This is a genomic window from Streptomyces sp. NRRL F-4489 (assembly GCF_001509485.1).
Taxonomy (GTDB): Bacteria; Actinomycetota; Actinomycetes; order Streptomycetales; family Streptomycetaceae; genus Streptomyces.
The window spans coordinates 1-44,442 of sequence record NZ_LLZI01000246.1 but is presented as its reverse complement, the minus strand read 5'-3'; the positions used below and the strand labels follow the sequence as shown (position 1 = coordinate 44,442).

Below are 44,442 nucleotides of genomic sequence, written 5' to 3'. Positions count from 1 at the left end.
GTGCCCTCCCAACAGCTTCACAGTCCGCAACAGCCTGACAACTCACTGTGGCCTCACACAACCCCGGCCCAAACCTTCACGCGGCGCGATAGCCCCAGGTCCCCCAGGCCCCGCTGCCCTCCCCCCCCATCCCGCTCCCCTGCCCCCTCCCCCGCCCCACCCCCGCCTCCAGCACGTTACGTAGTCATCCGCGCGCAGTCGCCACGACCAATTCCAGGAGGGCCGTCGCGGCACGCTCCGGCACGGGAAGGCGCCCCAGCACCGCGCGGCCCCTGACAGGGCTCGTGGTCCGGCCCGGCGCCGGTCCGGCTCGCCCGTCGATGCAGAGAGGCCGGTCCCGGCGGTACGGCGATGCTGCGGTTCCTCTGGCGCGGCGGCTATGTCCGCAGTACCTAGTAGCGGTAGCGCGCTGCGAGGATGACGATCTCCCTGTCCGTCACCAGGTAGACGAGACGGTGCTCGTCGTCGATCCTCCTCGACCACGCCCCGGGCAAGTGGTACTTGAGCGGCTCGGGCTTGCCGATCCCCGTGAAGGGGTCGCGCTTGACGTCCTCGATGAGCTTGTTGATCCGAGTGAGCACCTTGCGGTCGTTCTTGAGCCAGGACGTGTAGTCCTCCCAGCCCTGATCCTCGAAGACAAGCCTCACGCAGCACCCTCAGCTGGATCCGCCGCATCGGGATCGATCAGCTCGCGCTCCGAGACGTTGATGTTGCCCAGCGCGTTCTCGTACGCCTTGAGCAGGCGGCGTGCGTTCGCAGGCGAGCGCAGCAGGTAGGAACCCTCGCGCAGCGCCGCGTAGTCCTCTGCCGAGACGAGTACGGCGTTGCCGTGCTTGGACACGATCTCGATGGCCTCGTGATCGTCGTTGACTTTCTTGATCAACGGAAAGAGAGCCTTGCGGGCCTCGCTCGCGGTTATCGACATGGCGTGACTCCCTCTACCAAGTGGTACCGGATAACGTACGACCGGGAGTCCGCCCGAAGCGATGCCGGACGAGTGGCAACCGCCAGGAACCCAGCGCTCTCCGGCACGGCAAAAAGCCAGGGGCCCGACTCCGATGAGTCGGACCCCTCTGACCTGCGCGCGCAGCCAGGCCACGCAGTGGATCTGCGCCTACACGTTGAACCGGAACTCCACGAAGACGCCTTGACCTGCAGATACGCGCCGCAATCCAGCACCTATCCAGCACGGGAGCAACAGCAGGGCACGGAGCCCTCGTACGACTGTCCTGGGCGCCGCGTTCGAGCCACCAACGCCACCGACAGCCACGCGAACACCTCCCGAGCAACAGTGGATTTCGGGCCACGCAGTTCATTGACATGTATCGCTGGGCACTCTCGCGCCCTCAAGCTCAAAGCCGCACCGGCGGACAGCCTCACCGCTGTACAGATACTGGCATAAGCCAGCGCAATAACCACGGTCACGAGTACGCCGTCACCGGACTCGGCAAGGCGGGGGAAAGCGATCTCATTCACCGGGACGGGAGCAGCGGTGAAAGGAAGCGGCTCGGCTCGCCGTGCCATGTGATGGTGAGCGCGTCGCGGGCACGGGTCGCCGCGACGAAGAGCAGTGACCGTGCGCGGCGCAGTTCTCGCCGGTGGCGACTCGGATCCGTGTGTTCCCAGTCGTCCACGGAGGCCCGCGGAACAAGCCCCTCAGCCGCTCCGGCGATGATCAGGCAGCGGTATTCCAGCCCTTTGAAGCGGTACATGGTGCCGATGTGGACGCCCTGGTCCCCGCGTGGTCCGTCCGGGGTGATTTCCGCCGGGGTGATGCCACTTCGCGCGAGACGCTCGGCGAGTTGGGTGACCATGTCGTTGGTCGGGACGCAGATCGCTGTGGCCTCCCGTGGCACGTCGTGCCAGGCGCGCAACTGCTCGACGACGAGGTTCATCTCCTCGTCCCAGCTCCGTGCGCCGCGGAAGGACGGTTCGGTTCCGTGGAGGACCGAGCGGTAGCCGGCGAGCGTGTCGGTGTCGCCGTCGAGGTCGTCGTAGTCGGCGTCGCCCAGGACCCGGATGGCGTCGCGCAGGATCTCCCGGGTCGTGCGGTAGCTGAGGGTCAGGCGGGAGGACCTGCCGCGGATGTGGACGCCGAGGCTGCCGAGAGTGACCTGGTTGTCGTAGATGCGCTGGTGGGTGTCGCCGACGAGGAAGATGTCGTCGGGCCCGGACGGGACCATGGCGCGCAGCATCTTCCAGTGGGCGGCGCTGAGGTCCTGCGCCTCGTCAACCACAATGTGCCGGTACCGGTAGCGCAGCCAGGCGCCGGAGCCGGCCTCGACGTGGAGGTTGTGCAGGCCGCCGCGCTCCTCGCGTTCCTCCGCGCGCCGGTCGATGCGGCCCTTGCGGGCCATCTCCAGCCGCGCGGCTCGCTCCGCGACCTGGCGGTGGGTCTCCAGGCCCTTGGTCTCCAGCCGCTGGGTGAAGCGCTCGGCCAGCTGCCAGATGCCGGCGCGCTCGGCGCGGGTGACGCTGCGGCCCCGTCCCGCCCGGCGGGTGGTGAAGTAGTCACTGCGGGAGGACACGGCCTGACCGAGGATGACCTGGTTCCATTCGTCGCTGAGGAACTCGGCGCTCCAGCGGGTCTCGCCGGTCTCCACCAGCAGTTCCCGCCACTCGCGGAGGGCCGCCGTGTCGTCGATCCGCCGCTTGGTGTTGCCCGGGTCGGCCTCGCTGACGATGCGGGTGGCGAGCTGGTCGACATGGGCGATGTCGACGCGGGCCAGGACGTCGGGGCCTGCGAGGGAGAGCAGCCGGGCCCGCAGATCCGCGGCGAGGTTCCGGTTGAAGGTGGTGAGCAGCACGGGCTTGGTGTGGCCTGGGGGGAGTTGGCTCACCAGATGTCGGACGCGATGGAGGGCGACGATCGTCTTGCCCGTTCCCGGCCCGCCGCCGACCCGCGCGGGGCCGGAGTACCGCCGGCGAACCAGCTTCTCCTGGGTGGGGTGGAGGAAGATCTTCCAGCGTCCGAAGTCGCCCTCCTCCAGGATGCTCTGCAGGGACTCGTCATCGGTGATCACCACGGTCTGGGAGCGGTCGACGGCCGCCTGCCAGTCGTCGGAGTCGAGGTTCCGCTCCGGCTCGGCCACCGCGACCGGCGCGGTCACCTGTTCCATGACCTCTTCGTACGGGACCCCATCGCGGAGCCTGAGCAGGACCTCCCCGGTGTGGCGGGGCGCGTACTCGGCGAGGCCGAGCAGTTCGTCGTCCGTGGTGAGTTTCCGGACGATCGGGATCAGGGGCTCCGTGACACCGAGGTCCGCGAGCTGCCGGTCGGTGTACGCGCCGAAGAGCGGCGCCTCCGACGGTTCCGGGCCGACATGTTCCGGGGCGATCTGTTCCGGGACGACCGGCTCCGGGGCGGGAATCGGGGGCGGCGCCGAAGCGGGGGAGGTGCGCGGGGTGAGGCCCCGGCGCAGCACGCTCTCCTCGACCACCTGGAGGTCGACGTACTCGATGGCGCCGGTGATGTGGTTGATGCCGTAGTTGAACCGGTCCAGGTTCTTGTGGACATGGCTGCGGTGTTTGACCGATACGAGCAGCCAGTCGTCACCGCCGAGGCGGATCATCAGCGCCCGCCACTCCCGGTTGACGCGCGCCGACCAGAGGCGGTCGTGCCCCTCCAGCGGTTTGAGGTCGAAGCCGCCGGCGTCGGGATTGCGGCGGAAGTCGTGCTGGAACTTGTAGAACGCCCCGAGGACCGCACGGTCCAGTTTGACGATCTCCTTGTCCGCCTTGTCGAGCAGGCGCAGGGTCACGCCCGTCCGCGGCGTGCTGGTGATCGTCATCGCTCGTTCTCTCCCTGGTCGTTCGTGGTTCCGGCCGCGTCGCCCCGTACCAACGTGGCGAGTTCGTCGGCGTTCCATTCCGTCGCGGTGCGGACCTGCCAGCCCGCGTCGCGGTAAGCCGCGTCCCGTTGTTCGGCGTCGATGTCCCGGTCGCTCCCGGGGTCCGGGCGGTGGGCGAGGACGACGCCCACTCGCCGGTCGGGCCAGGCGAGTTCGGCGGGCCAGGCGGCCGACCCCAGCTCGAACCCGGCCGCGGGGGCGGGAACGCCCCGGTCGGCGAGCGCGCAGGCGAGCGCGTCGAGGCCCGGCTCGTCGACAAGGTACTCGATGACCTCGTCCCAGGCGGGGTCACGGACGGGCGCGGAGGGAGCAGCGGACTCACCGGCTCCGGCAGCGCCACCGACCCCGGCGTCCAGAGCGGACGCCGCGTCCCGCCGGTCCGCCGGCGCCCCGGGTTCGTCCGCCGTGGGCGCGTGCGCGCGCCGTTGGGAGGTGAGCCATCCGGCTCCGCCGGTAACCGCCAGTTCGGCCGGGTCGAACCCGGGCAGCATGCCGGTGGTGAGCTGGACCCCGTCGCCCTCCCCCGCGGCGAGGAACTGGAGTAGGTTGCTCCAGTACAGCCATGCCTGCCAGCGCCTGCGGTGGGCGGTCTCGTCGGCCGTGACCGCTTCGGGGCTGTCGTCGAGGACGGTCAGAGCCGTCCACGCCGCCGCGCTCTGCCCCCCGCGCAGGTCGAGCGCGATGGTGAGCGGGCATCCCGAGGCGTCCCGGGTGGCCATGACCTGGACGGGTCCCTGTCCCCCCGCCAGCCGTCGGCCCTGCAGCGCCTCGCGGATTCTGCGTCCGGTCTCCGCACCGTCGGCCAGGGCCCTGCTGGTCGCCGAGACCGCGGCGAAGCCCGCGAGTGCGCTCTGGGCGCGGCGGCGCCAGGCGTCCGGGCCGGGGTCGGTGAGGTATCCGATCAGCGTCTCGACCGGGTTGGCCCACACCAGGCGCGTCAGGTCGCGGGTGTCGCCCGCGTGCATGCGCCGGTGGACGTCCATGGCGGTCTTCTGCGCGGTGTTCGGGTACGGCTTCCACACCGGGTCGGCCGGTGGCGCGGAGCGTCCCGTCCAGGCCTGCACGTCGTCCCAGGTGAGCTGGAAGACCTGCCAGCCCTCGGTGCGCAGCCGGGTGCGTTTCGCCGCGTCGGCCTCGGCGGTGAGGTGGCCGGGGCTCGCGTGGTAGCGGTAGCCGTCGAGGTAGACGGCCACCCTGCGGTCGTCGTCGGTGCTGCGGAAGACCACGTCCGGCCGGGTGAAGCCGAGCGGGGTCTGCGTCTCCATCTGCCAGCCGCGGACGGTTCCGTCGGGTGCGGTGAAGCGCAGGGTGGTGTCCCGGGTGCCGTCGGCGGTGAGCGCGGTGCGGACGCTGACGTCGTCGACGCGTTCGGCCCATTCCAGCAGCCCGCGCCGGAAGAGGGCCTCCAGTTCGCTCTCCACCTGGTGCACGAGGGTGATGTCCCGGGTGGTGGCCACCGGTTCGACGCTCCAGCGGTCGGCTGTGCGGCCGAACAGCTCGCCCAGCATGTCGAGTGCGTGCTCGCGGCTCACCAGCTCGTACTCGCCGTCGGTGACGTGGCGCAGCAGGCAGCGGTGGCAGGCCGGCCGGCCCTGGCCCACGCACACGCAGGTCTCGATCACCTGCCGCGCGTCCTCCAAGACACCCCGCAGTCCTTCGCGACCCGCGAGGCGGTGCAGGTATCCGGTGCCGCCGGGCAGCGTGTCGTAGAGGACAAGGAAGTGGCGGCGGAGCGGGCTCTCCCCGCCTTCCTCGGGCATGGAGTCGGTGACGACCGCGAGGTGGTCGGGGTCTCCGCCGTAGCTGCGGGCGATACCGGTCAGGAGCAGCGCCTTGAAGGAGGCGAGCCTTTCCCGGGTGTACGCGGTGACGGCGGGGATGAGGACGCGCAGGGCGTCGGTGCGCAGCTCGTGGGCCAGCAGCACCCGCTCGCCGCGCCGTGCAACGTCGGCTCCGGCTCGCCGCCGGGGGCACCAGGGCCGGTGGTACCGGGCGTGGGCCGTCGTGTCGCCGGCGTCGTGGGTGGAGGGGCCGCCGTCCGGGTCGGCGAAGCCGCACGCGTCACAGACCCAGAACGGGTTGAGGCGGACCTCCTGCCCGGCGAACGCGGACTCGGTGCCGCCGTCCACCCGGGTGGCTCCGACGTTGATGTGCCGGATACGGGCCTGTCGGGTGAACTCCCAGCCGAAGGTGGCGTGTTCGTGCTTCCACGCCTGCTCGATGTCGTGCGCGTCGATGTCCACGGCCGGGACGACGGTGTAGTGCCGTCTCTCCCGCTCGTCGGTGTCGTCCCGTACCCGGACGTCGTCGCGTTCGTCGCGGGAGGTGACGCGGCGCGGTACGAGAACCTTGTGCAGGCAGCCGATGTCGCCGATGGCCGCGGACCGGCAGCGGGGGCAGGGGGAGGCGTCCTGCTCGGCGCGGTGGGTGCGGACGTGGCCGCAGTCGGGGCAGACGCGCCACCAGAGCCAGGCCGGGCGTTCGGGGCTGCCGATGTCCAGTCCGGTGACGCGGTGCTTGTATCCCTGGACGTAGTAGTGGTTGCCGGGGGCGAACTCGGAGAGGGCGAGGCGGGCGGGACGGGTGTGGCGCAGGGTCTTGCTGTGGTTGGTGCGGGCGTCGCCGTCGGCGGCCTTCTCCGTCCAGGTGAGTGTGGCCTCCAGCTCGGTGGTCGAGTCGATCAGGCTGTAGTTCGGCAGCAGGCCGAGGTCGACGAGGGCTCCGTGGGCGGTGGTGCGGGTGATCTCGCGGGAGACGCGTGCCACGTCCCGGCGTTCGGCGCGCAGTTCGCGTCCCTGCCGTTCGTGGTCGGGGTCGCCGGCGACGAGCAGCCCGTGGGCCCGGTCGATGGCCTCGGTCCGGCGCTGGAGTTCGGCGCGGCGGTCCTCCCAGCGCCGGCGGGCGGTGTCGAGGGCGGCGCCGAGTCCGTCCTCGCCGGGGTCGGTCGCGTAGGTGACGAGGACGGCGCGGGCCTGGGGGCTGACGCCGGTGCCGCGGCTCTCGTCGTAAGGGGGGAAGAGGTCCAGGAAGCCCTGTACGAGGCGGGGGCCGGCGGCGAGCGCGGCCTCGGTGAACTCGGCCTGCCAGGCCGAGGTGCCGAACAGGTCGGTGGCGCGTCCCGGAAGCGGCCGCAGGGGCGTGCCGTCGGGGGCGGCGAGCCGTCCGGCGCCCGCGAGGTCGAGGAGGTGGGCGAGGTACTGGCGGCGCAGGATCTCGGCGGCGGAGAGGTAGCAGCCGGGCGGCAGGACCTCTCCGGCGATCATGAGCCGGGGGTCTTCGAGGTAGTAGCGGTCGCGCGGGCCGCGGTCGACCATGGTGAGCAGGTAGGCGTTGCCGGTGGTGCGGCCCGCGCGGCCGACGCGCTGGATGTAGTTGGCCGGTCCCTTCGGCAGGGAGGCGAGGACGACGGCCGACAGGTCGCCGATGTCGATGCCGAGTTCGAGGGTGGGGGTGCAGGACAGCACCTGCGGGTTGGCGTAGTGGACGCGGGTACCCTCGCGGAACGCCTTCTCGACCGCCTCCCGCTTGGCGCGGCTGAGGGTTCCGGTGTGTTCGGCGGTGTTGACGGTGAAGACGCCGGCCTCGCGGTACATGCGGCGGTAGAAGTCGTCGGTGAAGTCGCGCTGCCGCAGTCCGCTGTCCAGGTCGCGGCCGGTGCCGAGGGTGCCGCCGCACCGGTAGCGGGGGCAGGGCTGCCCGTGCCAGAGGTCGGCGAGGTCGGGGTGGATGGTCTGTTCCCAGAAGCACCGGGGGCAGTGCGCGGTGGCGTCGGGGAGGGTGTCGTCGGCGAGGGCGCGGACCTGGATGTGGCCGGGCTGGAGTCCGTAGACGCGGGTGGTGCCGTCAAGGGCGGTGCGCGCGGAGACGACGCCGGTGTCGGCGAGCGCGGGCAGCAGCCGGGTCAGGAAGACACCGGCCGCCTCGGGGCGCAGTCCGAGGGCGCGTACGGCCCAGTCCTGGTACCAGCCGAGCCGGCCGGTGAGGACGTCGAAGTCCTCACTGCCCTGTTTGGGGGTGCCGAGCAGGAAGGCGGGTGCGGAGACGCCGCGGGGGAAGGCCGGCATGCCGGTCTCGCGTCCGCCCCAGATCGCCCACCGGCGCACCCCGGCCTGGTCCAGCCAGGGGTCCAGCCAGGCGTGGCGGACGGCGCCCCGGATGCGCATGCGTTCCAGCAGCCCGCGGACGAAGCCAGTGTACCGGTCGGGTCCGGGCAGCGAGCCGTCGGGCAGCGCGATCTCGCCGGGGGTGGTGAGGAGGATCTCCCCTACGAGGTCCGCCACGGCGTCGGGGTCCTTCAGGGGCACATCGGCGGCGACGGTGCGGGTGAGTTCCAGGGTGCGGCCCTGGCGGGAGCGCAGGCCGAACTCCATGACGGTGGCGAACGCCAGGCGCTGCGCGATGAGTTCCCAGGTGGGCCGGGAGCCGCGGCTGCGCCCGGACAGCAGGGTGTCCACGCCGCGGACGAGGTGGAGGTCCGGCGGGATGACGGCGGCCTGTACGGCCTTGCTGTCGACGACGTCCTCGATGAGGTCGGCGGCGAGGTCGTTCAGGGCGACGGGTTCGTCCTCGCCGATGCGGCTGGCGAGCAGGGCACGCAGGGAGAAGGTGTACGAGCGGCTGGCGACGTACCCGGCGCGGTGGGCGGCGTCCTGCACGGAGTCGTTGAAGAGGAGGGTCTTGTCCTCTCCCAGGTTCTTGTCCAATTCGCCGCCGGTGAAGAGCTGGGTGACGGCGGCGGCGGCGAGCGCGGCGAGGCCGGTGCCGAGGTAGCGGATGGAGTTGAAGGTGCGGCAGGCCGGGCACTGGTCGCGTTCGGCCGCCCGGTCGCCGTCGAGGTCGGCGTGGACGAAGGCGGCGTTGTGCAGGGGCCTGGGCCGGCTCGGTCCCTCGCCGCCCTCCGGGGTGGTGAAGTCGGTTTCGGGTGCCAGGGGCCGGAGCCGTCCGCTCATGCCTTCCAGGACCATGACGGTCGGTCCGCCGCGCCGGCGGTCCGGGCCGGCGGCGAAGGCGGCCTCGTGGACTTCCCTGGGGGCCGCGGCGATCATGTTGCGCACCCGGCGCTTGTCGCGGCCGACGGAGGCCCGGCGGATCTTCGTGGCGTTCAGGTCGAGGTGGGCGGGGTCGACCTCCGGGGAGTACGCGGCCCAGCCGGAGCGCCCGCACTCGCGGCAGAACACGGCGGGCAGGAACACCTGGGCGGGCGGTGGCGCGCTGTCGTCGGCCGGGACGGCGGCACCCTCGCCGGCGTCGAGCGGTACGGCGGGCCCTTCCCCGTCGTACGGGGAGGGCCGGGGCGCGGTGGTCCGGCCGGCGCGGGCCAGCGCGCCGCCGGAGGTGACGCGTTCGTCGTCCCAGCGGAACTCGGCGCGGGCGGCGCTGATGCCGCGCAGCACGCGGGAGACCGAGCGGACCCAGTGGTGGATCTCGATGGACAGCAGGGGCCGTCCGGGGTGGTCCGGGTCGCGGGCGTACGACAGGAGGGCAACGTAGCGGGCGAGGGCGCGGGCGGCGAGGCCCGGCCGCTGCTGTACGGCCATGCCCCAGTGGTAGGCGTAGCGGGGCAGCACCTCGGTGATCTCGGCGAGGGTCTTGGGGGTGCCGTCGAGGATCTCCAGGACGGCGGCGGTGAGCCGGTGCCGGCGCAGGACGGACCCGAGTTCCTCGGGGGTGGGCCCGCTCAGGCCGGTGAACGCGGCGACGAGGTCGTCGATGGCGCCCGGGTCGCGGGTGGGGTCGCCGAGGGTGTCGACCTCCTGGGGCGAGGGGAACGGCAGGGAGAAGTCGCTCTCGCCGGTGAAGTCCCTGGCGGACCGCCGGTCCTCGCCGATGATCGCGTCGGGCGGGAAGGGCACGCCGAAGACCTGCTCGGCGACCTCCAGCATCCCGGGCCGGCCGGCCTCGCCGCGCCGGCTTCTTCCCAAGCCGTCGTCGGGCCCGTTCTCCCCGAGGGTGGCCGAGGTGGCGACGGGGCAGACCGGCCCGAGCGGCCGGCCGGGTTCGGCGAGGCCGGTGATCGAGCCGAGGCGGCGCAGCAGCATGGCGACGTCGGTGCCCTGCGCCCCGTCGTAGGTGTGGAACTCGTCGAGCACGACGTACGCGAGCGGGGAGTCCTGCCAAAGCCGCTGGTCCTCGGGCCGCTGGAGGAGCAGGTCGAGCATCTTGTAGTTGGTGATCAGGATGTCGGGCCGGGTACGGCGGATCTCGTCGCGGTCGACGGTGATGGCGGGGTTGGCCTGCTTGAAGTCCTGCGACGGCCGGTCGCCGATGTAGAGCGCGGCCCGTACGCCCGCGTCGCGCAGCCGGGTGTCCTTCTGGTCGTCGAGCCGCTTGCCGATCCGGTGGGCCTGGTCGGTGGCGAGGGCGTTCATGGGGTAGAGCAGGATCGCCTTGACGCCGTCCCGGCCGGCCTCGCGCTCCCGGAGGCAGTGGTCGAGGATCGGCACCAGGAACGACTCGGTCTTGCCCGATCCGGTTCCGGTGGTGACGAGGGTGGGCCGCGCCGGGCCGTGCAGGGTGGACAGCCGCTCCCAGGCGCGCTCCTGGTGCCGGTACGGGGTCAGGTCGGGGTGCCAGGTCAGGTGCCGTTTCCAGTCCTCCCCGTCGGCGGTCCTGAACGGTGTGCGGACGCGGAGGTAGGGGCCGCGGAAGATGCCGTCCTCGGTGTCGCCGAGGAAGCCTTCCAGGGCGCGGCGGGTGGACTCGTCGGCCAGCGCGTACGTCGTCGCGAGGTACTGGCTCAGGCTGGCCCGTACCTGGTCGGCGGCGAGGGTGGGACGCACGCGCGCTCCTCCTTGGTGCGGCTGGTACCGGTGGGGCCAGGGATGAGCGGGAGGTCCGCTCACCGCCCTACGGTAATGGAACGGTGCAGGCCGGGCAGGGGCGCGGCTCGGTCAGCCGAGCTTGTGCCCAATGTGCGCGATGTGGGCCAGTCCCGTCGCCGCCACGAAGCGGAAGTGCAGCCTGCCCGCGCCCGGGGTGAAGCGCAGGTGGGTGTCGAAGTACTGCGGCTGCCCGTCCAGGTCGACGAACACGCAGAACTCCTGCTTGCGCCCCTCGTGTTCCGGTGTCACGTGCGACCCCCACTGCGGCCCGTCAGGCCGGGTCCCCGCGTCCCAGACGACGATGGCCCGCTCCATCTCGGCGAGCCGCTTGCACACCGGCTGGACCCAGATCTGCTTCAGGCCGCGCACCTGCGCCTCCACGGCGGGCAGGAACCGCAGGTGCGGGAAGAGGCCCTCTCGCCGCTCCCACAGCTCGGCCCCGGTCCGTACGGCGCTCAGATCGCCGCGCCGGGCGGCTTCGGCGCACTCGCGGATCCACGGGCGGTGCGCCTCCGCATGCTTCCGGGACGCCATGTGCCGGAGCTCGACCTCGGTGATCTCGGTACCGGTGTCCGCGTCGTCCACGAGTTGTTCCTGGACCAAGGTGAGCCGGTCGGCGTCCCAACGGTCCTCCAGGAGCAGGGAGATGCCGACACCGCCCATCAGATGGGCGTAGCCCAGCTCGGGCGCGGGCTCCCCCTGGTGACTGTGAGCGACGTCGGAGAACGTCTCACCGTCGGGAAACACCTTCTGGTGGGGCCACTTCGTCTGCATCCTGAGCAGGAACGCCCACAGGCCGTTCTTGGCGCTGGGCGTCCGGGACCATCTGCTCACGTGGTGCCCCTGGGCCAGGTGCAGCGCCGTCAAGGGCTCCCGCATGACGAGTTCCGTGCCCTGCCGGTCCTCCTTGGCGACGGCGATGACGGCCTGCGCCAGCTCGGTCATGGCGTGGTTGACCCGTTCTGGGTCAGCCGTCGTCTCGCAGGACCTCTGGTTCAGGAATAGCTGCGGCACGTCTCCCCCTCCGCGACGAACTGTGTGTCTACCCCGCCTCCCCAGACGGGTTTTTAGCCGATGAGCTGTTCGAGCGTGTTCTCCAGCTCGTCGAAGAAGCCCGAGGGCCACTGGTCGAGCATGCCGTCCGCGTCGATCTGGGGACTGACGAAGTCCACGCCGGCGCCGTCGCCGCGGAAGTAGTGGAACACCGCCTGCCCGGGAGCGAGCCGCTGCTGCTTGACGGCGAGCCGCACCCCGTTGATCACGTGGTCGCTGTGCGTCTCCATGACCACTTGGGCGCCCTGCGCCGCAGCCGAGGCGGCGAGCATGGCCATCTGGGTCTGCCCCTGCGGGTGCAGGTGTGCCTCCGGGTTCTCCAGCAGGATCAGGGCTCCGGGGCGGGCGCTCAGGCAGGCCACGACGACGGGCAGGACGTAGGTGAGGCCGAAGCCGACGTTGCTGGGGCGACGGCGCCTGGTGGCACCCAGGGTGCCCTGGAAGCCGTACGAAAGACTGACGGCGTCGGTGCCCTTGATGGCCTCGGCCCGGATGTCTACCCCGGGGCAGAGGTCGCCCATCCAGGCGGCGGTCTGATCGATCAGGAGGTCGGAGACAGCCTTCGGGTGGCGCAGCGGGCCCGCGGGGACGGTGCTGTCCCGGTGGTGGCGGAGGAAGTTGACGGTGTGTTCGCCACGCACGCCGAGGAAGCCCCGGCCGACGGCCACCTGGTGGTCGCGCGGGTAGAACTCGGCGGGCGAAATGCGGTCGGCGTGCAGGTACTGGAACGGCGCGGTGAAGAACGCCGGGGTCACGGCCTCGGGCCCGGCCGGCCGTTCCCGGCCGCCCTCGGAGGTGTCGGGCAGGTCGGCGTCGAGCAGCGGCAGGAGGTTCTGCTCGGGCTCGTACTCGGCGGTCCACCCGTAGTGGTACGGGCCTTCATCGACAGCGAGGCCGATCGGGGGCTTCTCGTCGTCCTCCGTGAAGTCCTCGTGGAGGACATCCTCTCCGGTGCCGAGGCCAACGAGTTCGCCGTTGAGCAGGAAGCCCTGGTTGGCGACGCTCGTACGGAGTCCGGCCCGGCGCGCTTCGGGCAGCAGTGCGGAGACCGCCAGGTCACCGGACTCGTGGGACTGGCGGAGCAGGGCGAGGGACTGCAGGACGCTGCTCTTGCCGGACGAGTTGAGCCCGGTGAGGAGGGTCAGCGGGCCGAGGGGGATCTCCGCGTGCTGGAACGCCTTGAAGTTGTGCAGCGTCAGTCGGTCGATCACTGTTCGGCCACTCCTCGGAACAGTCGTGCCACTTCCTGGAATCGGGTGCGGATCCTCGCCGGGTCCCCGGTACTCACGGAGATGGCCCGGTCGAAGTCCCAGTCGTCCATGAGCTCGAAGAACCTGGCGTGCACCTTCGCCCGCGACGCTACCAGCCGGTCCCGCTCGTGATCGTCGAGTGTCGCGAGATGGACGGAGATCGTCTCGAAGAGCGCCTTGTTGATGACGGAGGAACTGCGCTTCCCGCCACGCCACTTGCGGAAGGCGTGCTCGCCGAACAGGTCCCGCGCACACCTCATGGCCACCCGGAACTCCCGTGCGTACTGCTCCCGCTTCTCCTCTGTGAGGGCGTTGATCCGGTACATCGCGCTGATGAGGAAGTTGCCGAAGTCCTTCTCGCTGTGCGCGGCCGGATTGGTCATACGGAAGGCGAGGAACCGCAGCACCATCTCCCGGTCGTCCATCCGTTCGTCGGACACGCTCCACCGGGTGGCCTCACCGAACGCCGGGTCCTCGGCCAGGTCGGCGAGGAAGGTCCGCACGACCCCGCTCACCAGCGCGTGCCGCAACTCCTGCGGCTTCAACGGCATACCGCCGGTGTTGATCCGGGAGAAGACGTTGTACTTGACCTCCTCCGGGGTGCCCTGCTGCATGATGTGGACGGTCAGTTGCGTCTCGCGCAGCCGGATCTTCAGTCGGCCGCTGAGGTCCTGGTACGTGCTTCCGTCGAGTTGCCAGAGGTAGTCCATGCCGCGGAGGGACAGCGGCCCCAGGCCGCTGAGCTTCGGCTCCATGAACCGGGCGATGGCGGTGAGCCGCTGGACCCCGTCCACGACGGCCCACCTGTCCTCGTCGCCCTGCGCCATATGGAAGTTGGAAATCGGGATGCGCAGCAGCAGCGACTCGATCAGTCGGCTCTGCGCGCGGTCGCTCCAGATGCCGGAGCGGCGCTGGAAGTCCGGCGCGAGGTCGAGCATGCCCTCCCGCAGCCGGGACAGCAGCAGGTCCACGGTGGTGGTCTCGGTGCGAATGCTGATGCTCTCGGGACGGAACGGGGCGGAGATGCCGTCGGCGTCCCGGTACTCGCCGGGTTCCTCAGCCTCCTCGTCATCCCCGGGAAGTTCCAGCTCGACACCGGTCGGACGGCCGTCGGACCCGATGTCGAGCGGCGGCCCCAGCGACAGGAAGAGCGAGTCCGGCTGGTCGACGTCCTCCGCCACGGCGTAGCCCCGGCGGCGCACCGCCGGCTGGCTCCCTCCGACGCCCCGGCCGCCCTCGTCGTCCTCGGCCTCCGTCATGCCGCCTGTCACCCTCCGTCGCCCTGCCACCGCGCGCTGCCGTGCCCGGCTCAGCCTATAGAGGGCGCCGGGGGCTGTCAGCGCGACGGCCCGATGGCTGGCCGGGGGGTGTGCGGGGGCGCGGGGGCCGGGGGTGTCCGGCCGTCCGGCCGTCGGGGTGGGCAGCGTGCGCGGTCAGCGTGTCAGGTCCAGCTCGGCGACGACCGTCTTGCCGACGGGGACGCGGTCGAGCACGTCCCACCGGTCGGCGAGCGCCTCCACCAGGAGCAGGCCCCGGCCGTTCTCGGCGAGCGGCCGTGGTACCGGGCGGGACGTTCCGGGAGCGGGGGGTCGCAGCTCTCCCCGGGTGTCGGAGACCTCGATGCGCAAGGTCCGGCCGAGGAGTCTGACGGCCAGCTCGAAGTCCCGGCCGGGCACCCGGCCGTGTGTGACGGCGTTGGCGGCGAGTTCAGCGACGAGCAGCGCGGCGGTGTCGGACGCCGGACTGCCGTGCGGCACGCCCCACGCGTCGAGATGGTGCAGCGCGAGCCGACGGGCGAGCCGGGCGCCGCGCGGGGTGGAGCTAAAGCGCTGGGTGAACACACGTACGGTGACGGGTGCCGTGGGGGGCATGGAGAGAGGTGGTGCTGTCATATGCCCAAGGTGCCGCCGGATGAAGGGGGTTCACCAGGGCCGCCGCGCGTACGCTACGCCACCGTACGCGCACGTTCGGTGGACAGTACGCGTCACCATCCGTGACCATGGAGGGGAGTCGGAAGCGTACGGCGCGGGTGGCACGGGAGGTGTCCGGCGGTGGCCTACGAGAGCACGGACGGCGGTACGGGGGCGGCGGGCTGCGCCGAACCGGGGACGTCGGACAGTCTGCGCACCTTCGGCGCGGTCGTCCAGGCCTTACGCGAACACGCGGGCCTCAGCCGTGAGGAGTTCGGCGGCCTTATCGGCTTCTCGAAGCACACGGTCGCCTCCGTCGAACAGGGCCGTCGGATGCCGGACCCCGACTTCGTGGAGGGTGCGGAGGCGGCACTCGGCAACACGGGGGCGTTGCGGAGGGCCGCGCCGCATCTGGCACGGCAGGCGGGGCTGGCGAGTTGGTTCCGGCAGTGGGCTCGGCTGGAGGCGACCGCGATCAGCCTGTACACGTACGAATGCCGGTTGGTACCGGGCCTGTTGCAGACGGAGGCGTACGCGCGGGCGGTCTCGCTGGACGTACCGCCCCTGCCTGACCCGGAGGAGCTGGAACAACGGATCGCTGCGCGGCTGGCACGGCAGGAGCTGCTGTCGGTCAACCGCAAGCCGCCGACGGCGTTCAGCTTCATCGTGGAGCAGGCGGTGCTTGAGCGGTGGACGGGCGGGGAGACGGTGACGCGTGAACTCCTCGACCGCCTGGAGGAGTTGATCGAGCGGAACTGGAACGTGGAGTTCCAGGTGATGCCGACACGGAGGCCGACGCATGCGGGGTTGGATGGGCCGATCATGTTGGCCGAGACTCCCGAGAACCGTTGGTTCGCATACTCGGAGGGCCAACAGAACGGGCGACTGATCGCCCGCACGAAAGAGATCAGCTTGCTCCAGCAGCGGTATGCAAAACTGCGCTCCCAGGCCCTGACCCCAGAGGACACCTTGGGCCTACTGAAGCGATTGCGAGGAGCGCTATGACCACGTCCGAACTGGCCTGGTTCAAGAGCAGCTACAGCGGCTCGCAGGGTGACGCCTGCGTCGAGGTGGCCAGGGGCACGCAGGCGATCCACGTCCGGGACTCCAAGGACCAGCGCAGCCCCGAACTCGCCCTCACCCCAGCCGCGTGGAGCGACTTCATCAAGTACGCCGCACAGGGCTGACCTTCACGCAGTGCCCCGCGCCGGTCGGATCCCGCGCGGGGCGCCGTCGTTCACGCGCTGGGAGGTGCCCACTTCCCCTTGTCAATGGCCTCCTGGAGCCGCGCGGAGAAGTACGCGTGCGCCGCGCGCATCTCCTCCTCACGTTTGGCCTTGTAGAAGGGGGCGGTGTAACCCTCGGGGGGCTCGGGCCGCTCCTTCTTCAAGTAGGCGAGGAAGTGCTCGTAGTGCTCCTTGGTCTGGCCGTGCCCGTGGGCGTACGGGTCCTGCGCCAACTGCCGCCCCTTGGCGTCGAACCACATGTTCGACTCACGGTCCGCCAGGATCGCGTACCGCGCCTTGTGGATGGCGATGAGCTCGTCGGCACTCATTCCGAGCCACACCGCCACGAGGGCATCGATCTCCACGAGGGCGGCGCGGCGCTCGTACTCGGTCCGAAGCGGGGTGCCGTACTCCCAGGACTTCTGGATTCCGCCGGCGAGGGGCGCCAGGTCAGGCCATTGCACCGCCCAGCCCTCATAGCCCGACCACGTCTCGTCGAACAGCTCGGCCCAGAGCGGCGCGTAGGCCTCGGTGAGGCAGTTGAGCCGGAGGGTGCGGAGGAGGAGAGGGCTGGAGAGGGGGTGGGCGGGGTCGGCGTATGGCATTTTCTCAGCCTCGCTCGGGTGGAGATTCGCCTTACCCATGATTCGCAGGATGTAGTCCATAGGCAGCGACGCCCAGAACCCAGAATTGAGCACCGTTGCCCGGTTGCCGACAAAGGCCATGGACTGGACCCCGTCAATGTGCGCAGGACCGGGCGGAATGAGCGAAGCAAAAAGACTGCGTTCCGTGTTAAACGGAATCATCTTGCGCCAAGCCAGCCTGTAGAACTCCGTGTAAGGGCGGAAGAGCCACAACCTCTGACGCAGCAGTTCCCTCTGCGCGTCCTCATCCAACTTCAACTCGTCAGCCGTCAGCACATCACCGCGAGTCGTCCACTCCTCGGCGCTAGGCTTCCAGTCGGCATCACGCCTTGATCGGTCCGGCCAATGGTCCTGCTCACGTACATATTCCTTGAGCGAGCACGTCTCAGGTCGGACATAGTTGGTCCGCGGTACGGCATCCACTGGAAGGGATGTCAGGTCGAAGCTAATCCAGTCATGATTTCCCCGGCATGGCACCTTGGGTTGCTTGCTGATTGGTGTGGCGATGCCGAAATGAGGCCCCTGCAAAATCAGTTCAGACAGCAGCCCTGGCTGAGTTGTATCCCAGGCGATGAAGCCATCTTCTTTAGCCATCTTCTCGTGGTATCCGGTACTAATTCTCGACTTTCGACCAATCCGGCTCGGCACCTTGGAAAGGGCCGAGATAGCCCCCTGCTCTTCAGTCGTCATCGGCTGGAGCAAGGGAGGAGCCTGTCGCACGCTGTCTTTCACATCGCCGGTCAGTCCTTGCCACTCGGTCAAGACACCTTGATTCACACGAATCACCCGAGCGGAATGGGGACGAAGGTCCCACCCTCCGCCGTACTTCATACCAGGTACGTCGCCCTCTCCATCGTGTGTCAAGGACGCCAATACCGGTTCCACGCCGTACAGGCGACTCAGGTTGTCGAACCCAATCTCTTGTTGCGGCGCTCCATAAATGTGCACACCAAACTCGGTGTTCCTGCTGGCCTCGAACGCCCAGTTACCCACATTCACGAACCCAGCGTGCAGTCGCAAGCGGGGATATACGGCGCTCCTGATCCGACCGTCCTTCGTGCCCCCAAGGTGTGTGTCCGGGTGGATAAGTCCCACCATCCCGTCGGTCCCGAGATTCACCCATGCCCGACACATGAAAGCCCGGTACAGATCTGGCTGTGTACCAGTGAGAACTGGATAGGTGACCACGGCCCCCAGCCACGCAGCCGTCCCCGCGTTCGACGCCAACTCACGCAGGAAATATCCAAATGCGCCAGCCTGGTCGAGCACAGCTTCCTTGCGTTCACGCCAGGTCCTGACGCTGGGCTTGACCGCCAGCTTGAACCACGGATCAAGCTCGGCCAGAATTGTGTCCTCCTCCCATCTGGGTTGCACCCAAGGCGGATTCCCCACCTGAAGGTCGAACCCGCCCCCCGCCCCCCGGAACACGTGGGCGAAGTGCAGCTCCCAGTGGAAAAAGCCGTGTCCGTCCTCCGCCTTTATGTCCCGCTCCGTGGTGCCCGCGATGTCCTCGACCGTGTTCAACCACGGGTAGCGGAACGGCAGGAGCGCCGCCGGGCGCATGCCGAGGAAGCCCTCCAGGCGGTCCTCCACGTCGGCCAGCAGCTCCAGCGCCTCGTCGGGGCTCAGCTTGTCGATGCCGGAGAGCAGCGACTGCTCGGGCATGTCGGCCTTGCCCAGCAGGCTCTCCAGGAAGTCCAGCCAGTCGCCGAGGCTCTGGAGGGGGACCGTCGTCCGTTCCTGCGGGCGGTTGCCCGCCTTGCGAGCGGCCGGGGCGCTCCGCCTGCCCGGGCCGGAGGCCAGGCCCTCGCCGAGTTCCTCCTGCTCCCCGTCCAGATCGTCGAACAAGCCGGCCGTCCGCCACACCTGGTCCCCCGGCGCGGGGCCGGACGGAGGCTCGGCAGGCGCCACCGGGGCGGCAGGCCGCGCCGCCCCGCCCAGCATCCCCGGCACCGACGCCTCATCCACGAGGGCGCCGCCCGCCGCGTACTCCGGAGCCGTGCCGTCGAGCAGGCCGACCTTGTCCAGCGGCCAGAACCACAGCGCGCACCAGGCGTCCATGACGGTCTTCAGCCGCCAGTACGGCGTGCCGTGCCGGGTGAGGTCGTCGAGGACCTTCTGCTTGTCCTCCGCCTCCTCCGACTGCTCCAGCCAGTCCGCGCCCCACACGTCGATGCGGCGGGACACCGCACGCTCGGAGAGTTCGAGGCGGATCGCGACCAGCGACCACAGGAACTCGGCGCGGCGGGCCACGCCCTGGAGGCGGTGCAGCTCGGTCTTGTCGGCGGCTTTGCGCCAGCGTTCGTAGCGCTTGCGCCGGGCCTCGTCGGTCTCGTCGCCGCGCTCCTGGAAGGGCTTGGGGCCCTTCGGGGCCTTCTGGACGCCCTTGCGCCACTTGCCCAGCGCCTTGGCCTCCTCCTCCGCGAGCTTCTTCGCCTCGGACTCGCCGGCGACCGCGCCCCAGCCGATCGCGGGCAGCAGGAACTGGTGGACCGCGCCCTCGGGCAGCGGGCCGTCCCGGAACGGCAGGTCCTTCGGCGGCAGGGTGTTCTTCTTCGCCAGCCACCCGCCGCCCGGCAGAGCGTCGGCCCCGTAGACCTTGCGGCCCGCGCCGATGAGCGAGTTGCCGCGCCGCAGGTGGAGGCCGAACCAGGGGGCCCGCATGCCGGGGTGCATGGAGTTGAGCCAGAGGGAGACCTCGGCGAGTTCCACCGCCGTGGCGTTGAGGTCGACGCCGTAGGCGTTGTGCAGGGCGATGTACGCCTTGGCCTTCTGGAGCTCGATCTGGCGCAGCTCGGGGTCCACCCGGCGGCCCAACTCACTCTCGCGGCGCCGCAGGTACTCGGCGGCGACCTGGTCGATGGCCTCGTTGAGGAAGGCGCCCGAGCCGAGGGCCGGCTCGCAGATCTTCCATTCCAGGAGCTCCCGCGCCGGGGTCGTGGTCCCGTCCTGGTCGAGGCGGTGCCGGAGGGCGAGCTCAACCGTGACCTCGGTGAGGGACTTCGGCGTGTAGTAGGAGGCGGAGGTCTGGCGGTCGCGGCCGGCCAGCCGGTACACGAAGGAACCCCTGGGGTGGACCACCCGCTCCGGGCGGCCGGTCTCCTCGTTCGTCCGCTTCACGAAGACGTCGTCGTCGTACTCCGAGGCACGGGACTGCGGGACCATCCAACTGCCGCCCGAGGGGTCGCCGCCCTTGGCGACCTCGTACAGGTCCTCCTCGGCGATGAACCCGGTGTAGGACATCAGGCCCTCGTACACCGCGCCGAGCTGGTTGATGCCGAGCTGGGCGTACGAGATGAAGCCGCCGCGCTCGCGCCCCTTGCCCTTGGTGAGCATCAGGCGGCGCAGCACCTTGTGCAGGGTCTCGTTGCGCAGCCGGGTGTCCAGGAAGGGGCGGCGCGTCTCCCCCTCGCCGCCTCGGTACGCCGGGTTCTCGATCTGGTCGTCCGAGATGAGGCGGACGGCCTCCTTGGTGAACAGTTCGGAGCGCAGGGCCTCGAAGCGCAGGCCGGCGCTGGTGCTGCGGGCGGCGGCGCGGCGGGCGCGGTCGGCCTCGCGGACCCGCTCGGTGTACTCGGCCTGAGTGATCGTGCCGGCGGCGAGCGGCTCCGCCGCCTCGCGCTCGGCCTGCGCCGCCTCCCGGGCCGCCGCCTCGGCCACGAGGTCCTCGGGCTCGGTGCCGTAGCGGCGGTGGCCGTTCTCGACCTTGTCGAAGAGCAGGTCGAGCGATTCGTACAGGTGGAAGCCGCGCCGGGAGCGCTCGCCGACGAGGTCGCGCAGGACGAGGTCGCCGAGGCGCTGGAGGCCGTAGCCCTGCTCGTACTCCGGGTAGTCGGAGGGCAGGATGCCGAGAGTGGGGCTGGCCTCCGCGTACAGCAGGAACAGGATGCGGTACAGGTAGCGCAGCGACTCGCGGCTGAGTTCCTTGGCGAGGCGGGCCGGGTCGTCCAGGTCGGCGGGGGTGACGCCGTTCTCCGGTTCGCACAGGCGGTCCAGGACCTCGTTGGCGATCCACTCGACGCTCAGGCGCAGGCCCTCGCGGAGCTCGGTGGAGACGCCGACGGCGTGCTTGGCGGACCGGTCGAGGAAGGCGGCGAGCGGCGCGGTGCCGCCCTCGGCGGGGACGCGTAGCGCGTCGGCGCCGAACAACGCCGCCAGAGTATCGAGTTCGCCGCCGTGGCGGTCGTCGCGGCGGTGCAGGGCGGCGTCGAGGTCGGCCGCGAGATAGCGGCCTTCGGGCCAGCTGAGGCGGTCGGCGAGGACGATGACGCCGCCGACGAGCAGGAGGACGTGGCGCGGGGGCGCGTCGCAGGTGAAGAGGAAGTCGGTGAGGGCCTTGGCGTCCGTGAGGTCGGGTGCCGAGGTCTCCGTCTCCACCGGGTGCAGCAGGCGGCCGGCGCCGTCCGGGTCGAGAGCGGCGTCGGGTTCGGTGGTCCAGCCGCAGGCGACCGCGTACAGGCCGGGTTCGGCGTGGAGGACCTGGACGGCGTACTCCCGGTCGGCGCGGTGCACGGTCGCGGTCTGCTCGTGGGCGTCGGTGTATCCGAGGGCACGCAGGGTGTCGAGGTGGCTCTCGGTGAACCGCTTCCGCCACCCTTCGGGTTCGAGGGCGTCGGGTTCGGCGAGCGCCGCCGCGTCCTGGGCGAGCGCGGCGCGGCCCGCGAAGTAGGGCCCGTGCAGGGCGCGCAGGCCCTCGCGGGGGGTGCGGACACGCGGCGGTACGGAGTCGCGGCCGAGGCCCTGGCGGGCGGCGTCGGCGACGGCGTCGGCGTGGCGCCGGCGTTCGGCCTCCTCGAAGGCCGCCCAGCGGGTGAGGAGGCCGTCCTTCGCCTTGAGATCCTTGGGGAGGACCTCGGCGAGGTAGTGCGGCGAGAGGTAGTCACCGTGGTTGACCAGCGAGTCGTACGTCACGTCAGTTCTCCGCCTGGGCGTCGGACGGGTGGGCGGCGTCGGATGCGGGGGGCGCGACCGGGGAGGTGTCCTCGGGGGGCGCGACCGGGGAGGTGTCCTCGGGGGCCGCCGTGCCCGCGCCGGGGGCGTCCGGTGCGCCGGGTCGGTCGAGGACGGCGAGGACCCTCAGCAGGGGACGGCCTGTGGTGTGCAACTGGTCGAGGAGCCGGGCCAGTTCGTCGGCGGTCTCCTCGACAGCGCGCTCGCGGCGGCCGGTGACGCCGGGCAGCAGCGAGTCGGCGCGCCAGCGTGCGACGTGCTCGCGGTACGCGGCGAGCGGTCCGCTGATCTGCTCCTCCCACGCGGCCCTGCCCGCGTCCAGGTGGTCCCGGGCGGCGGCGACGGCGGCCGGGACGAGATCCTGGAGCCGGTCCAGGTCGCGCGGGTCGCCGGTGCGGGCGAGCCGCGGGCCGACCTTCGCGTCGCGCAGCGCGTCGGCCATGGAACGCACCTCGGGCGTGCCGGTGCCGTCGGGCCGGATGCCGGTCACGGCCATCCAGCGGACCACGGTCGGGCGGCCGAGGGCGTTGGAGTGGATGCCCTGCACGAGGAATACCGGGCCGTCGACGTGGGGCGTGGTGATGACCGGGGCTTCTTGCCGCCCGAACTCGACGAGGACCTTGTCCGTCAGCCACTCCACCACCGGGTGGATGTCGGTGAGGAAGGAGACGTCCGGCCACATCGTGGTGCTGCTGTCCCGGGCCTCGGTGAGTTTGCGCTGCGCGAGGGCGCGGTCGAAGGTGACCAGCATCCGCTCGGCGACCCGCTGCTCCCTGAGGTAGGAGGGCGGCAGGGCCTTGAGGCGGTGGAGCAGGTCGGGGGCCAGGGCCGGCGAGAGGGAGAAGTAGGTGCCGCCCTGGCTGTCGGTGCCCGCCGCCAGTCCGATCAGGTCCTCGGCGCGCTCCTCGTACACCTCGTCGAGGGCGGTGGCGACGAAGTCGGCCGTGTCGCCGTCGAAGAGCGAGATCAGCTCGGCGCGGGCGGGCAGTTCCTGCTGGGTGATCGTGTCCACCTGGCCGAACAGGTCGGCGAGAGCCGTGTCCTCGGCGGGGGCGGACTCCAGGAACTCCTCGACCGTGCCGCCCCGCACCAGTTCCTTGATGAGCCGGCGTTCTTCCTCCTCGGCCCGGTAGAGACCGGAGACGGCCTCGGCCGTGCCGTCCAGCTTGTGCGCCTCCTCCTCGCGCAGCAGCAGCTTCTCGGCCACCGTGCGGTCGTCCTTCGCACCGGGGACGGCCGAGGTGAGGATCAGCGCGTGGAACCGGGGCTCGTGCTTCTGGCCGTAGCGGTCGATACGGCCGTTGCGCTGCTCGATGCGGATCAGCGACCAGGGGATGTCGTAGTGGACGAGGTGGTGGCACTGCCGGTGCAGGTTGACGCCCTCGGAGGCCACGTCGCCGGTGAACAGCAGCCGGACCGGGGTGTCGGCGAGGCCGAACACCTCAAGGACCGTGCCCTGCTCGTCGTCGCTGAGGCCGCCGTGCATTACGGCCACGGCCTTCGACGTGCCGTCGGCCCCGACCGGGAAGCCCAGGCGGGCGGGCACGACCTCGGCGAGCCAGGTCAATGTGCGGACACGTTCGGAGAAGACCACGGCCCGCGTGGTCGACCCGGGGCCGACGCCGATCTCCCTGAGCTGGGCGACGAGGGCGTCCAGCTTGGCGGAGTCGCCGGGCGCGGTGCCGTCGCCCATGCCGGAGACGATCTCCCTGAGCCGGGCCAGGGCGGCCTGCTCGGTGGCGATGGCCGGATCAGGCCGCAGCCCCTTCTCCTCGGCCTTGCGGACCCGGTCGGTGAGGGAGGCGATGCGGTTGTCGACCGTCTCCCCCAGGGCGACGTGCGAGGACAGGAACGTCTTGAGTAGGTTGTAGGCGAAGACCGGTTCGACGGCGACCGACACCGGCTCCTCGTCGGCCGTGCCGAACTCCGTGCTCGTGGGCGGGGCGGGGATCCAGTGCTCGGCCAGTTCGGCGAAGACCCGTTCCTCCGCCTCGGTGGCCGCACAGTGCAGGGAGACGGTCGGGCCCCGGTCCGGCCATTCGGTGCCCATCTCGTCCCGGACCTCGGGGCTGATCTTGGTGCGCCGGATGTAGAGGTGACCGAGGTCCTCCGCCGGGTCGTAGTGGTCGCGGTCGGCGATGGCGGCCGGGTCGAGGAGGGAGATCAGGTCGGCGAAGGACCGCTTGTCGCCGTTGTGCGGGGTGGCGCTGGCGAGCAGCAGGGCGTCCGTGCGCGGGGCGAGGATCTCGGCGAGGGCGCGGCGCTGGCTGCCCGGGTTGATCAGATTGTGGGACTCATCGATGACGACGGCGTCCCAGCGGATCCGCTCCAGGTGGTGCCGGTACTGCCCGATGTTCTTGAGGGTGTCCACGGAGATGATCACTCGCTTGTAGTGCGTGAACGGGTTCCGCCCTGCGGGAAGCTCACGCTGGACGCGCTGGATGCCGAGCGAGTCGAGCCGTACGAGCGGGATGGAGAAACGGGTCCACAGCTCGTGCTGGAATTGCTCAAGGATGCTCTGCGGGGTCACGACCAGGATGCGCTCGCCGCGGCCGCGGCGGATGAGCTCGGCGAGAGTCAGGCCGATCTCCAGGGTCTTGCCGAGGCCGACGACATCGGCGATCAGGACCCGCGGGCGGAGGTTGCGCATGGACAGGGCGAGCTCGGCGGGACGCTGCTGGTAGACGAGCGGGTCCAGCAGGAAGCGGTCGGCGAGCGCCAGGCCGCGCTCGGACTGGGGCAGCGGCGTCTTACGCAGGACGGCTTCGAGGAACAGGCGGCTGCGCCGGAAGTACGAGGAGGTGTCGGGCACGAGGCGGGTCTTCTCCGGGTCGAGGAGTTCCACCGTGTCGATCCCGCTGAAGAAGACGGCCTCCTCGTCCCGGACGAACTCCGAGACGCCCACCGCCTCGATCCGTTCCCCGTCGTGGTCGGTCGTGGTGGTGTTGCGGACCAGCCACTCCTCGTCCCGTACGAGGATCTGCGCCCCCGGCGGGAACCGGGTCCCCTCCTGCGTCGCCCCCTGGTCGGTCACGCGCGGTCCCTTCGTCTTCCCGTGTGTCGTCGCTGTCGCCCCCGCAAGTCTGTCACGGGGAGAAAGGGGGACGTACGGGATCGGGCACGATGACGCGCCTGCTCAGAAGCGGGCCTCGCGGGCGTACCCGGCACGGATCCGCTCGGCGATCCTCAGGGGCGCGGAGAGGCGGACGGCGGTCACCCCGCCGCGCGAGCGCGGAGGGGTGACCGCCCGCGCGGGCGAGGAGTGCTGGGAGCCGGAGGCGCCGTCGTCCGGATCGTCGGCGTCGGGGTCCTTCTCCGCGGGGCGCTGCCCGGTCCCCGCGAACCCGGCCAGGTCCGTGTGCTCGTCGTCCTCGGCCGCCGCCACGTCGATGACGACGGGCGTGTAGACGGGTGTGCCGGCTCCCGCCCGGGGCTCGGGAACCGGTGCGGGCACCTGGGGCACGCTGATCTCGGGCGCCAGGCCGGTGAGGCGACGCTTGGCCTGGAGGGCGGTCAGGCCCTGGTCACGGATGACGCGCACCAGTCGGTCAGTGACCTCGGGCAGGGTCGGCCGGGCGTCCGGGTCCGGTGCCAGCATGTCCGTGATCAGCGGCACGAGCTCCGGTGGGACGTCCGTCAGATCGGGAGGGGTCGCAGGATCGTCGATCTTCAGGGCGACGGCCTGCCACGTCGGCCCCTCGTACGGGTAGTGCCCGGTCGCGGCGAAGAGCAGCACCGCTCCCAGCGCGTACACGTCGGCGGGCCGGTCCAGCCGGTGCTCGCCCCGGGCCTGCTCCGGAGGCATGCACAGAACGCTCCCGACGACGAAGCCGGTGGCCGTCAGGGTGGTACGGCGTTCCGCGAGCACGGCGAGACCGAAGTCGATCAACTTGGGGCCGTAGGGGGAGAGCAGGATGTTCTGCGGCTTCAGGTCGCGGTGGAGCAGTCCCGCGTCGTGGACCGTGCCCAGTCCCTCCGCCAGCAGCGCGCCGAGACTGGCGGTCTCGACCAGCGGCAGCGGCCCCTGCCCAGCGACCAGGGTGCGCAGATCGGGGCCGGGGACGTACTCGACCGCGAGCCACGGCTGGTCGGCGTCCGCGTCGGCGCCGACGAAGGCCGCGACGAAGGGGCCGTAGACCGTGCGCAGGCTCTCCACCTCGGACAGGAAGCGCGCCCGGGTGTCCTCGTCGAGCACGGAGGGCTTGATGACCTTGACGGCGGCCTGGTGACCGGCGGCGGACTCACCGAGGAACACCTCGCCCATGCCGCCGGAACCGATCCGGCAGACGAGGGTGAAGCCCCCGATCTCCTTCGGGTCGTCGTCCCTCAGTGGTTCCACTCCGCCACGCCTTCCCCCTTGTAGACGCCCTACAGCCCCCGAACAGGAACACAACTCCGCCCGGCGACAGAAGTGTAGGCAAGTTCAACACCCCAGTGCGCCGCTCCAAGGGACCATCATTCGCCCCGCCGGGTGGGCGCGGAGCAAAAGTCAGTCTCAGCAAGGTCCATGGATCCGCAGAGAATCTCCGTGTATTGCAGGACCTCGCGCCCCAGCGCATGCGCTGGGGCGCCTTGATTTCGTTCCGGGTGAGACGACCACTGACAACGGGCCTTCCAAGACGTGTGCGACCTCGTCCGGACGCCTCGCACCACCACAGCGTGAACAGGTTGACCACCGGTCTGTGATCCTCCCCCAAGCCGAAGCCCCGCCGACACGACGAAGCACTTCTCGGCGCAGGCCAGGCTCTCGTCAGTACACGCCCCAGCACGGGCGCACTCATCCCATCCAGCACGAATCCAGCACGGTAGCGGTGAGCAGGGGTGATGACAGGTGACGACAGGAAATCCAGCACCTATCCAGCACGGTAAAAATCAAGGGGCCTGACCCCGAAGAGCCAGACCCCATTTGACCTGTATGTTTGCCAGATCAGTGAAGTGGTGGTATGTCACCCGCTACACATTGAACCGGAACTCCACCACGTCCCCGTCCTGCATGACGTAGTCCTTGCCTTCCATGCGGGCCTTGCCGGCGGCGCGGGCTTCGGTTACGGAGCCGGTTTCGACGAGGTCGGTGAAGGAGATGACCTCGGCCTTGATGAAGCCCTTCTGGAAGTCGGTGTGGATGACGCCGGCGGCCTCGGGGGCGGTGGCGCCCTGCTTGATGGTCCAGGCGCGGGTTTCCTTGGGGCCGGCGGTCAGGTAGGTCTGCAGGCCGAGGGTGCGGAAGCCGACGTGGGCGAGGGTGGCCAGGCCCGGCTCCTCCTGGCCGACGGACTGGAGGAGTTCCAGGGCCTCCTCGTCGTCCAGTTCGGCGAGGTCGGCCTCCAGCTTGGCGTTGAGGAAGATCGCCTCGGCGGGTGCGACCAGGGCGCGCTGCTCGTTCTTGAAGTCCTCGTCGGTCAGCTCCTCCTCGTCCACGTTGAAGACGTAGAGGAACGGCTTGGTGGTGAGGAGGTGCAGGTCGTGCAGGAGCGCGGTCTTCTCGGTGCCCTGGGCGTAGCCCGCGGCGAAGAGGGTGCGGCCCTCCTCCAGGATGGCCTGGGCCTCCTCGACGGCCTTGACCTTGGGGGCGATGTCCTTCTTGATGCGCGATTCCTTCTGGAGGCGCGGGAGGACCTTCTCGATGGTCTGGAGGTCGGCAAGGATCAGCTCGGTGTTGATGGTCTCGATGTCGTCCTTGGGCGAGACCTTGCCGTCGACGTGGACGACGTTCTCGTCCTTGAACGCGCGGATGACCTGGCAGATGGCGTCCGACTCGCGGATGTTGGCGAGGAACTTGTTGCCCAGGCCCTCGCCCTCGGAGGCGCCCCGGACGATGCCCGCGATGTCCACGAAGTCGACGGTGGCCGGGAGCACCCGCGCGGAGCCGAAGATCTCGGCGAGCTTGGCGAGGCGGGGGTCGGGGACGCCCACCACGCCGACGTTCGGCTCGATGGTGGCGAACGGGTAGTTGGCCGCCAGCACGTCGTTCTTGGTCAGGGCGTTGAACAGGGTCGACTTGCCGACGTTGGGCAGACCGACGATTCCGATCGTGAGCGACACGGTGGCGACTTCCCGGAGCTGGAGGTGGTGGGCGGTGGGGGCGGCCGGCCCCGGGAGCGGTCCGGGCGGGCCGGGCCTGGCCTGGGACGGCCGATCCACCAGTCTACGGGGTGAGAGGGCCCGCCCTCGGGGGCGGCGGGTGCCTGCCCTCGGGTCCGGCAGCCGCCGGACGGGGCGCGCGCCCCCGGAGACCGGCGCGCGGCCTCCCCGGTGCCCCTCGCCGTGCCCCCGGCCGCCGAACGGCGGCCCCAAGGTAGGTCAAAGTGCGTGTCCTGTGACCTATTTATCCCACTTAGCGGCCTACCGTGGCCGGGTGGAGCACGACGTGGAACAAGACGTGGAGCAACGCGAGGCGCGCGGGTCCCGGTACGGGCGGGCGCGCGGCGGCGGCGCGGAGGCGGGGTGGGACGCCCGGCTGCCGCGCCCCGCGGAGGCCGTGGCCCCCGACCCCGACGACGCCTTCCTGTCCGCGATGCGGGCCTCCGGTTACGCCTCCGTACCGGCCGGTACGGAGGTCACCGCGCGCGGTTACGCCCCGGACACCGGACCGACCCCGGCCGAATTCCGGGCCCCGGCCCGCCACACGGCGGGCGTCCCGGCGGGCGCGGGCCTCCCGGCGGGCGCGGACGGCCGGATGCCGCGGCCGGGCCCCGGCCCCCTGGGCGGCGGCCCCCCGGCCCCCGGCGACGAGGTCGCGGCCGTCTACCGGGCCGGCCCCCGCCGCCCCCCGGCGCCCGCCCCCGTGGCCGGCCTCCTCCGCCGGCTGCCGGCCGCCAAGCTGACCGGCCTGGGCTGCGGGCTGCTGGCCACCCTCGCGCTGCTCGTACTCGGCTTCCTGGACCGCTGGCTGCTGGACGGCGCGCAGACCGCGTACGGGGTCGGCTTCCTGCTGGTCAGCGTCGCGGCCGGGGTGTGGGTGCGGCCGTACGACCTGATCGCCGCGCCGGTCGCGCTGCCGATCGCGTTCGCCGTGGGCGCGCTCCCGGTGCAGCACGGTCCGGCGGGCTTCACCGGGCTGCTGATCGGTGTGTTCACCGTCCTGGCGCTGAACGCCGGCTGGCTCTACGGCGGCACGCTGGTCTGCGCGCTGCTCGTCCTCGTCCGCAAGGCGCTGCTCATCGCCCGGCGTCGGGCCAGCCGACCGCTGAGTCGGCAGCGGAGCGCGGGGCCCGGTCCGCGGGCGGCGGCCCCACGGGCGGACGGGCAGCCGGCGGCCCCGGCTCCGGACCGGTCGCGGCCGGGGAACCGTCCCCGGCAGGTGGCGCGCCAGCCCGAGCGGCATGCGCGGCCATCGCGGCACCCACAATCCCCGCGCCGTTCTGAAGCCGCGCCGGTACGATCTCGGCCCTGATGCCCTCGATCAGCGGCAGGAACTTCTCCGCCTTGCGGCTCACCCCGCCGCCGATCACGAACAGCGAGGGCGAGAAGAGCATCTCGACGTGGGCGAGGTACTTCTGGACCCGGCGCGCCCAGCGCTGCCAGCTCAGCTCCTCGTCCTCCTTGACCTTGCTGGACGCGCGCTTCTCGGCCTCGTGGCCGTTCAGCTCCAGGTGGCCCAGCTCGGTGTTGGGCAGCAGCCGGCCGTCGGTGAAGACGGCGCTGCCGATGCCGGTGCCGAAGGTGAGCAGGATGACCGTGCCGGTGCGGCCGGCGCCGGCGCCGTAGCGCATCTCGGCCAGGCCGGCCGCGTCCGCGTCGTTGAGCAGCGCGACCGGGTGGCCGGCGGCGGCTTCGCCGAGCCGGTCGGCGAGCAGCGCGGCGATGTCCAGGCCGATCCAGTCCTTGTCGACATTGGCGGCGGTGCGGGCGGTGCCGGCCGTGACCACACCGGGGAACGTCACGCCGATCGGGCCCCGCCAGCCGAAGTGGTCGACGACCGCCCGGACGCCGTCGGCGACCGCCGCGGGGGTGGCCGGGTGCGGGGTGAGCACCTTGTGGCGCTCCTCGGCCAGTACGCCGTGCTCCAGATCCACCGGTGCGCCCTTGATGCCGGAACCGCCGATGTCCACGCCGAAGACCCTCATGGGAAAAGGCTAGGACCCCGGTCCGCCCGCCGCCCCCGGTATGGCGGAGACAGGCGGGCGGATTCCGGCGGTTGCGGGGAGACGGCTACTTCGGAGAGGGCGGCGGCGCGGCCGGGTCAGCTCTCGCCGACCGCCCGGGCCGCCTCGGCGCGCAGGTCCCGGCGCAGCTCCTTGGGCAGCGAGAAGGCGATGGACTCCTCGGCGGCGGTGACCGTCTCGACGTCCTCGTAGCCGCGGGCGGCGAGCCATTCCAGGACGCCGTCGACCAGGATCTCGGGGACCGAGGCGCCGGAGGTGACGCCGACCGTGGCCACGCCGTCCAGCCACGCCTCCTCGATCTCGTCGGCGTAGTCGACCAGGTAGGACGCCTTCGCGCCGGCGCCGAGGGCGACCTCGACCAGCCGCTTGGAGTTCGAGGAGTTGCGGGAGCCGACGACGATGACGAGGTCGGCCTGGGCGCCCATCTGCTTGACGGCCTGCTGGCGGTTCTGGGTGGCGTAGCAGATGTCGTCGCTGGGCGGGGAGAGGAGGTTGGGGAAGCGGCCCTTGAGGGCGTCGACGGTCTCCATGGTCTCGTCCACGGAGAGCGTGGTCTGGGAGAGCCAGACGACCTTGTCCGGGTCGCGGACCTCGACGTTGGCGACGTCCTTGGGGCCGTCGACGAGCTGGATGTGCTCGGGGGCCTCGCCGCTGGTGCCGATGACCTCCTCGTGGCCCTCGTGGCCGATCAGGAGGATGTCGTAGTCCTCCTTGGCGAACCGGACGGCCTCCTTGTGGACCTTGGTGACCAGCGGGCAGGTCGCGTCGATGGTGGCGAGCTTGCCGCGCTCGGCCTCCTCGTGGACGACGGGGGCGACGCCGTGCGCGGAGAAGATGACGATGTTGCCCTCGGGCACCTCCTCCGTCTCCTCGACGAAGATCGCGCCCTTCTTCTCCAGGGTCTTCACCACGTACTTGTTGTGGACGATCTCGTGGCGTACGTAGACGGGGGCGCCGTACTGCTCGAGGGCCTTCTCGACGGCGATCACGGCGCGGTCCACGCCCGCGCAGTAGCCGCGGGGGGCGGCGAGGAGGACCTTGCGGCTGGGCTGCGCAGCGGGGGAAGCAGACATGCGTCCCATCGTAAGGCCGTGGCCGTGCCGGGGTTGATCGCGGCGGTGGCCCAGACTGGTGGGGAGCACGGGCGAAGGAGGCGGGATGCCGGGCACGGTCGGCACGGCCCTCGGTGACCAGGCGCGCGGCGGCACCGGGGCGCTGCGGCGGACGCTGTCGTTCCGGGACCTGGTCGTCTACGGGCTGCTGTTCATCGCCCCGATGGCGCCGGTGGGGATCTTCGGGACCCTCCAGGCCGCCTCGCACGGCGCGGTGGCGCTGGTCTACGTGGTGGCGACGCTGGCGATGGCCTTCACCGCGTACTCGTACGCGCAGATGGTGCGGGTGGCCCCGGAGGCGGGGTCGGTCTATACGTACGCGCGGGCCGGGCTGGGGCGGGGCGCGGGGTTCGTCGCCGGGTGGATGGCGATGCTGGACTACCTCCTGATCCCGGCGGTGGCGTACCTCTTCTCCGGGATCGCGCTGCACGCGCTGGTGCCGCAGGTGCCGCAGTGGGTGTGGACGGCGGCCGCGGTGGTGGTCACCACGCTGCTGAATCTCTGGGGCGTGCGGACGGCGGCAATGGCCGGGTTCGCGGTGCTGGCGCTGGAGATCGCGGTGCTGGCGGTCTTCGTGGTGGCGGCGGTGTGGGCGCTGGCGGCGCACGGGGCGCAGCGGGGGTGGGCGGTGCCGCTGACCGGGGAGGGCGGCTTCTCGGTGGCGGCGGTGCTGGGCGCGGTGTCGGTGGCGGTGCTGTCGTATCTCGGCTTCGACGCGATCGCGTCGTTCGCGGAGGAGGCGTCCGGGGGGTCGCGGCTGGTGGGCCGGGCGGTGGTGGTGTGCCTGGTGGTGGCCGGGGTGCTGTTCGCCGCGCAGACGTATCTGGCGGCGCTGCTGGCCCCGATGAGCGCCGCCGAACTGGCCGCGAAGCCGGGTGAGCAGGGCGCGGCCTTCTATACGACGGTGGACGCGGCGGTGGGCGGCTGGCTGCACGATCTGGTGGCGGTGAGCAAGGCGGTGGGGGCGGCGTTCGCGGCGCTGGCCGGGCAGGCGGCGGCCGGGCGGCTGCTGTTCGCGATGGCCCGGGACCGGCGGCTGCCGGGGGCGATCGCGAAGGTGGACGCGGGCAGCGGGGTGCCGCGCCGGGCGCTGCTGGGGGCGGCGGCGGTGACGCTGGTGGCGGCGGTCTGGGCGGCCACCCGGGACGACGGTCTGGACCAGCTGTCGTCGATCGTGAACGTCGGCGCGCTGACCGCGTTCGCGCTGCTGCACGCCTCGGTGATCGGCTGGTTCCGCTTCCGGGGGCGGGGTGCGGGGGCGGGGCTTCCGGGTGCTACGGGTGCGACGCGTCCTACGGGTGCGACGGATCCGACGGGTCCTACGGGTACGACGGGACTGGTGCGGCATGTGGTGGTGCCGCTGGTGGGGCTGGCGGTGGTGCTCGCGGTGGTCGCCGAGGCGTCGCCGGTGGCGCAGGCGGTGGGCGGTGGGTGGTTGCTGGTGGGGTTGGTGGTGCTGGCGGTGCAGTACGGGCGGGGGCGCGGGGGTGGGGCGGGGCCGGGCGTGCGCGGCTGAGGGATCCCGGGCGCGAGCGGGCCGCCCCCGCCGGCAGCGACCGGCACCATCGGCGCCCGGCACCGTCAGCGGGCCGCCACTGTCAGTGGTCGCCGTTAGTCTCGCTCGTATGGCTGTCTCTACGTCTCCGGAAGCGCCGATCCCGGTCGGCGAGGTGTCCCGGCTCATCGGCGGGTGGATCGACCGGCTCGGCGCGGTGTGGGTCGAGGGGCAGATCACCCAGCTCTCCCGGCGGCCGGGCGCGGGCGTGGTGTTCCTGACGCTGCGCGACCCCTCGTACGACATCTCGGTGAGCGTGACGTGCTACCGCCAGGTCTTCGACAAGGTCGCCGAGGTGGTGACCGAGGGCGCCCGGGTCGTGGTGCACGCCAAGCCGGAGTGGTACGCCCCGCGCGGCCAGCTCTCGCTGCGGGCCGCCGAGATCCGCCCGGTGGGCGTCGGGGAGCTGCTGGCCAGGCTGGAGCAGCTGAAGCGGTCGCTGACCGCCGAGGGGCTGTTCGCGGCCGAGCGCAAGCGGCCGCTGCCGTTCCTGCCGCAGCTGATCGGCCTGGTCTGCGGCCGGGCCAGCGCCGCCGAGCGCGATGTGCTGGAGAACGCCCGGCACCGCTGGCCCGCCGTCCGCTTCGAGGTGCGCAACGTCCCGGTCCAGGGCGTGCACGCGGTCCCCCAGGTGATCGCGGCGGTCCAGGAGCTGGACGCGCTGCCCGAGGTGGACGTGATCATCGTGGCACGCGGCGGCGGCAGCGTGGAGGATCTGCTGCCGTTCTCCGACGAGCAGCTGGTCCGGGCGGTGGCGGAGGTCCGCACCCCGGTGGTCTCGGCGATCGGGCACGAACCGGACAGCCCGCTGCTGGATCTCGTCGCCGATCTGCGGGCCTCGACGCCCACCGACGCGGCGAAGAAGGTGGTGCCCGACGTGGGCGAGGAGCTGGCCCGGGTGCACCAGCTGCGGGAGCGGGCCCGGCGCGCGCTCGGCGGTTTCCTGGACCGCGAGGAGCGGGGCCTGACGGCCGCGCTGCACCGCCCGTCGATGCAGTATCCGCAGCGGATGGTGGAGGAGCGCGAGGAGCAGGTCACCGCCCTGCTGGAGCGCGGCCGGCGGACGCTGGGCCATCTGCTGGACCGCGCCGACTCCGAGCTGGTGCACACCCTCGCGCGGGTGGTGGCGCTCTCCCCCAAGGCCACGCTCCAGCGCGGTTACGCGGTCCTCCAGAAGCCGGACGGCACGGCCGTACGGGACCCGTCCGAGGTGGCGGTGGACGAGGAGCTGCGGGCCAGGGTGGCCGAGGGCGGTTTCCGGGTGCGGGTGGCCGCGGTCCCGGGCGCCGGCCGGTCCGGGGCGGACGGGCCGGATCGGGCGGACTCCTAGGGTGGGAGGCAGAGCGAAGGTGGAAGACGTGGCGAACGTGGCGACGACCGGTGACGAGGGAGACATGGCGAAGACGGCGGACGCGGTGGACGGAGCGGCGGACGGGGCTCCGGCGGAGTCCGCCCTCGGCTACGAGCAGGCGCGGGACGAGCTGATCGACGTCGTCCGCCGCCTGGAGGCGGGCGGGACGACGCTGGAGGAGTCGCTGGCCCTCTGGGAGCGCGGCGAGGAGCTGGCGAAGGTGTGCCGCCGCTGGCTGGACGGCGCCCGGGCGCGGCTGGACGCGGCGCTGGCCGAGGTCTCGGTGGAGGGCGCGGAGGCGGAGCGGGCCTGAGCGGCGGGCGGGGCCGGGGCCGGGCGGGCCGGGTCCGGCTGACTGCCGGACGGGCCCGACCCTGCGGCCAAGGGCAGGGGCCTCAACTCCCCACCCGGAAACGCCTTTTCGCATACCGAAAAGCCGCTACCATTCTGTGAACCCCCTCACAGTTTCCACCCGTTAGTTGAAACTTAATCTATCCGGGTTAGAGTGGTTCGCGTAGACAGCGCACTCTTCGGAAGTACCCACGAAGTACCGGACGAAGAACCGCGCCCATAACCGCACGAACCCACCCGAGCCCCGAGGTGCCCCTGATGTCTCTCGCCCTTGACGCCGCCGCCCAGGACCTCCTGTTCCGCGAGGCCCAGACCGCCAACACCTTCACGGACGAGCCGGTGACGGACGAGCAGGTCCAGGCCATCTACGACCTGGTGAAGTACGCCCCGACCGCGTTCAACCAGTCGCCGCTGCGGATCACCCTGGTCCGTTCCGAGGACGCCCGCAAGCGCCTGGTCGCGCACGCCATGGGCGCCAACGGCCCGAAGACCCTGGCCGCGCCGCTGACCGTGATCCTCTCGGTGGACCTGGACTTCCACGAGAAGCTGCCGCAGCTCTTCCCGCACGCCCCGGGCATCAAGGACGCCTACTTCTCCGAGGCCGCGGTCCGCGAGGTCGCCGGCACCCAGAACGCCACCCTCCAGGCCGGCTACTTCATCCTCGGCATCCGCGCGGCCGGCCTGGCCGCCGGCCCGATGACCGGCTTCGACTTCGGCGCCGTCGACAAGGAGTTCTTCGGCGACGGCAAGCAGAAGTCGTTCCTGGTGATCAACCTCGGCAAGCCGGGCCCGGACGCCTTCTTCCCGCGCGCCCCGCGCCTCTCCTTCGACGAGGCCGCGACCACCGTCTGAGCCGGCACGGCACGCACAGCACGAGGCCGCCGCACCCACCCGGGTGCGGCGGCCTCCGCCGTGCGTGGAGGGACGGGCTCAGCCCTTCTTCGCCACCAGCGCCCCCGCCAGCTCCGCCAGCCGCCCGTACGGCGCGGTGCCGGTGACGACCGTGGTCACCCCGGGCTCCTGGAGGACCAGCGCGCGGTAGGTGTCGCCCTTGTAGCGGTCCCACTTCTTGCCGCCGATGGCCTGCTGGCCGTCAACCTTCTGCGCGCCCAGCGTGACGTCCTGGACGAACTGCTTCGCGGGCGCGTCGCTCTGCTCCACGGCCGCGTACTCCTGCTCCGGGTCGAGCATGCCCAGGTGCCAGGCGCCGCCCTTGCCGTCGCTGGTCGCCTTGTACGACACCGAGGTCGGCCGCCAGCCCTTGGGCAGCCCCTCGGGCGCGGCGACCGGGTACGGGGCGGCGCGCCGGGCGGTGATGATCGCGACCCGGGTGTCCGCGGTCTTGACCGCGCTCTTCTCCGCGCTCGCACTGTCGTCGTGCGGGATGAAGAAGTAGATCGCCCCGACCAGGACCCCGATCACCGCCAGTGACAGAACCATGTCCGTCACTCTTTGCCTGCCTCGCATACCAGCCACGTCCCTATCGTCCCCCATGCCCGTTCCGGTCCCGCGACGCCCCCCTGGGGACGGCACCCACCTGGGCAAACGCGCCGCCGCCCGGCACCACCCGGCCGCGCGCACCACCCGTTCGGCGGCTTGCTCATGCGAAGGCCCCTCTGCTCATTTTCGCGACGTACCGATAAAGTCATCAGCACCCTCATCAATCCGGCCGTCGCCGTACAGAAAGGTGCGCTCGATGACCGAGCATCATCTGCCGTCCCAACTAGAGGTCAGCCCGGAGGCCCCGGACCGCAACCTCGCCCTGGAGCTCGTCCGGGTGACCGAGGCCGGTGCCATGGCGTCGGGCCGCTGGGTCGGCCGCGGTGACAAGAACGGCGCGGACGGCGCGGCGGTGAAGGCCATGCGCGCGCTGATCCACACCGTCTCGATGAACGGCGTCGTGGTCATCGGGGAGGGCGAGAAGGACAACGCCCCGATGCTCTACAACGGCGAACGGGTCGGCGACGGCACCGGCCCGGAGTGCGATGTGGCCGTGGACCCGGTGGACGGCACCACGCTGACCGCCAAGGGCATGGCCAACGCCGTCTCCGTGATGGCGGTCGCCGAGCGCGGCTCCATGTTCGACCCCTCGGCGGTCTTCTACATGGACAAGCTCGCCACCGGCCCGGAGGCCGCGGACTTCGTCGACATCACCGCCCCGGTCGCGGTGAACATCAAGCGGATCGCCAAGGCGAAGAAGTCCGCGGTCGAGGACGTCACCGTCGTCATCCTGGACCGGCCGCGCCACGAGGGCCTGGTCAAGGAGGTCCGGGAGGCCGGCGCGCGGATCAAGTTCATCTCGGACGGCGACGTGGCCGGCGCGATCATGGCGGCCCGCGAGGGCACCGGCGTGGACCTGCTGCTGGGCATCGGCGGGACGCCGGAGGGCATCATCGCGGCCTGTGCGCTGAAGTGCCTGGGCGGCACCTTCCAGGGCAAGCTGTGGCCCAAGGACGACGAGGAGCGGCAGCGCGCCCTGGACGCCGGCCACGACCTGGACCAGGTGCTCCAGATCGAGGACCTCGTCCGCGGCGACAACGTCTTCTTCGTCGCCACCGGCATCACCGACGGCGAGCTGCTGCGCGGTGTCCGCTACCGCGCGGAGACCGCCTACACCCAGTCGCTGGTGATGCGGTCCAAGTCCGGCACGATCCGCCAGATCGAGTCCCAGCACCGGCTGTCGAAGCTGCGCGCCTACAGCTCGATCGACTTCGAGCGCCCCAGCTGACGCGCGGCCTGTGCGCCGCCTTCGTACGCACCCCGCCCCCGCCGGAAGTGGTCTCCGGCGGGGGCGGGGTGCGTGACGGGCTCGGGCGCGGCGGTGCCGGACCGGCCCGGGGCCGGGTCAGCCGGCCGCGGGCACCGGGGCGGCGGCGCGCAGCTCGCTCTCCCGGCGCCGGCGGCGGGTGAGCACGACCCGGCGCTCGGCGGCGGTCAGCCCGCCCCAGACGCCGTACGGCTCGGGCTGGAGCAGGGCGTGCTCCCGGCACTCGACCATTACGGGACAGCGGGCGCAGACCCGCTTCGCGGCCTCCTCACGGGCCAGGCGGGCGGCGGTGGGCTCCTTGGACGGGGCGAAGAACAGCCCCGCCTCGTCCCGGCGGCACACCGCCTCCGCATGCCAGGGACCGGCCTCCTCGCGAGCCTGCCCTCGCTGGGACGGAACGACAGGGGGCTGATGCGGTAGCAGCACGGTCTACTCCTGACGACGGCTTCGGCGCGAGAAATCACCCTTGCCCGTCTCGCTGCGCACGGCCTTTTCGCACCCCGCAGCCGTACGAGAGACGATGCACCAGCCCTACCCGCTGTACGCGGGCTTATGCACACCGTGGCGATCGAGGACGCGGGGACGGCCGCCCCGGCGCCGTCCGCGCGGCGACGTCGCTAGCCCAGCCGGCGGCGGTCCCGGCGCCGCTCACGCCGCTCCTCGCGTTCGGCCCTCAACTGCTCGCGCAGTTCGCGGTGTTCGGCCCACACCGCGTCCCGGCGGGCGCGGCCCTCGCGCCGGAGCGCGTCGATCCGCTCGCGCCGCTCGTGCCGCGGCTCCTCGGACCACTCGCGCCGGTCGCCGCGCATCCGGTCGCGCAGATCGCGGATCCAGGCGCCCCGCTTGGGCTTGGCCTCCACATTGCCCAGCAGCGCGAAGCCGTTGACCTCGACCTCCGGGGCGTCGGGGTCGGTGGCGTCATGCGTCTCCACCTCGAAGTTGCCGAGGATGCCGGAACCGCTGCTGCGCAGTGTGACGTTCTCCGGCACCCGGACCTCGACGCTGCCGAAGACCGAGGTGACATTGATCCGCACGCGCTGCTGCGGGAAGACCGCCTCGGTGAGGTCGATCTCCACACTGCCGAAGATCGCCACCGCGTTGATCCGGGCGGGGACCCGCCAGCGGCCCTTGCGGGTGGCGGCGCTGAAGATCGCGATGAGGTTCTGGTCGGCGGCGGGGGCGGCCGCGGCGTACGCGTGCTCCGTGTCCGCGGGCCGGGGCCGGCCGCCCGCCGCGGGGAGGTCCCGTACGACGGGCTCCAGCTCGCCCATGGTCTTGGCGCGGTAGACCGTATCGATCCGCTCGGCGTGCTCCTCGGCGTCCAGCCGGCCCTCGGCCAGCGCCTCGCGCAGGATCTCGGCGATGCGGTCGCGGTCCGCGTCCGAGGCCCGCATCTCGGCTTCGGCCACCGGCCTGGTCGGCGGCGTCGTCTGCGCCGTCACCTGGGGCCTCGCCTCCCCCTTGGTCAGATCCACCGCGTGCCGGTGCCGCTGGTGCTGCGCGTCCAGCGGCTCCGCGAGCGGCCCGGGCGGGGTCTCGGGGCCCGGTCGTCCCCCGTTTCCTGAAGCGTCCACGGCCCCAGCGTACCGAAACGCGATAGATCGCGACTAGAGAACGGGCGGCGCGCCGCGCGGGGACCGGCCGCCCGGAGGCCCGGGACTGAGCCTTACCTCACAGCAACGCCCCCCGGCCGGGGTTCTACGCTGGTCGGGCGCTGCCGTTGAAGCCAGCCACCACCCCTCCGAGTAAGGACATATCCCCCATGCCGGAATTCGCCTATACCGACCTGCTCCCCACCGGCGAGGACAACACCCCGTACCGCCTGGTGACTTCGGAGGGCGTCAGCACCTTCGAAGCCGACGGCCGGACGTTCCTCAAGGTCGAGCCGGAGGCGCTGCGCAAGCTCGCCGCCGAGGCGATGCACGACATTGCGCACTATCTCCGCCCGGCCCACCTCGCCCAGCTCCGCAAGATCCTGGACGACCCCGAGGCCAGCGCCAACGACCGCTTCGTCGCCCTGGACCTGCTCAAGAACGCCAACATCGCCGCCGCCGGCGTGCTGCCGATGTGCCAGGACACCGGCACCGCGATCGTGATGGGCAAGCGCGGCCAGAACGTCCTCACCGAGGGCCGCGACGAGGAAGCGCTCTCCCGCGGCATCTACGACGCGTACACCCAGCTCAACCTGCGCTACTCGCAGATGGCGCCGCTGACCATGTGGGAGGAGAAGAACACCGGCTCCAACCTCCCGGCCCAGATCGAGCTGTACGCCACCGACGGCGGCGCGTACAAGTTCCTCTTCATGGCCAAGGGCGGCGGCTCGGCGAACAAGTCGTTCCTCTTCCAGGAGACCAAGGCCGTCCTCAACGAGGCGTCCATGATGAAGTTCCTGGAGCAGAAGATCCGTTCGCTCGGTACGGCCGCCTGCCCGCCGTACCACCTCGCCATCGTCGTCGGCGGCACCTCGGCCGAGTACGCCCTGAAGACCGCCAAGTACGCCTCCGCGCACTACCTGGACGAGCTGCCCACCTCCGGCTCCCCCACGGGCCACGGCTTCCGCGACACCGAGCTGGAGCAGAAGGTCTTCGAGCTGACGCAGAAGATCGGCATCGGCGCGCAGTTCGGCGGCAAGTACTTCTGCCACGACGTGCGCGTCGTCCGGCTGCCGCGGCACGGCGCGTCCTGCCCGGTGGCCATCGCGGTCTCCTGCTCCGCCGACCGCCAGGCCGTCGCCAAGATCACCGCCGAGGGCGTCTTCCTGGAGCAGCTGGAGACCGACCCGGCCCGCTTCCTCCCGGACACCACCGACGAGGAGCTGACCAAGGGCGCCGGCCCCGACCTCGACGCGGTCAAGATCGACCTCAACCAGCCCATGGCCGACATCCTCGCCGAGCTGACCAAGCACCCGGTCAAGACCCGCCTCTCGCTCACCGGCACCCTGGTCGTGGCCCGCGACATCGCGCACGCCAAGATCAAGGAGCGGCTGGACGCGGGCGAGGAGATGCCGCAGTACCTCAAGGACCACCCGGTCTACTACGCCGGCCCGGCCAAGACTCCCGAGGGCTACGCCTCCGGCTCGTTCGGCCCCACCACCGCGGGCCGGATGGACGCCTACGTCGAGCAGTTCCAGGCCGCCGGCGGCTCCAAGATCATGCTCGCCAAGGGCAACCGCTCCCAGCAGGTCACCGACGCCTGCGCCGCGCACGGCGGCTTCTACCTCGGCTCCATCGGCGGCCCGGCCGCCCGCCTGGCCCAGGACTGCATCAAGAAGGTCGAGGTCCTCGAATACGAGGAACTGGGCATGGAAGCCGTCTGGAAGATCGAGGTCGAGGACTTCCCCGCCTTCATCGTCGTCGACGACAAGGGCAACGACTTCTTCCAGGACCCGTCCCCCACCACCCCGACCTTCACCAGCATTCCGGTGCGGCAGGGGTCGTAACGTCCCGGAAAGCGCCATGCACGGCCGCCACCCGCAGCACGCGGGGGGCGGCCGTTTCCATTCCGTCAATTACTGCGCCTCCGCAGAGAATACCCGTCGACTTCCAGCCATTCCGGCCCACGGATCAAGACAGTCGCACGGGTGGGAGCGGCACCGCATCAGGGGTAATCACACGGGTGTTATCCTCGCTCACCGCGCCACCCGGGTGATGCCGCAATGGGGAGGGATGGGCAATGGGCGGTTCGGAGCAATTCACCGTTGACGTCGAGGAGCTGGGCTCACTGGCGACGCGTCTGCGGCGCTGCACGGAATCGATGGAATACGCCGGTGGCGATCTGCGGAGCGCGACCGTGGGAGACCTGGGCCACAGCCGGATCGATGAGGCCGGTGCGGAGTTCAAGAGCTCCTGGGAATACGGGATCCGGCAGATCCGCGATCTGACCGACGCCATCAAACAGGGCCTGGAGGCCACCGCACGGGCCTACAACGAGACGGACGGCGCCGTCCGGCAGGCGTTCGCCAAGGGCATCCGCGGCAGCGACGGTGGAAACGGCACCACCGCGGCCACCAGCCCCTTCGGCTGACCGGCGGGACGGCATTCCGCGTGGTAATTCCCGGCCGACGCCACCATTCGGCCACCATCACCATTCGACCGACGCGATCGGGGGGAACTACGAGTGTCGCTCAGCGAGCAATTATGGGGATACGGAGGCGGCGACCCGTACGAGGACAACGGTAGCTTTCCCGGTCTGCGGTTCAATCCGGCGCCGGGTGTCCCGCAGGCGGTCGGCGATCTCGTCGAGATTCTCAATCGCGCCCGCAAGAACATCAAAAGCGCGGCGGACACCCTCGCGCACCTCGACAACGGCGTCTGGACCGGTGCCGCCGCGGACGCGTTCCGCGCCAGGACCGAGGCGCTGCCCGGACTGCTCGACACCGCCGGAAGAAGCTTCGAGCTGGCCCACGGAGTCCTGCAGAAGTGGCAGACCCAGCTGACCACCATGCAAGCGAAGGCGCAGTCGTACGAAACCGAAGCCGAGGCCGCCCGGAAACGCGCTGAGCGGGCCGAGAAGAACGAGGATCTGCAGATCTTCCGGGACGGCGGCATCGGCATGACGGATGCCGAGCTCGAAGTCGCCAATGCGCGCTATACCGCGGCCCTCAACGAACTCACGGCCTCGCGCGAGGAACTGGCGGGCATCATCGCCTTCGCCCAGAGCATCCGCAGCCAGCACGAGGAACTGGCCGGAGTCACCGCCACCGTACTGAAGGCCGCCGGGGACGAAGCCCCGCAGGAACCGGGCTTCTTCGACAACCTGAAAAACGGCCTCGACGAACTGGTCAAGGCCCACGAAGCGCTCTTCCACACGGTCACCCAATGGGCCAAGGACCACGCCAACGCAATTGCCGCCCTCGGCGATGTGATGGCCACGCTCAGCACCGTCAGCGGCGTCATCGGGACGTTCTTCCCGCCCATGGAGGTGGCCTCCGCGGTCATCGGCGGGGGCGCTCTGCTGCTGCACGGCACCGCGCATCAACTCGGCGGGGACGGTGTGGTGAGCGGCAGAACGCTGACCGAGGACGTCCTGGGGGTCGCCTCCTTCGGCCTGGGCCGGGCGGCGAAAGCCGTGACCGCGCTGGGCGAAGCCGTCACCACCGGAAAGGTCATCGGCGCGACGGGCGATTTCGCCGGCAAGGGCTCAGTGATCATGACGGTGGAAGACTGGCTGAAGGACCAAACGCCACTGGGCTACTTCCTTCCGGACAACAAAGAGGAAGCGGCCGGTCTGGGGCTGGCGATCACCGCCGGCGGGCCGATCGGGGGCATGGTGCATTTGGGTATGGCCTTCAAACACGCCTGGGACAAGGGCAGCGAGAAAGACGCGGCTGCGGCGCACCGGGAACACGGCTGAGGCGGCCCGATGGGAAATATCGTTTTCGTTCTCCTCATGGTCCTCGCCCTGGGCACCCTCATCGGAGTGCCCTTTCTGGTGCACTCCGACTACGTCGGCACGGCGCATCAGCGCAGGCGCCGTTACGAGGAGATGATCCGCTCGTTCGACGGGCGGCCCGAGGTCACCGTCCGGGTGCACGGGACCGGCATGACGGCGGAGCAGACCGTGCTGCTGGCCCGCCGTTATGGCTATGTCCCGTGGGAGTGGGAAAGCAGTCGCACCAATCCCCGGGAGCTCCGGATGCGGCGCTGTGACGTGCCGCATCCCCCACCGTACGGCCCCGCCCCTGCCTCACCGGTCGCACCGGAGGACATGTCGGCCATCAGCGCCGAGCTGTCCCGGCTGCCCGATCCCAACCGGACCAGGAGAGCCAGCGGTGTCCTCCTGGCCATCGGTATCGGCGTCGGTATCGCCGCCTGCCGTGATGTCCCGTCCGGCAGCGCCTCCGTGCCGGAAGCCGTCGTGGCGACCCTCCTGCTGGCCGGCGCCGGCGCGGTCGCGTGGCGCGGCCGGCGGGCGGCCGGGCGGCGGGCCGGAAGCGATCGTCCGGCACCGGGCGACCGGCGCCCTCCGCACTTCCCCTGACGACCCCAGCGAACACGGTGATGCCATGACCGCGGTACAGATCGCCTTCGAGATTTCCTCGGCCTTCCGGGAGACCACGCCCGGACTGGACCTCGAACGGGCCCGGGCGGAGGTCGCCGCCCGCGCGCAGGCCCAGGGCGTGAACCCCACGGGCGCCCAGCTCGACGCCGTCGCGGTGGAGTACCAGAAGCTTTCACAGCTGCTCGCCGAGGCCGGCATCCGTTACTCCGGCACCTGTTTCGGACAGTTCGAGGACGACGGCGATCTGTCCTTGGGCAATGTCACCATCGGTCTTCAACCGCTCGATTACCAGGACCCCGACCTCGCGGTCGCCGGCATCACCAGGATCCTCGCCGCCGAGCACGGCCAGACCGCCGAGGTCAGCACCCTCGATCTGCCGTGCGGCCAAGCGGCGCTGGTCCTCCGCCAGTCACCCGAGCTGCGGCTCCCCGCGGAATTCACGGCGGCGGGCCAGGACATACCGATCGAGGTCGCGCAGCTCCAGGCGTTCATTCCCGTCCCACAGAGCGCCGTGCCGGGAGCCCAGACGCTGGTCACCGTGACGTTCAGTACGCCCAGCACGGACCACTGGGCGGATTACTGCGCGATGGTGGTCCCGTTCCTCCGGAGTCTGCGCTTCGCACCGGAGGGCGCGCCGCTTCCGCAGGCCGCGTTCGGATGAGGAGCTCGCATGCCGGCACCCGATGACGCGGTGGCAGCGATAGCGGCCCGTTTCGACGGGCAGCCGGCCGTGGAATTCGTGCTCGGTGGCCGGCAGCGCGCCCGGGCGGCCCGGGCGGCGCGGACCGTCAAGGCGTGTGAGGCGGCGTCGCCGGGCATGGCGGCAGGGGCCTTCGCGTTCGTCGCCCTGGCGTGCTTTGCACCGGCGGTGGGTGCACGGACGGCGGCCGGAGCAGTGTTCCCGTGTGTCGTCGGGGTCCTGCTGCTGGTGGTGGCCGCTCTCACTCCCCGTTGTACGCGGCGGGTTCATGAACGGGATCTGCGGTTGCTGGAGGACTTCCGGCGGCAGCAGGCGGCACGGTTCCCGGTGCCTCCGCCGGGGCCGGCCCCGTCGCTCCGGAAGGACACCCCCTAGCAACTCCGGTGCCGTGGGCAGGCGCACGGGGGCCAGGGCTGGGTGAGGCCGTAGGGGTCGAAGCGGTCGCCGGCGACGACGTGGATCGGGGCGCGTTCCTGGGTGATGACGCCGTCGCGGGTCGTGGTGTAGACGCGCAGCGTCATCAGCGACTGGCGGGACCGCGGACCCGACGGGGTGGGGCCGGCGCTCGTGGCCATGGGGGCGCTCCTGTTCAGAGGGGGGTCTGGTGGTTGTCCTGTTAGTGGGGAGGGTGACGGGCCGAGTTCCTCGTGGGATCGCATGGACTTGCGGCGGATCGCTACGTTCCGTGTTCCCCTGGTCACGGTGCGGCGTAACCTCGGAGGGGAGTGAGAAATGGGTGGGGTGAGGAAAGGGGTGGGGGTCGTTCCGGCGCTGCGGGGAGGGAGTGAAGTGGGGC

The 44,442-nt window shown here is 71.1% G+C and carries 30 protein-coding genes and 1 pseudogene; 13 read left to right on the top strand and 18 right to left on the bottom strand.

Features of this window, described 5'->3' with window-relative positions; translation table 11 throughout:
* Positions 1-392: 392 nt before the first annotated feature.
* The 8 genes from ADL22_RS24440 to ADL22_RS24405 form a co-directional block, all read right to left on the bottom strand.
* Complete coding sequence (locus ADL22_RS24440; protein WP_066983762.1) at positions 393-647, bottom strand: Txe/YoeB family addiction module toxin; 255 nt, start codon at positions 645-647, stop codon at positions 393-395.
* On the bottom strand, positions 644-925 hold the full coding sequence (locus ADL22_RS24435) for a type II toxin-antitoxin system Phd/YefM family antitoxin (RefSeq protein ID WP_066983759.1): 282 nt from the start codon (positions 923-925) through the stop codon (positions 644-646). The genes ADL22_RS24440 and ADL22_RS24435 overlap by 4 nt, the downstream gene beginning before the upstream one ends.
* Positions 926-1,472: 547 nt before the next feature.
* Positions 1,473-3,791: a UvrD-helicase domain-containing protein gene (locus ADL22_RS24430; RefSeq protein WP_066983757.1), complete on the bottom strand. Its 2,319-nt coding sequence runs from the start codon at positions 3,789-3,791 to the stop codon at positions 1,473-1,475.
* Positions 3,788-10,630, bottom strand: coding sequence for a DEAD/DEAH box helicase (locus tag ADL22_RS36720; RefSeq protein WP_066983754.1), 6,843 nt, complete (start codon positions 10,628-10,630; stop codon positions 3,788-3,790). Before ADL22_RS36720 ends, ADL22_RS24430 begins: the two co-directional genes overlap by 4 nt.
* Positions 10,631-10,741: 111 nt before the next feature.
* Complete coding sequence (locus ADL22_RS24420) at positions 10,742-11,617, bottom strand: hypothetical protein (RefSeq protein WP_159048717.1); 876 nt, start codon at positions 11,615-11,617, stop codon at positions 10,742-10,744.
* Between the two features lie 122 nt (positions 11,618-11,739).
* Positions 11,740-12,936 (bottom strand): AAA family ATPase, encoded by a 1,197-nt coding sequence (locus ADL22_RS24415; protein WP_066983748.1) that lies wholly within the window; start codon positions 12,934-12,936, stop codon positions 11,740-11,742.
* Entirely contained in the window at positions 12,933-14,234 is a 1,302-nt protein-coding gene (locus tag ADL22_RS24410) for a DUF262 domain-containing protein (protein WP_079064395.1), read from the bottom strand. The genes ADL22_RS24415 and ADL22_RS24410 overlap by 4 nt, the downstream gene beginning before the upstream one ends.
* Positions 14,235-14,408: 174 nt before the next feature.
* Positions 14,409-14,867, bottom strand: a complete 459-nt coding sequence (locus ADL22_RS24405) for an ATP-binding protein (RefSeq protein ID WP_066983746.1) — start codon at positions 14,865-14,867, stop codon at positions 14,409-14,411.
* 159 nt (positions 14,868-15,026) lie between these two features.
* On the opposite strand from ADL22_RS24405, the gene ADL22_RS24400 reads away from it, so the two are divergent.
* Both ADL22_RS24400 and ADL22_RS24395 read left to right on the top strand, forming a co-directional pair.
* A complete protein-coding gene (locus tag ADL22_RS24400; RefSeq protein ID WP_066983743.1) occupies positions 15,027-15,890 on the top strand; it encodes a helix-turn-helix domain-containing protein in 864 nt (287 codons plus the stop codon).
* Positions 15,887-16,072: a DUF397 domain-containing protein gene (locus tag ADL22_RS24395; RefSeq protein ID WP_066983740.1), complete on the top strand. Its 186-nt coding sequence runs from the start codon at positions 15,887-15,889 to the stop codon at positions 16,070-16,072. Before ADL22_RS24400 ends, ADL22_RS24395 begins: the two co-directional genes overlap by 4 nt.
* A gap of 50 nt (positions 16,073-16,122) precedes the next feature.
* On the opposite strand, the gene ADL22_RS24390 is transcribed toward ADL22_RS24395, so the two are convergent.
* The 4 genes from ADL22_RS24390 to ychF all read right to left on the bottom strand — a co-directional run bounded on the left by ADL22_RS24390 (position 16,123) and on the right by ychF (position 27,747).
* Positions 16,123-21,666, bottom strand: a complete 5,544-nt coding sequence (locus ADL22_RS24390; RefSeq protein ID WP_066983737.1) for a hypothetical protein — start codon at positions 21,664-21,666, stop codon at positions 16,123-16,125.
* Position 21,667: 1 nt separating this feature from the next.
* The gene (locus ADL22_RS24385; RefSeq protein WP_079064394.1) at positions 21,668-24,739 is read right to left on the bottom strand and encodes an SNF2-related protein; all 3,072 of its coding nucleotides are present in this window, start codon (positions 24,737-24,739) and stop codon (positions 21,668-21,670) included.
* A gap of 102 nt (positions 24,740-24,841) precedes the next feature.
* Positions 24,842-26,044: a serine/threonine-protein kinase gene (locus ADL22_RS24380; RefSeq protein ID WP_066983734.1), complete on the bottom strand. Its 1,203-nt coding sequence runs from the start codon at positions 26,042-26,044 to the stop codon at positions 24,842-24,844.
* Between the two features lie 614 nt (positions 26,045-26,658).
* Positions 26,659-27,747 carry a redox-regulated ATPase YchF gene (gene ychF, locus ADL22_RS24375; RefSeq protein ID WP_066983770.1) on the bottom strand — a complete coding sequence of 363 codons (1,089 nt, stop codon included), beginning with the start codon at positions 27,745-27,747 and terminating at the stop codon, positions 26,659-26,661.
* 472 nt (positions 27,748-28,219) lie between these two features.
* On the opposite strand from ychF, the pseudogene ADL22_RS36870 reads away from it, so the two are divergent.
* Positions 28,220-28,804: pseudogene (locus ADL22_RS36870) on the top strand (DUF6542 domain-containing protein); the annotation flags it as partial.
* A gap of 58 nt (positions 28,805-28,862) precedes the next feature.
* Here the strand turns inward: ADL22_RS36870 and ppgK are convergent.
* A complete protein-coding gene (gene ppgK / locus ADL22_RS24365) occupies positions 28,863-29,771 on the bottom strand; it encodes a polyphosphate--glucose phosphotransferase (RefSeq protein ID WP_066983728.1) in 909 nt (302 codons plus the stop codon).
* A gap of 116 nt (positions 29,772-29,887) precedes the next feature.
* Complete coding sequence (locus ADL22_RS24360) at positions 29,888-30,892, bottom strand: 4-hydroxy-3-methylbut-2-enyl diphosphate reductase (protein ID WP_066983725.1); 1,005 nt, start codon at positions 30,890-30,892, stop codon at positions 29,888-29,890.
* A gap of 76 nt (positions 30,893-30,968) precedes the next feature.
* Here ADL22_RS24360 and ADL22_RS24355 point away from each other — a divergent pair, with 76 nt between their 5' ends.
* From ADL22_RS24355 to ADL22_RS24340, 4 genes are all read left to right on the top strand, one after another.
* Positions 30,969-32,438 (top strand): APC family permease, encoded by a 1,470-nt coding sequence (locus ADL22_RS24355; protein ID WP_066983723.1) that lies wholly within the window; start codon positions 30,969-30,971, stop codon positions 32,436-32,438.
* A gap of 109 nt (positions 32,439-32,547) precedes the next feature.
* A complete protein-coding gene (gene xseA / locus ADL22_RS24350) occupies positions 32,548-33,807 on the top strand; it encodes an exodeoxyribonuclease VII large subunit (RefSeq protein WP_066983720.1) in 1,260 nt (419 codons plus the stop codon).
* A gap of 64 nt (positions 33,808-33,871) precedes the next feature.
* Positions 33,872-34,141 carry an exodeoxyribonuclease VII small subunit gene (locus tag ADL22_RS24345; RefSeq protein ID WP_066983767.1) on the top strand — a complete coding sequence of 90 codons (270 nt, stop codon included), beginning with the start codon at positions 33,872-33,874 and terminating at the stop codon, positions 34,139-34,141.
* Between the two features lie 296 nt (positions 34,142-34,437).
* On the top strand, positions 34,438-35,031 hold the full coding sequence (locus tag ADL22_RS24340; RefSeq protein ID WP_066983717.1) for a malonic semialdehyde reductase: 594 nt from the start codon (positions 34,438-34,440) through the stop codon (positions 35,029-35,031).
* A 78-nt stretch (positions 35,032-35,109) separates the two neighbouring features.
* Here ADL22_RS24340 and ADL22_RS24335 read toward each other — a convergent pair whose 3' ends face one another.
* On the bottom strand, positions 35,110-35,646 hold the full coding sequence (locus ADL22_RS24335) for a DUF4245 domain-containing protein (RefSeq protein WP_079064393.1): 537 nt from the start codon (positions 35,644-35,646) through the stop codon (positions 35,110-35,112).
* Between the two features lie 229 nt (positions 35,647-35,875).
* On the opposite strand from ADL22_RS24335, the gene glpX reads away from it, so the two are divergent.
* Positions 35,876-36,907: a class II fructose-bisphosphatase gene (glpX, locus tag ADL22_RS24330; protein ID WP_066983712.1), complete on the top strand. Its 1,032-nt coding sequence runs from the start codon at positions 35,876-35,878 to the stop codon at positions 36,905-36,907.
* A 117-nt stretch (positions 36,908-37,024) separates the two neighbouring features.
* Here glpX and ADL22_RS24325 read toward each other — a convergent pair whose 3' ends face one another.
* Positions 37,025-37,372, bottom strand: coding sequence for a WhiB family transcriptional regulator (locus ADL22_RS24325; RefSeq protein ID WP_066983710.1), 348 nt, complete (start codon positions 37,370-37,372; stop codon positions 37,025-37,027).
* Positions 37,373-37,563: 191 nt separating this feature from the next.
* Positions 37,564-38,520, bottom strand: coding sequence for a DUF1707 SHOCT-like domain-containing protein (locus ADL22_RS36865; RefSeq protein WP_324615604.1), 957 nt, complete (start codon positions 38,518-38,520; stop codon positions 37,564-37,566).
* A 188-nt stretch (positions 38,521-38,708) separates the two neighbouring features.
* Here ADL22_RS36865 and ADL22_RS24315 point away from each other — a divergent pair, with 188 nt between their 5' ends.
* From ADL22_RS24315 to ADL22_RS24295, 5 genes are all read left to right on the top strand, one after another.
* A complete protein-coding gene (locus ADL22_RS24315) occupies positions 38,709-40,385 on the top strand; it encodes a fumarate hydratase (protein WP_066983707.1) in 1,677 nt (558 codons plus the stop codon).
* A 233-nt stretch (positions 40,386-40,618) separates the two neighbouring features.
* Entirely contained in the window at positions 40,619-40,969 is a 351-nt protein-coding gene (locus ADL22_RS24310) for a WXG100 family type VII secretion target (protein WP_066983704.1), read from the top strand.
* 93 nt (positions 40,970-41,062) lie between these two features.
* A complete protein-coding gene (locus tag ADL22_RS24305; RefSeq protein WP_066983701.1) occupies positions 41,063-42,298 on the top strand; it encodes a putative T7SS-secreted protein in 1,236 nt (411 codons plus the stop codon).
* A 9-nt stretch (positions 42,299-42,307) separates the two neighbouring features.
* The gene (locus tag ADL22_RS24300; RefSeq protein WP_159048716.1) at positions 42,308-42,925 is read left to right on the top strand and encodes a hypothetical protein; all 618 of its coding nucleotides are present in this window, start codon (positions 42,308-42,310) and stop codon (positions 42,923-42,925) included.
* A gap of 25 nt (positions 42,926-42,950) precedes the next feature.
* Positions 42,951-43,607, top strand: coding sequence for a hypothetical protein (locus ADL22_RS24295; RefSeq protein ID WP_066983696.1), 657 nt, complete (start codon positions 42,951-42,953; stop codon positions 43,605-43,607).
* Positions 43,608-44,017: 410 nt separating this feature from the next.
* Here the strand turns inward: ADL22_RS24295 and ADL22_RS24285 are convergent, their stop codons facing one another.
* Complete coding sequence (locus tag ADL22_RS24285; RefSeq protein WP_066983692.1) at positions 44,018-44,221, bottom strand: hypothetical protein; 204 nt, start codon at positions 44,219-44,221, stop codon at positions 44,018-44,020.
* Between the last annotated feature and the right edge of the window lie 221 nt (positions 44,222-44,442).

Coding starts and splice junctions, on each gene's coding strand:
- ADL22_RS24435 (WP_066983759.1), bottom strand. CDS start 925: ATGTCGATAACCGCGAGCGAGGCCCGCAAGGCTCTCTTTCCGTTGATC.
- ADL22_RS24430 (WP_066983757.1), bottom strand. CDS start 3,791: ATGACGATCACCAGCACGCCGCGGACGGGCGTGACCCTGCGCCTGCTC.
- ADL22_RS24420 (WP_159048717.1), bottom strand. CDS start 11,617: ATGACCGAGCTGGCGCAGGCCGTCATCGCCGTCGCCAAGGAGGACCGG.
- ADL22_RS24410 (WP_079064395.1), bottom strand. CDS start 14,234: ATGACGGAGGCCGAGGACGACGAGGGCGGCCGGGGCGTCGGAGGGAGC.
- ADL22_RS24405 (WP_066983746.1), bottom strand. CDS start 14,867: ATGACAGCACCACCTCTCTCCATGCCCCCCACGGCACCCGTCACCGTA.
- ADL22_RS24395 (WP_066983740.1), top strand. CDS start 15,887: ATGACCACGTCCGAACTGGCCTGGTTCAAGAGCAGCTACAGCGGCTCG.
- ppgK (WP_066983728.1), bottom strand. CDS start 29,771: ATGAGGGTCTTCGGCGTGGACATCGGCGGTTCCGGCATCAAGGGCGCA.
- ADL22_RS24360 (WP_066983725.1), bottom strand. CDS start 30,892: ATGGGACGCATGTCTGCTTCCCCCGCTGCGCAGCCCAGCCGCAAGGTC.
- ADL22_RS24355 (WP_066983723.1), top strand. CDS start 30,969: ATGCCGGGCACGGTCGGCACGGCCCTCGGTGACCAGGCGCGCGGCGGC.
- xseA (WP_066983720.1), top strand. CDS start 32,548: ATGGCTGTCTCTACGTCTCCGGAAGCGCCGATCCCGGTCGGCGAGGTG.
- ADL22_RS24345 (WP_066983767.1), top strand. CDS start 33,872: ATGGCGAAGACGGCGGACGCGGTGGACGGAGCGGCGGACGGGGCTCCG.
- ADL22_RS24340 (WP_066983717.1), top strand. CDS start 34,438: ATGTCTCTCGCCCTTGACGCCGCCGCCCAGGACCTCCTGTTCCGCGAG.
- ADL22_RS24335 (WP_079064393.1), bottom strand. CDS start 35,646: ATGCGAGGCAGGCAAAGAGTGACGGACATGGTTCTGTCACTGGCGGTG.
- glpX (WP_066983712.1), top strand. CDS start 35,876: ATGACCGAGCATCATCTGCCGTCCCAACTAGAGGTCAGCCCGGAGGCC.
- ADL22_RS24315 (WP_066983707.1), top strand. CDS start 38,709: ATGCCGGAATTCGCCTATACCGACCTGCTCCCCACCGGCGAGGACAAC.
- ADL22_RS24310 (WP_066983704.1), top strand. CDS start 40,619: ATGGGCGGTTCGGAGCAATTCACCGTTGACGTCGAGGAGCTGGGCTCA.
- ADL22_RS24300 (WP_159048716.1), top strand. CDS start 42,308: ATGGGAAATATCGTTTTCGTTCTCCTCATGGTCCTCGCCCTGGGCACC.
- ADL22_RS24295 (WP_066983696.1), top strand. CDS start 42,951: ATGACCGCGGTACAGATCGCCTTCGAGATTTCCTCGGCCTTCCGGGAG.
- ADL22_RS24285 (WP_066983692.1), bottom strand. CDS start 44,221: ATGGCCACGAGCGCCGGCCCCACCCCGTCGGGTCCGCGGTCCCGCCAG.